This is a genomic window from Bradyrhizobium erythrophlei (assembly GCF_900129505.1).
GTDB classification, from domain to species: Bacteria; Pseudomonadota; Alphaproteobacteria; order Rhizobiales; family Xanthobacteraceae; genus Bradyrhizobium; species Bradyrhizobium erythrophlei_D.
Map to the genome: position 1 here is coordinate 6,130,215 of NZ_LT670818.1, position 56,632 is coordinate 6,186,846.

Annotated in this window: 60 protein-coding genes and 2 pseudogenes (1 of these 62 running past the window's edge); 38 read left to right on the top strand and 24 right to left on the bottom strand. The window is 62.1% G+C overall.

The genetic code is table 11. The features are described 5' to 3' along the window. The first annotated feature begins 47 nt into the window (after positions 1–47). The 9 genes from B5525_RS28350 (at position 48) to B5525_RS28385 (ending at position 8,892) form a co-directional block, all read left to right on the top strand. Entirely contained in the window at positions 48–374 is a 327-nt protein-coding gene (locus B5525_RS28350; RefSeq protein WP_154073890.1) for a helix-turn-helix transcriptional regulator, read from the top strand. Between the two features lie 73 nt (positions 375–447). After that, entirely contained in the window at positions 448–2,769 is a 2,322-nt protein-coding gene (locus B5525_RS28355; RefSeq protein WP_079568959.1) for a phage/plasmid primase, P4 family, read from the top strand. A 612-nt stretch (positions 2,770–3,381) separates the two neighbouring features. After that, a complete protein-coding gene (locus tag B5525_RS28360) occupies positions 3,382–3,729 on the top strand; it encodes a hypothetical protein (protein ID WP_154073481.1) in 348 nt (115 codons plus the stop codon). Continuing rightward, entirely contained in the window at positions 3,729–4,115 is a 387-nt protein-coding gene (locus B5525_RS45505) for a hypothetical protein (protein WP_079568961.1), read from the top strand. The genes B5525_RS28360 and B5525_RS45505 overlap by 1 nt, the downstream gene beginning before the upstream one ends. 65 nt (positions 4,116–4,180) lie before the next feature. Further along, positions 4,181–5,107, top strand: a complete 927-nt coding sequence (locus B5525_RS28370) for a hypothetical protein (protein ID WP_079568962.1) — start codon at positions 4,181–4,183, stop codon at positions 5,105–5,107. A 35-nt stretch (positions 5,108–5,142) separates the two neighbouring features. After that, positions 5,143–5,313 carry a hypothetical protein gene (locus B5525_RS44520; RefSeq protein ID WP_154073482.1) on the top strand — a complete coding sequence of 57 codons (171 nt, stop codon included), beginning with the start codon at positions 5,143–5,145 and terminating at the stop codon, positions 5,311–5,313. A gap of 116 nt (positions 5,314–5,429) precedes the next feature. Then, the gene (locus B5525_RS45510) at positions 5,430–6,197 is read left to right on the top strand and encodes a hypothetical protein (RefSeq protein ID WP_079568963.1); all 768 of its coding nucleotides are present in this window, start codon (positions 5,430–5,432) and stop codon (positions 6,195–6,197) included. A gap of 152 nt (positions 6,198–6,349) precedes the next feature. After that, positions 6,350–6,739: a hypothetical protein gene (locus B5525_RS44530; RefSeq protein WP_154073483.1), complete on the top strand. Its 390-nt coding sequence runs from the start codon at positions 6,350–6,352 to the stop codon at positions 6,737–6,739. A gap of 1,586 nt (positions 6,740–8,325) precedes the next feature. Further along, positions 8,326–8,892, top strand: coding sequence for a hypothetical protein (locus tag B5525_RS28385; RefSeq protein ID WP_244567614.1), 567 nt, complete (start codon positions 8,326–8,328; stop codon positions 8,890–8,892). Positions 8,893–9,189: 297 nt separating this feature from the next. On the opposite strand, the gene B5525_RS47310 is transcribed toward B5525_RS28385, so the two are convergent. From B5525_RS47310 to B5525_RS28400, 5 genes and pseudogenes are all read right to left on the bottom strand, one after another. Beyond that, positions 9,190–9,324, bottom strand: a complete 135-nt coding sequence (locus B5525_RS47310) for a hypothetical protein (RefSeq protein ID WP_276328803.1) — start codon at positions 9,322–9,324, stop codon at positions 9,190–9,192. A 195-nt stretch (positions 9,325–9,519) separates the two neighbouring features. Then, positions 9,520–9,675: a hypothetical protein gene (locus B5525_RS44535; RefSeq protein WP_154073484.1), complete on the bottom strand. Its 156-nt coding sequence runs from the start codon at positions 9,673–9,675 to the stop codon at positions 9,520–9,522. Between the two features lie 498 nt (positions 9,676–10,173). Further along, positions 10,174–10,413: a hypothetical protein gene (locus B5525_RS28390; protein WP_079568964.1), complete on the bottom strand. Its 240-nt coding sequence runs from the start codon at positions 10,411–10,413 to the stop codon at positions 10,174–10,176. 701 nt (positions 10,414–11,114) lie between these two features. Beyond that, positions 11,115–11,234, bottom strand: a pseudogene (locus B5525_RS47960) (SOS response-associated peptidase); the annotation flags it as partial. Continuing rightward, entirely contained in the window at positions 11,228–12,397 is a 1,170-nt protein-coding gene (locus B5525_RS28400) for a hypothetical protein (RefSeq protein WP_079568965.1), read from the bottom strand. The pseudogene B5525_RS47960 and the gene B5525_RS28400, both read right to left, overlap by 7 nt. Positions 12,398–12,582: 185 nt before the next feature. Between B5525_RS28400 and tcmP the strand changes: the two genes are divergently transcribed. Genes tcmP through B5525_RS28415 form a run of 3 tightly spaced genes read left to right on the top strand, consistent with a single transcriptional unit; the run spans position 12,583 to position 14,719 of the window. Further along, positions 12,583–13,419 (top strand): three-Cys-motif partner protein TcmP, encoded by an 837-nt coding sequence (gene tcmP, locus B5525_RS28405; protein ID WP_079568966.1) that lies wholly within the window; start codon positions 12,583–12,585, stop codon positions 13,417–13,419. Further along, a complete protein-coding gene (locus B5525_RS28410; protein ID WP_079568967.1) occupies positions 13,419–14,183 on the top strand; it encodes a DUF5131 family protein in 765 nt (254 codons plus the stop codon). Before tcmP ends, B5525_RS28410 begins: the two co-directional genes overlap by 1 nt. 41 nt (positions 14,184–14,224) lie before the next feature. Next, a complete protein-coding gene (locus tag B5525_RS28415) occupies positions 14,225–14,719 on the top strand; it encodes an N-acetyltransferase (RefSeq protein WP_154073485.1) in 495 nt (164 codons plus the stop codon). A gap of 66 nt (positions 14,720–14,785) precedes the next feature. Here B5525_RS28415 and B5525_RS28420 read toward each other — a convergent pair whose 3' ends face one another. Beyond that, entirely contained in the window at positions 14,786–15,373 is a 588-nt protein-coding gene (locus tag B5525_RS28420; protein ID WP_079568969.1) for a hypothetical protein, read from the bottom strand. Positions 15,374–15,627: 254 nt separating this feature from the next. Beyond that, positions 15,628–17,019 carry a tyrosine-type recombinase/integrase gene (locus B5525_RS28425; protein WP_079568970.1) on the bottom strand — a complete coding sequence of 464 codons (1,392 nt, stop codon included), beginning with the start codon at positions 17,017–17,019 and terminating at the stop codon, positions 15,628–15,630. Positions 17,020–17,664: 645 nt separating this feature from the next. Between B5525_RS28425 and B5525_RS28430 the strand changes: the two genes are divergently transcribed. After that, positions 17,665–18,174 carry a hypothetical protein gene (locus tag B5525_RS28430; RefSeq protein WP_079568971.1) on the top strand — a complete coding sequence of 170 codons (510 nt, stop codon included), beginning with the start codon at positions 17,665–17,667 and terminating at the stop codon, positions 18,172–18,174. A 10-nt stretch (positions 18,175–18,184) separates the two neighbouring features. Here B5525_RS28430 and B5525_RS28435 read toward each other — a convergent pair whose 3' ends face one another. Both B5525_RS28435 and B5525_RS28440 read right to left on the bottom strand, forming a co-directional pair. After that, positions 18,185–18,856: a PQQ-binding-like beta-propeller repeat protein gene (locus B5525_RS28435; RefSeq protein WP_079568972.1), complete on the bottom strand. Its 672-nt coding sequence runs from the start codon at positions 18,854–18,856 to the stop codon at positions 18,185–18,187. Positions 18,857–18,889: 33 nt separating this feature from the next. After that, positions 18,890–20,110, bottom strand: coding sequence for a helix-turn-helix domain-containing protein (locus B5525_RS28440; protein WP_079568973.1), 1,221 nt, complete (start codon positions 20,108–20,110; stop codon positions 18,890–18,892). A gap of 221 nt (positions 20,111–20,331) precedes the next feature. Between B5525_RS28440 and B5525_RS28445 the strand changes: the two genes are divergently transcribed. The 7 genes from B5525_RS28445 to B5525_RS28475 all read left to right on the top strand — a co-directional run bounded on the left by B5525_RS28445 (position 20,332) and on the right by B5525_RS28475 (position 24,849). Further along, complete coding sequence (locus B5525_RS28445; protein WP_079568974.1) at positions 20,332–21,096, top strand: DUF899 domain-containing protein; 765 nt, start codon at positions 20,332–20,334, stop codon at positions 21,094–21,096. A gap of 81 nt (positions 21,097–21,177) precedes the next feature. Continuing rightward, positions 21,178–21,468: a hypothetical protein gene (locus B5525_RS28450; protein ID WP_244567615.1), complete on the top strand. Its 291-nt coding sequence runs from the start codon at positions 21,178–21,180 to the stop codon at positions 21,466–21,468. 98 nt (positions 21,469–21,566) lie between these two features. Beyond that, positions 21,567–21,911 (top strand): Lin0512 family protein, encoded by a 345-nt coding sequence (locus B5525_RS28455; protein ID WP_079568975.1) that lies wholly within the window; start codon positions 21,567–21,569, stop codon positions 21,909–21,911. A 138-nt stretch (positions 21,912–22,049) separates the two neighbouring features. Beyond that, a complete protein-coding gene (locus tag B5525_RS28460; protein ID WP_079568976.1) occupies positions 22,050–22,754 on the top strand; it encodes a glutathione S-transferase family protein in 705 nt (234 codons plus the stop codon). A 6-nt stretch (positions 22,755–22,760) separates the two neighbouring features. Continuing rightward, positions 22,761–23,486, top strand: coding sequence for a GNAT family N-acetyltransferase (locus B5525_RS28465; protein WP_244567616.1), 726 nt, complete (start codon positions 22,761–22,763; stop codon positions 23,484–23,486). A 173-nt stretch (positions 23,487–23,659) separates the two neighbouring features. Beyond that, positions 23,660–24,358 carry a hypothetical protein gene (locus B5525_RS28470; RefSeq protein WP_154073486.1) on the top strand — a complete coding sequence of 233 codons (699 nt, stop codon included), beginning with the start codon at positions 23,660–23,662 and terminating at the stop codon, positions 24,356–24,358. Between the two features lie 119 nt (positions 24,359–24,477). Next, positions 24,478–24,849: an ArsC family reductase gene (locus tag B5525_RS28475; protein ID WP_079568978.1), complete on the top strand. Its 372-nt coding sequence runs from the start codon at positions 24,478–24,480 to the stop codon at positions 24,847–24,849. A gap of 99 nt (positions 24,850–24,948) precedes the next feature. Here the strand turns inward: B5525_RS28475 and B5525_RS28480 are convergent, their stop codons facing one another. After that, entirely contained in the window at positions 24,949–25,572 is a 624-nt protein-coding gene (locus B5525_RS28480; RefSeq protein ID WP_079568979.1) for a hypothetical protein, read from the bottom strand. Positions 25,573–25,579: 7 nt separating this feature from the next. After that, a complete protein-coding gene (locus tag B5525_RS28485) occupies positions 25,580–26,182 on the bottom strand; it encodes a hypothetical protein (protein ID WP_079568980.1) in 603 nt (200 codons plus the stop codon). A 387-nt stretch (positions 26,183–26,569) separates the two neighbouring features. Here B5525_RS28485 and B5525_RS28490 point away from each other — a divergent pair, with 387 nt between their 5' ends. From B5525_RS28490 to B5525_RS28575, 18 genes are all read left to right on the top strand, one after another. Then, entirely contained in the window at positions 26,570–27,325 is a 756-nt protein-coding gene (locus tag B5525_RS28490) for an ABC transporter ATP-binding protein (RefSeq protein ID WP_079568981.1), read from the top strand. Between the two features lie 7 nt (positions 27,326–27,332). Beyond that, complete coding sequence (locus tag B5525_RS28495; protein ID WP_079573894.1) at positions 27,333–28,073, top strand: ABC transporter ATP-binding protein; 741 nt, start codon at positions 27,333–27,335, stop codon at positions 28,071–28,073. Positions 28,074–28,109: 36 nt separating this feature from the next. Then, entirely contained in the window at positions 28,110–28,973 is an 864-nt protein-coding gene (locus B5525_RS28500; protein WP_079568982.1) for a branched-chain amino acid ABC transporter permease, read from the top strand. A 1-nt stretch (position 28,974) separates the two neighbouring features. Beyond that, a complete protein-coding gene (locus B5525_RS28505; RefSeq protein WP_079568983.1) occupies positions 28,975–29,943 on the top strand; it encodes a branched-chain amino acid ABC transporter permease in 969 nt (322 codons plus the stop codon). Between the two features lie 157 nt (positions 29,944–30,100). Next, the gene (locus B5525_RS28510; protein ID WP_079573896.1) at positions 30,101–30,745 is read left to right on the top strand and encodes a DUF47 domain-containing protein; all 645 of its coding nucleotides are present in this window, start codon (positions 30,101–30,103) and stop codon (positions 30,743–30,745) included. A 14-nt stretch (positions 30,746–30,759) separates the two neighbouring features. After that, on the top strand, positions 30,760–31,770 hold the full coding sequence (locus tag B5525_RS28515) for an inorganic phosphate transporter (RefSeq protein WP_079568984.1): 1,011 nt from the start codon (positions 30,760–30,762) through the stop codon (positions 31,768–31,770). A gap of 82 nt (positions 31,771–31,852) precedes the next feature. Next, positions 31,853–33,475 (top strand): peptide chain release factor 3, encoded by a 1,623-nt coding sequence (locus tag B5525_RS28520; protein WP_079568985.1) that lies wholly within the window; start codon positions 31,853–31,855, stop codon positions 33,473–33,475. A 284-nt stretch (positions 33,476–33,759) separates the two neighbouring features. After that, the gene (locus B5525_RS28525; protein WP_079568986.1) at positions 33,760–34,368 is read left to right on the top strand and encodes a hypothetical protein; all 609 of its coding nucleotides are present in this window, start codon (positions 33,760–33,762) and stop codon (positions 34,366–34,368) included. A 114-nt stretch (positions 34,369–34,482) separates the two neighbouring features. Further along, complete coding sequence (locus B5525_RS28530; protein WP_079568987.1) at positions 34,483–35,067, top strand: NnrU family protein; 585 nt, start codon at positions 34,483–34,485, stop codon at positions 35,065–35,067. Between the two features lie 5 nt (positions 35,068–35,072). Further along, the gene (gene panB / locus B5525_RS28535; protein WP_079568988.1) at positions 35,073–35,897 is read left to right on the top strand and encodes a 3-methyl-2-oxobutanoate hydroxymethyltransferase; all 825 of its coding nucleotides are present in this window, start codon (positions 35,073–35,075) and stop codon (positions 35,895–35,897) included. A gap of 15 nt (positions 35,898–35,912) precedes the next feature. Then, positions 35,913–37,514 (top strand): class I adenylate-forming enzyme family protein, encoded by a 1,602-nt coding sequence (locus tag B5525_RS28540; RefSeq protein WP_079568989.1) that lies wholly within the window; start codon positions 35,913–35,915, stop codon positions 37,512–37,514. 205 nt (positions 37,515–37,719) lie between these two features. Continuing rightward, a complete protein-coding gene (locus B5525_RS28545; RefSeq protein WP_079568990.1) occupies positions 37,720–38,373 on the top strand; it encodes a tetratricopeptide repeat protein in 654 nt (217 codons plus the stop codon). A gap of 33 nt (positions 38,374–38,406) precedes the next feature. Continuing rightward, on the top strand, positions 38,407–38,961 hold the full coding sequence (locus tag B5525_RS28550) for a hypothetical protein (protein ID WP_079568991.1): 555 nt from the start codon (positions 38,407–38,409) through the stop codon (positions 38,959–38,961). A gap of 114 nt (positions 38,962–39,075) precedes the next feature. After that, positions 39,076–40,461 carry a ribosome biogenesis GTPase Der gene (gene der, locus B5525_RS28555; RefSeq protein ID WP_079568992.1) on the top strand — a complete coding sequence of 462 codons (1,386 nt, stop codon included), beginning with the start codon at positions 39,076–39,078 and terminating at the stop codon, positions 40,459–40,461. Between the two features lie 195 nt (positions 40,462–40,656). After that, positions 40,657–41,790, top strand: coding sequence for a helix-turn-helix transcriptional regulator (locus tag B5525_RS28560; RefSeq protein WP_079568993.1), 1,134 nt, complete (start codon positions 40,657–40,659; stop codon positions 41,788–41,790). A gap of 125 nt (positions 41,791–41,915) precedes the next feature. Then, positions 41,916–42,176: a hypothetical protein gene (locus B5525_RS28565; protein WP_079568994.1), complete on the top strand. Its 261-nt coding sequence runs from the start codon at positions 41,916–41,918 to the stop codon at positions 42,174–42,176. A gap of 51 nt (positions 42,177–42,227) precedes the next feature. Beyond that, the gene (locus B5525_RS28570) at positions 42,228–42,416 is read left to right on the top strand and encodes an L-2-amino-thiazoline-4-carboxylic acid hydrolase (protein ID WP_244567617.1); all 189 of its coding nucleotides are present in this window, start codon (positions 42,228–42,230) and stop codon (positions 42,414–42,416) included. A 292-nt stretch (positions 42,417–42,708) separates the two neighbouring features. Next, on the top strand, positions 42,709–43,974 hold the full coding sequence (locus B5525_RS28575) for a TCR/Tet family MFS transporter (protein WP_079568996.1): 1,266 nt from the start codon (positions 42,709–42,711) through the stop codon (positions 43,972–43,974). A gap of 32 nt (positions 43,975–44,006) precedes the next feature. On the opposite strand, the gene B5525_RS28580 is transcribed toward B5525_RS28575, so the two are convergent. The 13 genes and pseudogenes from B5525_RS28580 to B5525_RS28635 all read right to left on the bottom strand — a co-directional run. Beyond that, positions 44,007–44,864, bottom strand: coding sequence for a dienelactone hydrolase family protein (locus B5525_RS28580; protein ID WP_079568997.1), 858 nt, complete (start codon positions 44,862–44,864; stop codon positions 44,007–44,009). A 115-nt stretch (positions 44,865–44,979) separates the two neighbouring features. Continuing rightward, positions 44,980–46,206, bottom strand: a complete 1,227-nt coding sequence (locus B5525_RS28585; protein ID WP_079568998.1) for an ABC transporter substrate-binding protein — start codon at positions 46,204–46,206, stop codon at positions 44,980–44,982. Between the two features lie 121 nt (positions 46,207–46,327). Further along, positions 46,328–47,482, bottom strand: coding sequence for a hypothetical protein (locus B5525_RS28590; protein WP_244567618.1), 1,155 nt, complete (start codon positions 47,480–47,482; stop codon positions 46,328–46,330). Between the two features lie 253 nt (positions 47,483–47,735). Next, complete coding sequence (locus B5525_RS28595) at positions 47,736–48,479, bottom strand: SDR family NAD(P)-dependent oxidoreductase (protein WP_079573900.1); 744 nt, start codon at positions 48,477–48,479, stop codon at positions 47,736–47,738. Positions 48,480–48,603: 124 nt separating this feature from the next. Next, entirely contained in the window at positions 48,604–50,139 is a 1,536-nt protein-coding gene (gene purF, locus B5525_RS28600; protein ID WP_079568999.1) for an amidophosphoribosyltransferase, read from the bottom strand. A 23-nt stretch (positions 50,140–50,162) separates the two neighbouring features. Then, positions 50,163–50,792, bottom strand: coding sequence for a CvpA family protein (locus B5525_RS28605; protein WP_079569000.1), 630 nt, complete (start codon positions 50,790–50,792; stop codon positions 50,163–50,165). Between the two features lie 159 nt (positions 50,793–50,951). Beyond that, on the bottom strand, positions 50,952–52,418 hold the full coding sequence (gene radA / locus B5525_RS28610) for a DNA repair protein RadA (protein WP_079569001.1): 1,467 nt from the start codon (positions 52,416–52,418) through the stop codon (positions 50,952–50,954). A 553-nt stretch (positions 52,419–52,971) separates the two neighbouring features. Then, positions 52,972–53,352: a DUF1330 domain-containing protein gene (locus B5525_RS28615; RefSeq protein WP_079569002.1), complete on the bottom strand. Its 381-nt coding sequence runs from the start codon at positions 53,350–53,352 to the stop codon at positions 52,972–52,974. A gap of 47 nt (positions 53,353–53,399) precedes the next feature. Then, positions 53,400–53,579 (bottom strand): hypothetical protein, encoded by a 180-nt coding sequence (locus B5525_RS28620; protein ID WP_154073487.1) that lies wholly within the window; start codon positions 53,577–53,579, stop codon positions 53,400–53,402. Between the two features lie 75 nt (positions 53,580–53,654). Then, on the bottom strand, positions 53,655–54,707 hold the full coding sequence (locus B5525_RS28625) for a Spy/CpxP family protein refolding chaperone (RefSeq protein WP_244567619.1): 1,053 nt from the start codon (positions 54,705–54,707) through the stop codon (positions 53,655–53,657). Positions 54,708–55,203: 496 nt separating this feature from the next. Then, positions 55,204–56,088, bottom strand: a complete 885-nt coding sequence (locus B5525_RS28630) for a prohibitin family protein (protein WP_079569005.1) — start codon at positions 56,086–56,088, stop codon at positions 55,204–55,206. A 144-nt stretch (positions 56,089–56,232) separates the two neighbouring features. Next, positions 56,233–56,340 (bottom strand): annotated as a pseudogene (locus tag B5525_RS46655) (sulfite exporter TauE/SafE family protein); the annotation flags it as partial. 102 nt (positions 56,341–56,442) lie between these two features. Beyond that, a protein-coding gene (locus tag B5525_RS28635; protein ID WP_338075216.1) for a DUF2336 domain-containing protein crosses the window boundary here: on the bottom strand, positions 56,443–56,632 show its end. Its footprint extends 899 nt past the window's final position; only the last 190 of its 1,089 coding nucleotides appear in the window; its start codon lies off the right edge, out of view; its stop codon occupies positions 56,443–56,445.

Genomic DNA, 56,632 nt, shown 5'->3' on the forward strand with positions numbered 1-56,632 from the left:
TCTTCCCAAATCCCGAAAATGCTCTAGCTAGGACGCGCCCTGACGTGATGGGGCGCACGTCGAAATGCATTGGCGTGCTCACTCTAGAAGAAGGAGCGCGACTAATGTCTCGCAAACTGCTTTTGTTTCCTGAACTGCGCGACCGCGGCGTTCCGTTTGGCCGCCGACACGTAGATCGTCTCGAAGCCGAAGGCAAATTCCCTAAACGCGTGCCCATCGGCATGCGTCGCGTCGGTTGGGTTGCCGCCGAGATCGATGATTGGGTGAACGCCGCGATCTCCGCGCGCGCGCAGCAGCCGGAAAACCGCGGCTCGCAAACTGCTCGCTCCATACGCGGCTGCGACCAGTCAGTCACCATCAGTTCGTTCATCTAGAACGCAAAACCCCTAGGGCCTCGGGAAAGGCCGCTAGGGGCGTAGATTTCTGTGAACTCTGGAAAGATCACCCATGTTTGATACCACACAGACCGACATCATTGCAAAGCGCTTTGCGGACTTTGCGGCCAGCTCTGCCGAGTCCATCGCCAGCGCCCCCCTGTACGAGCCGTGGGAGAAATGGCCGCGCTCCGGCACGCCGGAAGCCATTGCACTCCAGTACACTCAGCGCGACTGGAACCCTGTGCCGATTGCGTTTCGGCAGAAAAAGCCGACCGGCAATGATTGGCAGCATCGCGTCATTACCGGAAGCCAGGTTCACCGCTTCTTCGGCGACAAGCCGCAGAACATCGGTGTGCAGCTCGGCCTGAAGTCGCGCGGGCTGACCGATATTGATCTGGACTGCAACGAAGCCATTGTGATCGCGTCGGCAGTGTTGCCGCCGACCACCGCGATCTTCGGTCGGGCGTCGAAGCGCAACAGTCACTTCTTGTATTACACGACGCTGGCCGCCAAGCAGGACAAGGCTGTCCTGCAGTTCAAGGACCCGGTTACTAAGGCAATGTTGCTTGAAGTCCGTATTGGCGGAGGTGACAAGGGCGCGCAAACCGTGTTCCCCGGTTCCGTACATGAGGACAGCGGCGAACCGATCAAATGGGAGCAAGACGGGGACCCGGAGCAGGTTGATGGTGAGGAGCTCGTGCGCCTCGCCAAGCGGCTCGCAGCGCTTTCGTCGTTCGCGCGCAATTGGCCTGCCGAAGGCGGCCGCCATGATGCGGCGCTGACCATTGGCGGCTTTCTCGCCCGGTGCGGGTTTGATCTCGCCTACGTCAAGCTGTGCGCCGAGTGGGTCGCCCGGGCAGCGAACGATGAAGATTGGCGTGATCGCATTAGAGCCGCTCACGACGCGGCAATTGCCTATCAGGGAGGCGACCGGACGCGCGGCTACCCTGCGATGAAGGAGCTGTTTGGCGAGAAGATCGCCGACCAGGCTGTCGAGTGGCTGGATTACAAAGGAGCGCGTGAGGACGAACGTCAATCCGGGTTTCGTGATCAGGGTAATGGGGGGCGTTCCGCCGCTTCGGTGGCAGCCCCCAACGATATCGTGACAGAAGACAGCGCCGCACAGGAATTTGTGGACCAACACGGCAATGCTCTCCGTTACTGCCACACGCGAGGCTCTTGGTATCAATGGAATGGCACCTGCTGGAAGCTGGATGGCACCGGCCGCGCGTTTGACTTCGCTCGCAAGTTGGCCCGTCGGCTTTCGGAGGATCAGGACGTTCGGAAGCGCTACATTACCAACAAGACCAACTTCTCCGCTGGCGTCGAACGCTTTTCGAAGCACGATCAGACGGTTGCCGTGACGAGCGATTATTGGGACGGCGATCCGTGGTTGCTCGGCACGCCGGGAGGCACCGTCGATCTGCGGACCGGCAAGTTGCGCCCCAGCTCGCCTCAGGACGGCATCACGAAAACCACCGCCGTGTCCCCGGACAACAGCGGTTGTCCGCTCTGGCTCGCCTTCCTCAAGGAGGCGACCAACGGCGATGATGGTCTGATCCGCTTCTTGCAGCAGTGGTGCGGCTATTCACTGACCGGCGTCACGCTGGAGCACGCCTTGCTGTTCGTCTACGGCACGGGCGGCAATGGCAAGAGCGTGTATCTCAACACCACCACGTGGATCTTGAAGGACTACGCCGTCGCCTCCGCAATGGAGACGTTCACCGCCTCCAACAATGACAAGCATCCGACCGACCTCGCGATGCTGTGCGGTGCCCGGTTGGTGACGGCATCGGAGACGGAGGCAGGCCGCGCCTGGGCCGAAGCCCGCATCAAGCAGATGACCGGCGGTGACCCCATCACGGCCCGTTTCATGCGCCGCGACTTCTTCACCTATGTCCCCCAGTTCAAGCTGACCATCATCGGCAATCACAAGCCGACCCTGAACAACGTCGATGAGGCGGCACGCCGCCGCTTCAACATCGTGCCTTTCATCCACAAGCCCTCCGAGCCCGACCGGCAGCTTCCCGAAAAGCTGATGGCCGAAGCCCCTGCCATCCTGCGGTGGATGATCGACGGCTGCCTCGACTGGCAGGAGAACGGCCTTGTCCGTCCTACCAGCGTGATCGAGGCGACCGAGGAGTACTTCAGCGATCAGGAGGTCTTCCCGCGCTGGCTGGAGGAGGAATGCATCACGGGTGGCACCGTCTCCGAAGCCAGCAGTGTGCTCTACCGCGCTTGGTCGGAGTATGCACGGTCAGTCGGCGCTAAGCCCGGCACGCAGGCCGACTTCAAGGAAAGCATGCGCAAGGCGGGGTTCGCTTATCGCAAGCGGAACAACGTGCGGGAGTTTTGCAGCGTTAAGCTGAAAACGACCGACGTGGATGAGTAAGCGGAGTTAGTGTGGCAGGCGTGGCAAGCGTGACGGCTCTTTCTATTAGCTCCTACACGCACGCGCGTGTGGAGGACTATAAGGGGGGAGCCTGTCACGGTTGTCACGGTTGCCACGCAGCGGCCGCACAGAAAGCCGTTCCCGGGCGGGTCCTTCCTGAAAGGGGCGCTGGGCGGGTCACGCCGCAGCGCAATACAAAAATAGTGATAGCCCGGCATTGGGGCCTTGATAAGAAAAATGGCGACAACGGCTGACGCTGCGGCGATATCCAGCTCGCGTTGCGGACCACGCGAACAACGCCAGCAAATATTTTTTTAAAGAAGCTGTTTGCGCTGATCATTACCACCGACAATAGAGCAGCCTTGAACCGGCTCACAAATTTCATGTCTAAACTTGGGTAATCGGACATTTTGTCCGGTTTGTACTCGGTCGCGAGCTTCGTCCGACGTATTGACCCATCCAGTTGCTCAGGTGTTAAACGCGCCGAGCAGCGGGCGAGCGCCCGATGCTAACCCAAGAACTCCTCACGTGTGGGACTCCGAGAGCAGTAGCTCTATCGGCGAGCAAGAGCCTGTGTCCCACGTGAGCCGGTCAAGCATACGGAGCGAAGAAATGGACAATACCAAGACAGCTAGAAGTGCAATTGGAGCGCTTAAGACCGCTGCAGAGGAACTGGACGAGAAGGCAGGCTATCACGCGGGACGGTTTTGGGCCGAGAACGTAGCGGAACGTGGTTGGTTAGCGCGGCTGCGGGAGGTCGCGGGCGCTCGGGGCACAACCGCTCTGGACGCACTCCGCAAAGCCATTGACCCGAATAACGAACTGAATGACGCCAAGTTGGCGGAGACCTGCTTTGGTGACGACGCCGATGATCATGATTTTTCGGCGCGTTATATCGAGAGCTTTGTCAAAGGAGCGGGGGAGTTCTTCGAGGAAATCGAGCCTGCTATCCCATTCTGATGTCCCGTTCTCTGAAACTTGCCGACGAGCTGTTGAGCTTTGCTGATCGCTTCGCCAATCGACTGCGACAACTTGAGCCTCATGGCGATGTTATCGACCAAATCCTCGCCGGCGGTCTCTTGACGACCGAGCAGGCAGCGGACGTGTGTGAACGCGACAAAGAAACGATCCGCCGCTGGTGCGAGGATGCCGATCAGGAGGGACGACCGCTCGGCATAAAGCTGGCAAAGCTCTGGCTTGTCGGCACTGACCGGCTGTTCGAGTATGTCGAGCAGCATCAAGACAAGCATGCGCGTCTAGTCGCCGAGAGCCGGGCAAAGAAATACGCGCTGATGTGGTCATCGCCACAACAATCCTTGTCAAATCTGCCCGGGGCCACAGACTGATCCTTCGCAAACGATACCGGGTGCCCTAGACTCTCGGCATGGCACTCTTCAAGCGAAAATCTAAAATGGAAAAATTGCAAAAGCACCTCACCGAGCTGCGTTCGCGCGCAGCCGCGCTCTCGGACAAGCGTGCGTCCGCGGAGACTGCTCTCGCGGAGGCGATGGTCGACCGCGAAAAGCACATGCTCACGGGTGACCTCGCCGATGAGCAGACCGCTCACAAGCTGCAGGCAAAGGTCGATAGTTATCAGTCGCAGTGGAGTGGCATTGCCGCTGCGCTTGTAGCGCTGCAGCCGCAGATCACCGACATCGAACAGAAGATCGCGGCCGAACAGGAGGGCATCCAGCGTGCTGCGGCTGCCAACAAGCTCGACCGGCAGATCGCGGCCATCGAGACGGCGCTGCCGAAATACCTGGAGCACTCGCGCGTTCTCGCCGACGCGCTGGCCGAGATCGCTCACTGGCACTTCGAGAGCGGTCAGATGACGAGCTTCATCGTCGGTGACATGGGCCAGGTCGAGGTCGCGGCGGGCTTCGCACTGGCGGAGCTGAAAAGGATGCCAGGCGCAATCCGCGAGGGTCAGCAGGCAATCCCGCGCGATGTGCCGCAGTCCGGGCTTGTCGCAGAGATCAAACCGCTGCCGCCGACGCAGACGGTGTTCATGTTGCGGTCCGCGAAATACCACGACCATGACGGTCGTGCGCGGTTCGCGGGCCAGTACGAAGATGCCATGATGCCGGTGCCCACCGCACAGCGGGCCTTGCACCATGGCGTGGCGGTATCGGTGGCCGATCCGCGCCGCGCTCAGCTCCGTGGTGCGCGCGGCGGTGACTTCAACCCCTCCGCATCTGACGTTGTCGATCTTGACGCCATCGAGGAGCCCAAGGGCGTGCCGTACATTGGCTCCGATATTGCTGACCCCGTTCTCCGCGCCGCCAATTTCCAGCCGCTTGATCGCGGGCCTGAGCGCATGCTGAAGGTGACGCCGTGAAGGCCGCGCCTCCGGGCTGGGAGCCGCACACAATCATGTCTCGCATTGATGGCTGGGTTGTCGATCCCGAGAACGAGGATCGCATCCCGCCCGTTATCGCCGAGATGATCGCTCGCGCAATGCCGGAGCCGAATGAGATCGAGGTGATCCGCGCGCCCATGATCGCAGGCCAGCGCGTGGTCGAGCGCGAGCACACGTATGAATAGCAGCTATCGACAGTACCTGGAGGCTGCGCCGCTAATCGCAGTTGGGCGGCGTACGGGTTTGTCGGTGAACGCGCCCAACTTGTCCCGTCCGGCGAGCTGGGCGCGCGAGATGTAGAATGACAGATCAGGTCGAGGAGTTCGTCGAGACCGACGAGGACGATGAATATTACAAAATGCTCACCCTGATCGGTCGTTCGCCGGAAGAGGATGAGCGGATCAGCATCCACGAGGCGGGGCACGCGCTTGCTGCGCGGCTGCTCGGTCATCCGCTCGGCGGTGCGACCGTCGATCCCGATCCGAACGGCAAGTACGGCGGACTTGTTTGGGGTCCGCGCCACAGCGTTGCCTTTGGAAAGCACGGTGACTGCGACGATGTGCCCGAACTCTGCGACAAGATCGCGGCATTGATGCCGAACGACGGCGAGCTGCGCAACGATACTGCGGACATCTATTTGCATGCGATGAACCGCTGTATCGAGCTGGCCGCAGCCGCCGTGGCCGAACGCATGTTGCTGCCGGGCGAGCCTGTGCCGAGCGTCAGCGATGTTGAACATACGATCAAGTATGCAGCGCTGGTGTGCCGCTCGCCCGAAGCTGCCGAGAAGTTTATCAGTCTCTGTGAGACGATGGCGCGTGATCTGCTGCGGCCTTATGCCTTTATTCTGATCGCGCTATCGACCGTGCTGAAAATTCGCCGCACGTTGACCGGCAAAGAGATCGACGACCTAATCGCAAACACCTGTGCAGGCTTCAAGCTGGCTGCCGAGCACGGTCGCCGCGCCGACTGGCGCGCGCGAGAACTGGCCGCCAATAGCTTTCAGATTGAATGTGGTCACGTCAATTTCGCATCGCTGCCACAATCTGCACCAGATCGGGTGGGGTAATCAGCGACCCTAGATCAGACGGCTCGGCGGATGTACCCGGCCGATGATCTTGAAAGGCCCCGGCCTGCTGACCGGGGCCTTTTTCGTGATACCTTGGTTCCGCTCATCGGGGCAAAAGCAGACATCCCGCCGACGGGCTGACACTTCCGGTTTTGACAACGGACATCGAAACGCAAACTGGAACCCGCTGGTTCCGTGACAGGAACAATCTGTTTTCACCGCTTGCGTCAGGAACCGGACACATCGCCATCGCTTATCCAAACGATCTACCGAACCGGAGTTCAACCGGCATCCTGAAAAAACCGACCGTTATTGATCCGGCTTGGGAAAACTGGTCGCTTCACGACCTTCAAGATCAAACAACCAAAAATAATCTTGGGAGGTTCTCATGCCCCCACGCAACGAAACGATGCGCGCGTTCGAACGGCTTCGATTGGCAACGCCAATTTGTGATGATGCGAGCTTGGCGAAAGTGGAGGAAGACGTTGCCGAATATTTGCGTGAAGCAAAGCGCCATGATGCATCAGGATCTGATGAACTAATCTCGACGGTGTTAGATAGGGTCGCACGTAAATATTTTCGGCACATCCTTCTAAAGCAAGCGCGCGTGACGCACCTTCGGCGTCGAACGCGCGACTAAGATCGCCATGGAAGCCCGCTATATTCCGCCTCGTCGCTGGCGCGATAGGACACCGCGCCGTTATCCGTGGCCCGCACGTACCGCCGCTGTTGTGATTGTCGTTGCGCTGATCCTACTTGTTCTGATTTGTCGGTCTGCGTAACTAACAATGTAGGACCGCCGTCCCCAATGACGATCCTCTATGCGACGGATCGAGGACTCTTGGGACGTGCCGGGTCAGCCCCCGCATCACTTCTAAGCTCCGTGCGGTAAGCCCCTCGCATTGAGGATTGACTCTGACTCAAAGTGCCGTCCAGCACTCCCAAGCGGTGGACTGTCACTGCTGCGGTGCATTGGCCATCATTGGCACGAACCCGACATGCCGCAGCAGTCGCTGTATGTCCGTTGTCGGGGCCAGAGCGGACGTCATTTGCTCGTAGCGAGTATTTCGCCTTTTGACCCTTCTCGGAAATGGCCGACTCGTCATGATTTTGGGTTCGAGGATTTCCGTCGCTTGCGTGCCAACGACGCGGCCGGTCACAAGCAATCCTCAATAGATGATCCCGCACATCATCAGTTGGCCCGAAGGGGGCATGCAAAGTGAGCAAGTCGCATTTAGCAGCGCGATGGTTGGACAGCCGCCGACGGCGCGAACGCAACGGCGAACGCACAGAACTACAGCCCCGCGGCGACGCTACTATACGTTCAGCGTCTTACTGCAGACGGCCGATTAGCGGCAGACATACGCCCCGTTCACCAGCACGCGGTGGTGACAGGCTGTGGCTGCACCTACTGTGGCCGCACCTACCGCCGCTCCTCCCACGACCGCTCGACGAGTCGTTCGGCGCGCAACGCCGGCCACGCTCACAGGCGTCCCGGGCCGGCCGACCCGGGCCTGCGCGCTACTTACGGACAATGAGAGACCTTGGCTTTGCGACCAGTCGACGGAACCGAAAACTCCGCAGACGACAACGGCGGCAATCAAGAATGTTTGTTTCAAGCCGACTCGTTTCATAGCAACCTCCCTTAAGGAGCATCTTGCAACAAACCTGCTCATCCTTGATTTGTTTCACGCTCAATCCTGCGGGTCAAACGCAATTCGCAATCCTCCGGTGTTCGATCTCCGCCGATTGAGCACGTCAGTGCGGCTTACCCTTGTGCGGCGTGCGCTGGGAACGGATGGGATAAGTCGCGCCACTTCCGTTCATGGCGCGTTTGAGACATGCCAGCGGCTTACAGGAACGTCCGTTTATCGGGGTAGAGCGGAAGTCATGGGCCCACGGTCAGAATGACGCGATTGACCCAACGCAGACATCGCAACTGCAGCCGCGCGGTCGTTGACACCCCCTCGGACCGGGTCCATGCTCGGTTAGCGCGTTCGGCATTCGAGGCAGTGTCGGCGACGAACCTCGTTCCAATAAACGACCGTGCCGAGCCCTTCAGCATCCGCTTGATGACGGATCAGTTCGGCTTCGAATGGGCACGCGCTCCTGAACCGGAGGGAACGCTATGTCAAACAAGACACCCTTTATTTACGCCATATCTTTCGGTCTGGCGCTAACCCCAATCTGTTGCTCCACAGTGTCGGCCCAAGAAAGATGCAAGGTCAGTGAGGAGGCCACGGCCGCTAAATCCAACTATACTCAGCAACAGGTGCTGGACGTCGGTGATGTATCTGGGCATCAGATCCGCGTCTTCGAGCTCCACCGTACCTATGCGAACGACAAGCCAAACTGCGAGCACCTTAAGCGCACCGAGTCATGGACCCGAGGTTATTCCGACTACATCGATCGCAATGGCCGAGCCTGGGGATACGACGTGACCTCGCTCGAAAATGGTGACAAGATCTTTTCTCAATTTGATGGAACCAGCCAAACCACGGTCGCACCCGATGGTTCAAAGAAAAGCACCTTCACAGGTGTCACCCGATACACCGGCGGCACCGGAAAATACGAGGGTATTCGCGGCTTCTTGAGGACCAGCGTTGTGTTTGACCCCGACAAGAACGTGAACCAGCAGCAGACTGAGGGTGAGTACTGGTTGCCAGCTTCAACGGTGGGTCAGAGTCAGAAGTGACGACCAGCGCGGAGCACGTCCGCTTTACCCCCGGTAGCCGCCACGAACGGATTTGATCCTGGCGGAACGATCCGCCGTTCCGTCAATGTCCGTTCGTGGCACCGAACGGACATGCCGACCCTATTGAGCGATGTCCGTTGTTGGGGCCAAAGCGGAAAACATCTACTCGCAGCGAGTATTTCGCCTTTTGACCCCAACTCGGACATCCGCCAGCATTTCATGCTTCAACAGCGAGGGCGGTTTTCAGCCCCCATCGGGCACTCGCTTGAGCCGATAGGGTGCGGCTGTATGACTCGCTCAACCAGACTTCATGTCTTCGTCCAGCATCACCAGCACCCAGGCCAGAAGCAGAAGCATCGCGGCAATAACGGGATGCCCCCCAAACATGAAGGCCACCCCAAAGATTGCAATGATCAGTCCAACCAGTGTCACCCGGCTATTTCCAAGTAGCATTCGTTCACATACTGCAACAGGAGCAAGACTACGCGCCAATGACGTCATCGAGTAAGACGGCAATGTCTGCTTGTGGCACTTTACGGACATGGCGCGATCCCCAACTTGAGTCCGCTGTGCGAGCAAAAGCAGACATCGGCGAGAGCAACTGAAATTGAACCGTGGCTGCGGTCCTTACCCGCCCGTCAGATGGTCCTCGATATTATTGGCGACCTCCTCGCAGACCGACGCCAACTCAAGCAGCTCGTTCTTGACGACAGGATCGTCGGCCTGCTCGGCAAGTTGCCGATACATGGCCGCTTCGTCCCGGAGATAGTCAGGCCAATCCATGCCGCACAATCCCAATGAGTTGGGTCGTGATAGCGAACGCAAGGCCAAAAAGCGGTCCGCGTCCGCCAATAGACCTTACTTGGCACCTCAGTCCAAAAGCCAGCCTTCTGCGGACACCGCCGCCCGGAAGGTTCGCCAAGCCCAAATTTCGCTTACGTCTGACGCGCACACGTTATCGAGTGCTTGCCTAGCTGCCTGCCAATGAGGTTTGGATTGATAGGAGAGCCGCAGGTGCGCCATGAATGAGTAGGCGTCATCGGCGCTCCTAATCCGATTAGCGCCCGACTCCGGCTTCAATTTCATTGGGGTAAAGGACATTTGCGGTCCGGTACGTTACCCAATTGAACTGTTGCCCATCATCTTATCGCGGCCTGACGCCGTCTGTCGACAAAGACCTAAGTCGGCAAGCCTACCCGCCACATGATGAGCGGGTCGCTGTGGTATTTCAATACGTAAGGGCGCGCCCTTGGCTCAGGCCGCCTCAGGTGGCGGCCTTTTTCATGACAGCCTTGACAGCGGGCCACGCGGCGCATGGTCTTCACCGCCCGTCAGATGATCTTCGATGTTATCGGCGATCTCGTCGCAGACTGATGCCAACGCAAGCAGTTCGGTTTTAATGAAAGGATCATCGGCCCGCTCGACAAGTTTCCGATACACGGCGGCTTGGCTCTGTAGATAGTCAAGCCAATCATGGATGCCGAACACAGTACCGTTGAGCTTGGAGTGGTCACAATCCATGGTGGAGCTTTCACTAGAACGCCGAATGCGTGAAGTTGATGTAGGTTCGCAATCTGCCGACACCATTAAATTGAGTTTTAGAAGCCAACTGTTTTGAAATGGCGAGTGGCCTAATTCGGCCAGTACTGGCCTGTTTTGACCCTCAGTGGCCTATTGAATTTCGCAGTGGCCTAATTTGATTTACAGGGCCGTAAATTTGTCGCGCCCCGTTCTTAGTTTCGCCCACGTCCCCTAAATACACTTTTGTACAATTCTGCCCGGAGCGAAATCCCGGTTCCCGCGTCATGTATCTGGATGGGACAATTGCAGGGGGAAGTGCAATGCCTGACAAACAGATCAATTCGGAAGGCGTCATGGCCGGTCTTTATCTCGGCATCGCCGTTGGTGGCGTAAACGCCCTGGTCGCGATGGGGCTAGTTATCGCGTTTATGTAAGGGGCCGCCTCAGTCGGCGGCCTCTTTCATTCGACCCCGGCTGTCTGCGTTCAGAATAACAATGTGCCGCTCTGGATCGACCGCGCTTGTCGAGAGAAACGCCGATGACGAGCAGCGTCCTCTTAGGAAATGATTAGCTCATATCAAATGGACGGTCCCACGGCACGGCCTTGGGATGGATGGGCTCGGCGATGGCGTTGGGCGCGGTCGTCAGGAAGCCGTAGACGAGATGCGGACCGGGGTATCGGCTTCGACTTGGTGCCACGGTCGCCCCTCGGTGACCGCGTTCCGCACGACCGGTGCGGGATAATCGGGAAAGACGCCGGGCATCGGAGGTAGGTTGCCGACGTAGCGATTGATGACTCGGAACAGCGCTCGGATTACCAATCCATATTCGCTGCACGGTCAAATTGGTGGCTCAGATAATCGATTAATGTTGTCATTTCATCGATTGAGAGCATCGCGCGAGAGTACGAGCCATCGGACACACGGGTCAATATTACGGGCAATTGGCTTTCGTGAATGTACAGTTTGGCCGGGGCCCGAGGTCCGCTCCATAGATGAGTTAGGAATGACTTTATCGTGCTGAGTGCTGTAGCGTCGTCGAACGACAAGCGCTCGGTCATTCTTACCCTGCGCTTGGTCGCGCGATGAGGCAGCATGAGCGGAACTGCCCCAGCACCCGAATGAAATTCAAATGCCTCGCCATCTTTTCCGAATGCGCCGTGCGCCACAAAATTTCTGAGTGTCTGCCGAAGCTCGATGAGCTTGTCATAAAACTCCTTGGAAACCGGATCGGTAAGATCGAAAGAAGCCTTGAACTTCTCGGACCAGTCCGCCCTAGCAAGCTGAGCGATGCCAACGCCTGTCGTAACTTTGCTACGCAATATAGCGATGTGGATAAAAATATGTTCGGTCCAACTAAAGAAAGACTCAATTGCAGCAAGGGCCAGCCATCCCGCTTCAATCCGCAACCCGAAAGAGGGACGAGAGACCGACTCCCATCCGTTTCCTTTCTTGACGATCCTTTCGTCCTTCCGCCGTTCGGCTTCTTCCGCTTTTTTCTCATACTCGCTCTGAAAGAAAGTAAATCGGTGATGCAGAGCCGCACTGTTGTTTACAACATTGAGCTTAGAACTTTGAAGCGCCTCATCCGCGAGCCAATCGAAATATGGTTCCGCGGTCTTGATCGCTTTCTTTATGTACTTAACGATTTCTTTAGCGTCTTCCTCATCTGCTTCGGGATTTCGAACAAACACGCCAACACCGAACTTCCGGTGCTCGATCAAAAAAGCGCGACCGTGATAGTCAACAGGTACTGACCACGATAATTTTTCGAACTGACCCAAATTCTTGAAGCCCAATAGGTCTACCAATACGAAGTAGATTAGGTAATAAGGCGGCAGATCACGACTAGCTTCGGAGCGCTGCGCATCAAACAGGAGGTTTTGGTCGGCTGAAGTGGACTTGCTGACAGGGAGCACTGGGCCGAGAGCGCGTCTAGCGGCCTCGCGAACGCGCTCTAGCTCCGCAGGAAGCTGTTTTGGCATTAGATCACCTTTCCCCCGGCACCTATGCGATGGCGGATCGCTCGCCGAAATCTTGCTGGTCCGCAGCGCCACTAGATGGCTCCGCTTGTACGGATAAGCGCAGCTGATCAGACCTTCCCGCACAGCCCCGGCGTTAACCCTCTGGTTGTGGCGATGTGCTTTATTCCATTCTTTGGGAATAACCAATGGCCAAAAAGCCAGTAGTTTTAGACCCAGCTGACGGGTTGATCGTGGATGAGGTCGGTGAATGGGCACCTAAGAAGCATGCTCGCGTGCAGCAATACATCGAAATCGCGAGCGCAACGCGAGCCAAGTATCTGCCCCCGCCATCATGGCGCGCCGGGGCAAGTTATATTGAACTATTTTCCGGCTCCGGCCGTTCGCTGATCAGGGGCACCAATCGCATTATCGATGGGAGCCCTGTCGTCGCCTACAACGCCGCGGAGGCCAGCGGCGTGCCCTTCACGAAAATCCATCTCAACGATTTTGATGCGGCAAAATCGGCGGCCGTCGAGAAGCGTATTCGTACTCTAGGAGGCTCTCCGGTTTGCTACAACGACACGGCTGATGTGGCCGTTGATAAGATCGTCGCAGCAGTAAATCCGAAGGGACTCCATTTCGCCTTCTTGGACCCGTATAATCTTGAAGGGTTGTCGTTCGACATCATTAGGAAGCTGTCGAAATTGAAGGTCGATCTGCTCATTCATGTCAGCGTGCACGATCTTCAGCGCAATCTTGACGACTACAGCAGGCCCGGGGACGTCTTGGATACCTTTGCTCCTGGATGGCGCGATCAAGTTGACCCGAACCAATCGATAAACTCATTTCGGGCGGCGCTGATGGATTATTGGCTGGCCGAAATTCGGAAGCTGGGCAAATTGCCTGCAAAAGGCGTGGAGCTTGTTGAAGGTCCGACCGGACAGCGGCTTTATTGGCTCGTGTTTGCGAGTGAGCACGGCCTTGCGCGAAAGTTCTGGGAAGCAATCCGCGATCCCATGCGACAGACAACAATGGATTTCTGATGGCTGACACCTCAATCGAATGGACCGACGCGACATGGAACCCGGTCGCTGGCTGCACGGTGATCTCTCCCGGTTGCACGAATTGCTATGCGATGCGGATGGCTGCCCGGTTAGATGCGATGGGTGTGAAGAAATATCACGGACTGACCCGCAAGAGCGGCAAGCGAGCGGTCTGGACCGGCAAAGTCAGGCTTGATCGCAAGGCGCTCGATATCCCTGCAGATTGGAAAAAACCGCGCCGGATTTTTGTGAATTCGATGTCGGACCTATTTCACGAAGCCGTTCCCGCGAAGTTTGTTGCCGCTGTCTGGCGTGCAATGGAGGCAACTCCGCAGCACACCTATCAAATTCTGACGAAGCGACCGGATCGGATGGCGGAGATCACCGCATCGCTGCCAGTGCTGCCGAACGTATGGCTCGGGACAAGCGTCGAAAGCGCCGACTATCTGGGGCGCATTGACGACCTGCGTGGGGTCAATGCTGTTGTGAAGTTTGTTTCGTTCGAGCCTTTACTGGGCTCTGTGGCTGCAGCTGACTTGACTGGTATCCAATGGGCAATCGTCGGCGGCGAAAGTGGCCCGCGTGCGCGACCCATGGCAGAGGAATGGGTCGGTGAGATCGAGATGGCATGCCGCAAGGCAAGGGCGGCATTTTTCTTCAAGCAGTGGGGCGGCGTTCGCAAAAAGATCACCGGTCGGCACTATCGCGGGCGCACATTCGATGAGATGCCCCGCGGCGTAGTCGCGCCCGTAAACTGCCATTAGGTTAACGACCGCTTTTAGGCCCTGCATTCTGGAGAGAGTTCTTGACAAGAATGACAGACCCATTCGATGCGCTGCAATCGTTCCAACAGGCTCTTGTTGATGGTGAAATAGATCTGCAACGTGGACAAATTGATCCAGAACTTTTTGTGCACCTCGATCACCCCAATGGCCAACCAAGGTTCACCTATGTGCGTCTTCAGCGCCAGACGGTAACTGCGATGGTGAACTTCGCCATCAGTGATCCCATTGAGGGGGTTCGATGCTTCCAAATTGGGGTTGCCGTCCCGGAAGCATACCGCAGCCAACGGCGCGCCAAGTGCACTGTTGGTGCCGCTATTACTGAGTTGCAACACGGACTCGCGAGAAACAAAGTCTCCACGTTTTACGTGGAGGCGGTCGTCGGGATTGACAACGAGGCATCCAAGCATGTCGCCGCGGCGACTATCTCGACTACGCCCGTCGAGGTGACAGACCAAGTCTCAGGGCTTCCCGCACTCCATTACGTTCGGAAGATCGGAGAGGTTGCTGCTGGCTGACCATCGAAGCCTTCGCCTAGAAGCTGAAGCAGCGAATACGCCACGCCGCGCGGTGGCAGAGCCTCTTCATCGAGATGCCGCTACTCTCATCACAGGCGCGGGCTCGATGATGCAGTCGATGATCTTCGACGGCGGGATGTCGCCGCGATAGAACCTCCATGTTCGCATCGCGCGTTGGATCATGATGTCATCAGGATCAGGCAGGTCGTCGATGCGGTGATGATTGGCGCGCAGCCATGGTCCGTACTGCTTCAGCTTGCGGTCGCTCGATGCGAGGCGAACCGTGAACCTCGCGAGCGGCTCCTCGCTGAAGGGTCTGAGCCATCGCTGGCTGCGGATCGGCGGTGTGTCTGGATGGCGCTGTAGTAACACCTCCAACTCGGCGTCGGTGATGGCTGAGGTCGGCGTGTCGCACAGGAAGACGGCGGGCGGGCCGAGGCCGATCATGCTCAGGCTGTCGCCGGTGTGGGTCGCCCGGAAACCCTCGCGCTTGATCGCTGCGACATTTTCAAGGATGGTGAAGTGATACAGGTTCGCGCGGCTGGCTCCTTCGCTGAGCGCAGAGATGCAGGCGAAATTTGTTGTCAGTTTGTCTGGGGTACTATGCTGGTCGGTACGAGTTGACCTGCCTTCTTCCCCTTGCGATTGGGACACTATCGGGACACTGAGCGGTCTGGATGTTGATATCGCTCAGCTTTTTCGGTTCTCTAAGGTCCCACAGAGGGGGTGCTTCGCGCTGCTGTCTTTGTCAGCACTGCAACGATCTGCAGCACCGCGTCGGGCAAGGGGTACCATCCTCCGTGGGTCGCCTGAGCCGAACCTCGGCCAAGGCTTTAATCCACGGTGGATGATCTTCCATCGGTGTTTTAAACCAAGGCCCGACTTGGAGAATGGGCCCGGACTAACAGTCAGGCGACCAGACGCAGCGCGGTTTCAGCATGCGCCGCTGGTGTAGGCTCGCCGATGATGCGTCGCAGCTCGGCTGCAACACCGTCCAGCACCGCACGCTTTTCCTTCATCCGCTTCGAGTGATTGTAGACCTTGCCGGTGACGCTGGGCACGATCTGCTCCTGTTTCCTGCTCGCGGCGTGATCGAGACACTTCGCGATCCATGCATCGTCAAAGCCGAGATCGCCCGCCAGTGTCGCCGCCGAGCGGCGCAGATCGTGCGGCGTGAACGGCCGCAGACCGAGCAGCGCGCAGATGCCCGGCGTTTTCACCTTGCCCTTGACCTTGGTGCCGCGCAGGGCCGTTGCCATGACCTTCCGGTTCATTGGCTGATCGCCAAGCGGACTGGCGAAAACGTATTGCTGCTCGTCGCTGATCAACGCTTCCCGAATGATCTCCACCGCCAGTTCGGAAAGCGGCTGCTGGATCACGCGGCGCTTCTTGACCCGCTTCAGCGGCACGTCAAAGCGCGGATTTTCGCCATCGAGATCGAACAGTTCATCGCGGTGCGCGGCCAGCAGTTCCCCCGAGCGCAGCATGGTGACCAGTTCGAATTTCAGCGCGAGACGGGTCTTGCGATCCCAAGGCAGGTCGTCCCGGTCGAGGCCGTGCCAGAAAATCCTGATCTCGTCCTCGGAGAGAACGCGCGTGCGCGGATGCTCCGGGTCGAGCTTCGGCAGGTTGACGCAGGGGCTGGCGGTTACATAGTCGCGGCCCGCTTCCGCCGCCCAGTTGAACAGGCCCGAGGCGGCGCGCCGCATGTGGCGGGCGTTGGCTACCGACGGAACGCCGAGTTTGCCTGCAACGAGATCGTTCGACAGCGTTGCAATGTCGTGCTTGGTGACTTCGCTGGCGATCTTCTTGCCGAGCCGCGGGCTGATAAAGCGCCGCAGGTGGCTGGCGACGTTGCCCCACGTTTCGATCCGGGGCCGCATTTCCCCATCCGGCTTGCGGACCGGCGTCTTCATCCACTCGATCCGCTCTTCGATGATCTCATCGACGGTCGTGCCCCGCTTGGCCTGCCGCACTTTCCGGTCGCGGAAGGTCTCGGCGAGTGCCGCAGCGCCCGTGCCCCGCAGGCCGTAGACCCGGCTGCGGGCGTCCTCGACGGCGAAGGTCGGACTGTAGACGCCAAGCCAGCCGGTGCGCTGCTTGCCGGTCTCTGGGTCGGTGAACTTGAACGAGAAGGTCGCCGCGCCAGCGGTGGTGATGCTGACGTAAAGGCCGGGGCATTTGCGGTCGTAGATTTTGACCCGCTCAGTGACCCGCTTCTCGCACATGCGGTCGGTGAGGATGACGCTGCCGCTGCGACCGCGTTTGCCAGCGGGTTCGCTGGTGATAGTCTCTGTCATGGTTTCAGGCTCCGTGAGGGTTTGGGACCACGGGCTCGGCCTTGGGCCTCTCAGTCCTTGGAGGGTCGAGAGAGGCTTAGGGCCGGGCCCTGCTTTTGGCGAAACGCGCTGAAACGCCTCGGATCAGGCTAGTCGAAAAGCGCTTGTTTTAAAGGGTTTTCTTAGTTTCGGCGTGTTTCACCGAATACCAAAATATAGACGTGTGGTCCTGACGCCCCGACGCTGGCGTCAAGTTCCTGGGAAGCAAGCTTCTCAGGGGCGACGGTGGCAAGAAAGCCCGGTCACCGGGGAGAGCGCGAAGGAAACCGTTAAAACCATTGCGCAGGGAAGGCCGGATTGCCTCCGCTGAACCTGTATGCTCGTGTGCGCATTTCATTGTGCATCTTGCACACGAGACCGCGGGTGCAGCGCGCACCCGGCTTTCCCTGCGCCCTCTGTCTATCGGGAGGGCGAAAAGTTACGCAAGACTCGGGCAGTTCATGCCGCGAGATCGAACGCGCATATCTGCCGGCTGTTTGAAAATTGAATCGGTGCTTCCCCCTTGACATTGGTACCGCATAGTACCAATTCTTCTCGGAAGGTGGTACCATATGGTACCTCCGTGTGCTCGACAATAACCGGGAATTCCAACCAGGGAGACGTTTCATGTCGCCGCAACTCTACTTTTTCGCGAGCATCGCATTCAGCCTCGTCGCGTGGGGGATGGTCGCCTTCAGCTACATCTGGCCGGCATTACGGCACCGGCCACGGGCCGACGCGTTGCGGCCTCTGCTCATCCTGCACAGCTTCCGCTTCATGGGATTGGCGTTCCTGGTCCCCGGCGTCGTGTCGCCCGACCTGCCGGCCTCCTTCGCGCAAGCTGCGGCCTTTGGGGACATCATCGCGGCGATGTCAGCGCTGCTTGCGCTGCTGTTGCTGCCGCGTGGGGCCGGCGTTGTCGCCGCATGGATTTTCAATCTCTGGGGTTCGGCGGATATCCTGAACGCCTTCTACCAGGCCAATCATGCCGGACTGCTGGCGGGGCAGTTGGGAGCCGCCTACTTCATCCCGACATTTGTCGTGCCGCTATTGCTGATCACCCACGGATTGGCTTTCCGGATTCTTCTGCAGCATCAAAATGAGTCCGCCATGCGGGAAAGCCGGCAGCCCGCATGAGCCGCTTCGACTATTTGCGTGTGGTGTCGGCGGCAGCCGCCGCAGGGCCTCGCTTCGGCCGGCGGACGGCGCGCACCTTGCCGCTGCTTCCGCCGCCGCAGAAAAACCGGTCGCCGCCATCGGACTCGAGCCCGGACACGGCGACCCCGGGCGGCATCTCGAGCCGCTCCAGCACCTCGCCCGTTTGCGGATCGATGTGCCTTACATCGCTCTCGTCGCCTTCCCAGGTGCCGTGCCAGAGTTCGCCGTCGACCCAGGTGACTCCCGTGACGAAGCGGCTGGACTCGATGGTGCGAAGGATTGCGCCGGTTTCGGGATCGACCTGATGGATCTTCCGTTCGCGGTATTGCCCCACCCAGAGCGTCCCTTCGGCCCAGGCCATGCCGGAATCGCCGCCGCCGCCGGGGGCGGGGATGGTGGCGAGCACACGGCCCGACTTCGGATCGATCTTCTGGATGCGGTCCTCGGCGATCTGGAACAGGTGCTCCCCGTCGAAGGCGGTGCCGGCGTGCGCGGCGACCTCGATCGAGCGCAGCGTCTTGCCATCGGCGGGATCGAAGGCGTTCAGCCTGTCGCCGGCTGCAATCCACACCTGCTGGCCGTCATAGGTGACGCCACCGACACGCTCGACCCCCGGAAAGGGTCCATACTCCCTGACGATTTCGGCCGATGATCGCTTCATGCATCCATCCTCTCACTTGCTGCATGCTCCAACCTAGTCGCTCGGCAGCGGACCGGGGAGTAACAAGATTGTCGGGAATCCCGGCACCAGCGGGGTCATCCAGCGGCGCGCGCGGCCGCGGCCGAACCACTGCACCTTGCCCGCCGCTCCCAGCTCCTCGAGCGCCCGCTGCACGGTGCGGGGGCTGGCGCCAAGCGCAATCGCCAGCGCCGAGCTCGACCACGACTCACCGTCGGCAAGGAAGGCGAGCACCTCCGCATGCGGCTCCTCGACGGGCGGCGCCAGCACGGCGATTTCGCGGGCGCGGCGCGGCGCCAGCGCAAAGCCCTGGCTGGTGGCGCTGACGTCGGCCAGATGTCGTAACTCGGCGCGAAGCCTGCCGATTTCGACCCGCAACCGCGCGCGATGCGATTCATCGGCGTGCTTCGCCCGGAAGGCGCGGGCGACCAGCGTGTTGCGAGGCACGTCGCCGGGCCACGCTTCGGCGAGCGCGCGTACGAGCGCGAACAAGACCGGGCGCGTCGCGAGCGAGACCACCGTATCGGCGTCGCGCACGACATAACGGCAGGCGTCGATCACCAGCGCCTTCGAGGTCAGCAGCGCCTCGACCTCCTCGAGCAGGAGCAACCTCTCCTCGCCACGCGCTATCAGGCGCGCCGCTGGCGTGTCGAGGGCGAGGGCGGCGGTTTCGACCTCCGCCGTCAGCGCGGGGATATTGGCATCGCGCGCGGCGTGCCTGGCGAAGGCCAGCGCAGTGCGCGCGGCCCTGGTCCGCAGGCGCCGCATCGCGATGCCTGCAACGACCAGTTCGTGGGCGGCGCGGAACGCGGGCGGGAAGGAGGCGGGGTCGTGATCGGCGAGCGCGCGCTCGGCCTCGTCGAGACGGCCGATCAGCAGCAACCGCCGGACGCCGAGATTGCGCGCATGCGCGGCGTTGACGCGGTCGCCATGCGCCTCCAGCGTCGCCCGCGCGGCGTCGAGCGCCTTCGCGGGCCAGCCGAGATCGCGCGAGACCAGCGCGATCTCGGCCTCGGCGACCACGCATCGCGCCCGCGCCACGGCCTCCTTCGGGCCGAACACGCGCGCCGCGCTTTTCAGCAGCGCCTTGGCCCGGACAAAATCCCCGAGCTGCGCCATCGCGATGCCGCGCAGCGCCAGTGCGGGCGCGTCGTCGCGCAGCGCGACCCGCTTCAGCGCGCCGAGCGGGTCACCCGCTGCGAGTGCGCGGCCTGCGGCCGTGATCAGCGAGTCCATTTGAATCCCGCCACACTTGTCACTCTCACTCCCCGATATCCGGTCCTAATCTATCACACGACGACAAACCAGTGCGTTAGCGAGAAGGCCATAGTCATGGTTGACTGGACGATCCTCTCCCCAACATTTCTCACAGCCATGGTCGAGTGGGCTGGAGCCGTTGTGACTGTGCTTGCCGTCGGCCCAGCCCACTCGACAAAGCAACGCAACGGAGAACAACGATGACGAAACACAGGACTGGAACACGTCAAGAGTGGCTGGCGGCCCGGCTGGAACTGCTCGAGGCCGAGAAGGCGCTGACGCGGCAGGGCGACGAAGTGGCCCAGCGGCGGCAGGAACTGCCCTGGGTTCGCATCGACAAGGACTATGTTTTCGACACCGACCGGGGAAAGCAGTCGCTGCCCGATTTGTTCGCGGGCCGCTCGCAGCTCCTCGTCTACCACTTCATGTTCGGGCCCGACTACAAGGCGGGCTGTCCGTCCTGCTCGGCGATCGCGGACGGGTTCGACGGCGTGGTCGTCCACCTCGCCAACCACGACGTCATGCTGTCGGCGGTATCGCGGGCGCCGCTTGCAAAACTGCAGGCCTACAAGCAGCGGATGGGGTGGAAATTTCCCTGGGCGTCGTCGTTCGGCAACGACTTCAACTTCGACTTCAACATCGCGTTCACCGAGCAGCAACAGCGCGATGGCACGATCGAGTACAACTACCGGCGCGGCGGCCACGCGATGGACGCGACACAGATCCCGGAGCCCGTCGCCCAGTTCGCGGCCACCTGCGGAACCGACGGGCTCACCTATGTGCGCGATCGGCCGGGCCTGAGCGCGTTCGTGCGCGAGGACGGCGTCGTCTATCACACCTATTCGAGCTATGCGCGCGGCGTGGACGGCATCTGGGGCATGTACCAATGGCTCGACCGCGCGCCCAAGGGGCGCAACGAGACCGGCGTGTGGTGGCGCCGCCATGATGAGTACGACAAGCGCTGAGCCGTGACGGGAGTGGGGCGGGTGGCACGACCGGCGTTGAAGCCCCGGGGAAGTCATAGCGGGTTATTGCTGGAGAGAAACATGAGCGAAGCTCATTCGAGCGGATGCGCCCGCGATACGATCCCCCATGAACGCGGTCAAGCGGCCGCCCGCGGCCCAGCCGACTGGCTGTCCCTCGCGGCCGCGCCGACATTCGCGATCATGGCGCTGTTGACGGGCATTCTTGGCGGCGGACCGGGAGATATGCTCTGCTCGGCTGCGCCGGATACGTCACCGCTGAGCGGAATGGTCCCGATGTACGTGCTGATGAGTGCCTTCCATTCGGCGCCCTGGCTGAAGCTGATCTTCGGCGGGCGAAGCGGCCCCGGGTAGCGCAGATCAGGGCTGACGCGACGAGAGCCAGGATGGATTGGCGCAACCACACCGAAGTTGTAGACATCCTGTGGAGCATAACCAAAACAGGAGCCCAGATGGCACGCGTGCGCTGTATCACCGAGATGGGCATGGGCGTTGATGTTCACGGAAAAGACGCCACCAAGGCGGCGAAGCGCGCGGTATCCGACGCCATCCGCCACAGTAGCCTCGGCTTCTTCCGGATGCTGGGCAAGACGGCGAAGGACATGTTCGTCGATGTCACCATCGCCGTGCCGGACCCCGGCGCGGTCGACACCGCGGCGGTCGCGAAGGAATTGCCTTACGGAACGGTGACCGTCGCCGCGGTCAAGGGCGGACTCGAAATTCCGGCCGAGCAGGGCACCGATTCCATCCTCATCGCCAATGCCGCCGTGATCGTGAGCCTGGACGATGGGACGTAGGATGGATCGCAAGCTCCGCGTCAGTGAGGCCAGGTTTGGCTTGGCCTTTATCATCCATCGATGGTGCCGGCCCTTGTCACGTCAGGCGATCCCCGTACATTCGCTACGCGACAGAGTTGCAGCAAAGAGCGAATCGTGATGCCCGACCTTTCCGCCTTTCCGATCACCGCGCGGTGGCCGGCAAAATATCCGAACCGCCTTCAGCTCTATTCGCTGCCGACGCCAAACGGCGTCAAGGTATCGATCGCGCTGGAGGAGATCGGGCTGCCTTACGAAGTGCATCTGGTCGACTTCAACAAAGACGACCAGAAGACGGCGGAATTCCTGTCGCTGAACCCTAACGGCAAAATCCCCGCCATCCTCGATCCGGACGGACCGGGCGGCAAGCCGCTCGGGTTGTTCGAATCCGGTGCGATCCTGGAATATCTCGCTGAGAAAACCGGAAAGCTGCTGCCTGCGGATGCGGCCCGCCGATATGGAACCATCCAATGGGTGCACTTCCAGATGGGTGGGATCGGACCGATGTTTGGTCAGGTCGGCTACTTCCACAAATTCGCCGGCAAAGAGATCGCCGACAAACGGCCGCTTGAGCGCTATGTCGCCGAATCCAGGCGTTTGCTTGCAGTGATGGAGCAGCACCTCGCTAGACGGCAGTGGTTCATGGATGACGACTTCACGATTGCCGATATTTCGATGCTCGGCTGGGTACGCAATTTGATCGGCTTTTACGGCGCGCGCGAACTCGTCGGGTTCGACGGCTTCAAGAGCGTCTCGGCCTGGCTCGATCGCGGCCTTGCGCGCCCTGCCGTGCAACGCGGGCTTGAAATCCCGAAGCGGCCGTGAACGGCAATGGATCTGCAGAAGGCACAGCGCCCCATGCCTGCTTCCGGCATCTCGATGCATCCGCTTGATCATCCCGTCTGGCACGCGCTGACCACGCGGCAGGCCGCGCTGGCCGAAGGCGGCGCGCTGGCGCGGCGCTACCCCTCCGACATCGCGCCGTTCGCGGACATGCCGGAGATATCAGCGCAAAATTTCGCGGCGCTCGCCGCACTGATGTCGCCATCCGATTTTGTCGTGCTGTTCACGCCGGATCCGGTGACCGTTCCGGCGGAGTTCAAAACCCTGCTCGCCAAGACCGGCGAGCAAATGATAGGGATGCCCGCCGAAACCTCAGGCCGCGCCGCCGACATCGTCACGCTCGGCGCCGATGACGTTCCGGCGATGATGGAGCTGACAAAACTCACCAATCCCGGTCCGTTCGCCGCGCGCACCCGCGAATTGGGGACGTTTCTCGGCGTCAAGGTCGGCGGCAGGCTGGTGGCGATGGCGGGCGAACGCATGAAGCCGGCCAATTTCACCGAGATCACGGCGGTCTGCGTCCACCCCGACCATCGCGGCCGCGGTTACGCGCAGATGCTGCTCGGGGCCGTCGCGCGGCAGATTTCGGCGCGCGGCGAAATTCCGTTCCTGCATGTGTTTTCCGATAATGACAGCGCGATTGCGCTGTATCGGCGGCAGGGAATGGAAATCCGGCGCCGCCTGTACGTGACCGTGTTGGGGAGGGCTGATTGAACCGTACGGTTGCCAGCCAGGTCGAGCGAAGCACGAAGCAGAGGTCATCGGCGGCTCGACAAAATGACCGGTGGGAAACCGGATGACAATCTCCAGCGAATCATTTTCGATAGTTGGCGCGGCGCCCACGGATGCACGAATACGTGTGCTTGCCGAAGCTAGGACCGGCGAACATGCCTCAGGCATTTCAAGCGTCGTTGGAGCTTCGCGGCGGGGAGACGCATGTGCTCAGCCGCACCGATGTTCTCAACCGCTATCGGCGCTACAGCGATCTTCGCAAGTCGATCCAGACCGCGGTACTAGATATCATTCCGCATTCGAGGTTTCTTGCCCACGCGAAGCGGATCGGTCTGTCGGACGGCAAGGTTCTTTTTACCGACGATTTTGTCGAACTGACGCTTGCCTTCGATCTCGCGGTTTATACAGCCGAGCCGGGGCGGACGCGCGCCATCGACCGCATGGCCAGAAACCGGCTGACGGCCTCCGCGCCGGAGGAGGCGCTTGTTCTGCGGGGCTTGCAGGCGGCGCGGTTCTCCGTCTTCCGCGTGATCGGTTGCTGCGAGCCGGCCGGCATTCTGTTCGAGGATCTGATGCGCGGCGGCGCCGCAACTATTCTCGATGAGGGGTTGGAACTATCGGCAAAGGACGGCGAGGTTTTCGCGATGAGGGTTGCTCCCATTGAGGAGTTTGCGATCACCTGCGGCGCCGTCGTGCCACTCGACATGGGGACGTCTGACGAGATCATCTTGTTTCTTACTGATGGCGTGCCCAATCCCGAACTCTCCGCCTTGGCCGATGACCGGCGTTTTGCAGCCTCCCTCTACCGACTTGCGATCGAGCTCGGCCTGATGGATTTTGTTGCCTATCGATAGGGTACGTGGATATTCGGTGTCTGGGATGTACCAACTGAATATCAGGGCTGCTGGCGCTTTCGCGGGCGGCCCACGTTCGGCCATCGGCTGTTGGCCGCAAATTCATGTGAGGATAGGCTTTGCCAATTACGATCTACGGCATCAAGAATTGCGACACCATGAAGAAGGCGCGCGCCTGGCTCGACGGCCACGGCGTGCCCTACAGTTTTCATGACTACAAGAGTGAAGGCATCGCCAAGGACAAGCTGAAAGTCTGGAGCGATGAGGTCGGCTGGGAGACCCTGCTCAATCGCGCCGGCACCACCTTCCGCAAATTGCCCGACGGTGACAAGGAGGGCCTCAACGAGCGCAAGGCGCTCGCCTTGATGCTGGCGCAGCCCTCGATGATCAAGCGGCCGGTGCTCGAATTCGGTGGCAAATTGCTGGTCGGTTTCAAGCCGGAAATCTATGAGAAGGAAGTCAAGCCTTCGGGCGCGACGCGGAAACGCTAGAGTGTTTTCGAGCGAAGTGGAGACCAGGTCACGCCAAGACAACGCGTCAAATCAGGAATCTAGAGCTTCCGTTTCGATTCCATCGAAACGGAAAGGGCTCTACTCCAGTTCGACGATATCTTCCGCCGCGCGGATGTGGGTGGAACCGCGAACGATGTCCTGATCGATGATCGCCCTCAGGATGATTTCCGGCACGGCCCGGGGCCGGATTCCCATCAGGTTGCTGACCTTGAAATGGCCCTCGATGCTGATGGCCTTGTAGGATCCGACGATCTGCTCGACGCTGTCGGCACTGCCGAACGGCAGCAGCAGGCGTTCATATTGCACGTCCTTGCCGTCGGGGTCCTGCACCATGGAAATCGAATAGGTCGGCCGCTTGCAGGCAAGACAGGTGCGATACAAGGTGACCACGCGCTCGTAGCGCTCAGGCCCGATCGCGTCGTCGAGGTAGCGGTTGGTCCGCCGCACGGGATCGATGTGCTCGTTGCCATAGGCCTTGGTCAGCGTCGCGCCCTCCTGGGTGATCACGAAGCGCGCGCCGTCGCCACTGCCTTCGACGTCGAATCTCATCATGTCCGGAAGCTCGTCGGCGATGCATTCGGGCTGGTAATCGGCCACACGGGGCAGCGGGTGTGGCCTGACCAACGCACGCAGCCAGGTGTTGAGCAGATCGCGTTGCCGGATCGATCTGACAACCGAGGGATTGGCGCTTTCGAATTGCATTCCAGCGTCAGCCGAATTCGATCAGGTCGCCGGACGGAATGCGGCCGGGGGCGCGGTGGAACAGGTCGCGGTCGATCACGGTGCGGAGTTTCGGCGTCGGCAGCGCGTCGTTGCCTCGCATCAGGTTCCTGATCTCGAAACCGCCGTCTTCGGAAATGGTCTTCAGCGAGGCGATCATGTGGCTGACGCCTTCGCCGTCCGAGAACGGCAGCAGCAGCCGCTCATAGGCGACGATCCGTCCATAGAGGTCGTCGATGTTGGAGATGGTGTAGACGGGCAAAGCGCGCTCGATGCACTTGTAGTAGACCGGCATCACCACGGGCACGAGTCTGGCGCCGAGATATTCATCGAGAAATTTACCCTTGCCGGTGTGGCCGTAGGCATTCGACATCCGCGTGCCGTCGCTCTGGATCGTCAGGCGCGGGGGCAACACGGCGGCATCGACGGTATAATAGACCAGGTCGGGCAACTCGTCGGCGAGACGCGCAGGCAGGTATTCCTCAGGGCGAGGCAATTTCTGCTCGCGGCAGTAGAGCCGCAGCCAGGTGTTCAACAGGTCACGCTGCTTGATCGATTTGACGACCGACGGGTTGGCGCTCTCGAAATCCACCGCTGCGATCCGTTTTCAATACTGCAATAAATCAAACGCCGAACCATCGGCCGGATCGGCAAATATTCTATGAACCGGTAAGATTGCATCTAAACACCGTTAATGGCGGCTTTCCGTCCCCCGGTGCGAAGGGCTGCCGAAAACCTCGCGCAACTACTCAAAAATGCACCCCAAGCAATTGGACTTAGGGCTATTCCGCAGGGGCCGCTCGGCCCGCCGAATGCCCAGCTTTCCACCTTGCGCAAGGCAGCCCGTTGACGGCATATTCCGGCCCGGAGGGGCAGGTCCGGGGGCGCAGTCCAAGCTGCGTCTGAAAGAGAACCTGCCGGTCAGGAAAAATTAGCCATGCGCGGGGGCTTCGCGACAGGGTTGATGGGGGAAATTTGATTGGCTGACGAGTTCATTCTCGAGACCCGCGGATTGACCAAGGAATTCGCGGGGTTTTTCGCTGTTCGCGATGTCGATCTTCGGGTCCGCCGCGGCAGCATTCACGCGCTGATCGGTCCGAACGGGGCCGGCAAGACCACGTGCTTCAACCTGTTGACCAAGTTCCTGACGCCCTCGGCCGGCCAGATCCTGTACAAGGGACAGGACATCTCGGCGACGGCGCCGGCCGACGTGGCGCGCCTTGGCCTGGTGCGCTCATTCCAGATTTCGGCGGTGTTTCCGCATCTGACCGCGCTCGAAAATGTCAGGGTCGCGCTGCAGCGCCAGCACGGGCATTCGTTCGATTTCTGGCGTTCCAAATCGGTGCTCGACCGCTTCAACGGCCGCGCCCTCGAGCTGCTCGACGATGTCGGCTTGAGCGAGTTCGCCAAGACACCGGCGGTCGAAATGCCCTATGGCCGCAAGCGCGCGCTTGAAATCGCGACCACGCTGGCGCTCGACCCGGAAATGATGCTGCTCGACGAGCCGATGGCCGGGATGGGGCACGAGGACATCGACAAGATCGCCGCCCTGATCAAGCGCATCTCGGCCAAATACACCATCCTGATGGTCGAACATAATCTCAACGTCGTGGCCAACCTGTCCGACATCATCACCGTATTGACGCGCGGCCAGGTGCTGGCGGAAGGCAATTATACCGAGTTGACCAAGGACGAGCGCGTCAAGGAAGCCTATCTGGGAGCGGGGCATGGCTGATTTGAAAATGGCCGGCGCCGCGACAATACCGACACCGGCGTCAGGCGCTGCGCCGGTGCTGGCGGTGCAGGACCTGCAGGCCTGGTACGGCGAGTCCCACATCCTTCACGGCGTCAACTTCAACGTGAATGCCGGCGAGGTCGTCACCTTGCTCGGCCGCAACGGCGCCGGCAAGACTACCACGCTGAAGTCGGTAATGGGGATCATCGGCAAGCGCACCGGCTCGGTCCGTTTCGACGGCCAGGAGATCATCCGCGCGTCTTCAGACCGGATCGCGCGCATGGGCATCGCGTTTTGCCCGGAGGAGCGGGGGATTTTCGCCAGCCTCGACGTCCGCGAAAACCTGCTGTTGCCGCCGATCGTGCGCCCCGGCGGCCTGTCGCTGGACCAGATCTTCGATCTCTTCCCCAATCTCAAGGAGCGGCTCAACAGCCAGGGCACCAAATTGTCCGGCGGCGAGCAGCAGATGCTGGCGATTGCGCGAATCCTGCGGACAGGCGCGCGGTTCCTGATGCTGGACGAGCCGACCGAGGGGCTGGCGCCGGTCATCATCCAGCAGATCGGCCACACCATCGCGCGGCTCAAGAAGGAAGGTTTTACGATTCTTCTGGTCGAGCAGAATTTCCGCTTCGCGGCCACCGTGGCCGACCGCTACTACATCGTCGAGCATGGCAAGGTGATCGACGGCTTCGCCAACGCCGATCTGCAGGCCAATATGGACAAACTGCACACCTATCTCGGCGTCTGAAGCCGCAGGAACAGTTCGTTACGAAAGATCCGATCGATGCAAGCTCTCTACGCACAGCTCTTGGTGGGACTGATCAACGGCTCGTTTTACGCGCTGCTCAGTCTCGGGCTCGCCGTGATCTTCGGCATGCTCAACATCATCAATTTCGCCCATGGCGCGGTCTACATGATGGGCGCCTTCGTTGCCTATTTCCTGTTGAACGTAGCGGGCATCGGCTATTGGCCGGCGCTGATCATCGCGCCCATCGTGGTCGGCATCTTCGGCATGATCCTGGAGCGGACCATGCTGCAATGGCTTGCCGGCCTCGATCATCTCTACGGACTGTTGCTCACCTTCGGGCTGGCGCTGATCATTCAGGGCGTATTCCAGAATTACTTCGGCTCGTCCGGTTTGCCTTATTCGATCCCGGACGAACTGAAGGGCGGCATGAATCTCGGCTTCATGTACCTGCCGATCTATCGTGGCTGGGTGGTGATCTTTTCGCTGATCGTCTGTATTGGAACCTGGTATCTGATCGAACGCACCCGGCTCGGAGCCTATCTGCGCGCGGCGACCGAAAACCCGACCCTGGTCCGCGCCTTCGGCATCAACGTGCCGCGCATGATCACCCTGACCTACGGGCTTGGCGTCGGTCTTGCCGCGCTGGCCGGGGTGCTGTCGGCGCCGATCAACCAGGTGCGGCCGCTGATGGGTGAAAATGTCATCATCGTGGTGTTCGCGGTGGTGGTGATCGGCGGCATGGGTTCGATCATGGGATCGATCATCACCGGCTTTGCGCTCGGGGTGATCGAGGGTTTGACGAAATACTTTTATCCGGAGGCTTCCAACACCGTGGTGTTTGTTCTCATGGTGCTGGTGCTGCTGGTGAAGCCTACAGGATTGACAGGACGGGCGGCCTAACATGACGGCGATGACCGACGATTCGATTCCGGTGACCCCACGCGCCATCCACGACGAGATGATCGCGTTCGGTATCATGGCCGCGCTGCTGCTGATAGTGCCGTTGACCGGCATCTATCCATTCTTCGTCATGCAGGCGCTGTGCTTTGCGCTGCTCGCCTGCGCTTTCAACCTCCTGATCGGTTACGGCGGTTTGCTGTCATTCGGCCACGCGATGTTCCTGGGCACAGCCGGTTATTGCACGGCGCACGCGCTGAAAGTGTGGGGGCTGTCGCCCGAACTCGGAATCCTGGTCGGCACCGCCGGCGCCGCGGCGCTGGCCGTGATCACCGGCCTTATAGCAATTCGCCGCCAGGGCATCTATTTCGCGATGATCACGCTGGCGCTGTCGCAGCTTCTGTACTTCATCTACCTGCAGGCGCCGTTTACCCACGGCGAAGACGGCATTCAGGGCATCCCGCAGGGCCGCCTGTTCGGGATTTTCAATCTCTCCAACCCGACCATCCTCTATTACGTCATCCTCGCCGGCTTCCTGTTCGGTTTTCTGGTGATTTTCCGCACCATCAACTCTCCGTTCGGCGAGGTGCTGAAGGCGATACGCGAGAACGAGCCGCGCGCGATATCGCTCGGCTACAAGACGGATCAGTACAAGCTGCTCGCCTTTATCCTGTCGGGAACGCTGGCAGGATTGGCCGGCGCGCTGAAGGTGTTTGTCGCGCAAAATGCGTCGCTGACGGACGTCGAAGTGGGCATGTCAGGGCAAATCGTGCTGATGACGCTGGTCGGCGGTCTCGGCACCGTGTTTGGCCCGGTGGTTGGCGCTTTCATTATTGTCGCCATGCAACAATACCTGTCCGGTCTCGGGCAATGGGTGACGGTGATCCAGGGCACGGTGTTCGTGGTCTGCGTGCTGACGTTCCGCCGCGGCATCATCGGCGAGATCGCGCATTATTTCCGCCGATCGCTCTGAGAGAGCCGGTTTTCGGAACATTTTCGGCCTATAAAGCGGTGGATGACCGGGTTCCATGACACGGCTGGCTACCCGCTTGGCCGGCAAAATGTTCTATGACAGTTATGTGAAAGGCCGGGCTTGCCCGGCCTTTTCCATCAATTTGGGACATCTTCCGATGCTGCGTTGGTTTCGCGCGTTTCTACCCAGAGAGGAGCGGTTTTTCGAGCTGTTCGCCCGGCACTCCCAGACCTGCGTGCAGGGCGCGCTCGCCTTGCAGGGCATGTTGCGCGGTGGCGCGGAAACCCCGGTCTACTGCCAGCGCGTCAACCAGTTCGAAAACGACGCCGACAACATCACCCGCGAGGTACTGACCGCGGTGCGCCGCACCTTCATCACCCCGTTCGACCGCGGCGACATCAAGAACCTGATCACCGCGATGGATGATGCCATCGACCAGATGCAGCAGACCGCCAAGGCCGTGATCCTGTTCGAGGTTCGCACCTTCGAGCCGCCGATGCGCGAAATGGGGACGCTGCTCGTGGAATGCGCCAATCTGGTCGACCGCGCGCTGCCGCTGCTGCAGTCGATCGGCGACAATGTCGCTATGCTGACAGCGATCACCGAGGAACTGACCAAGCTCGAAGGCAGGGTCGACGATCTCCACGACATCGGGCTGAAGGAACTGTTCCTCAAGCACCGTAATGCCAACACCATGGATTTCATCGTCGGCGCCGAGATCTACGACCATCTCGAGAAAGTCGCCGACCGTTTCGACGACGTCGCCAATGAGATCAACAGCATCGTGATCGAACAGGTATAGGGCAGGGCCATCAATTGGACGCCGCGATTGGTCTTCCTATCCTGGTCGGATTGATTGCGGTCGCGCTGCTGTTCGACTTCCTCAACGGATTGCACGACGCCGCCAACTCGATCGCGACCATCGTCTCCACCCGGGTACTGCGGCCGCATTACGCGGTGTTCTGGGCGGCGTTCTTCAATTTCGTCGCCTTCACGGTGTTCGGGCTCAACGTCGCCCGCACCATCGGCACCGGCATCGTCGAACCCAGCGTGATCGACACGCAGGTGATTTTTGCGGCTCTCATCGGCGCTATCGTCTGGAACCTGATCACGTGGGCGCTGGGTATCCCGTCCTCCAGTTCGCACGCCTTGATCGGAGGACTGGTCGGCGGCGGCATGGCCAAGGCCGGACTTTCGGCGGCGGTCTGGAGCGGGCTTTCCAAGACCCTGGTCGCAATCGTGCTGTCGCCGGTGGTGGGATTCCTGCTGGCGATGGTGCTGGTCGCGATCGTGTCCTGGGCCTCGGTGCGCTCCACGCCGTTCGCGGTCGACCGCGCCTTCCGCATCCTGCAATTCGCCTCGGCGTCGCTGTATTCGCTCGGCCATGGCGGCAACGACGCGCAGAAGACCATGGGCATTATCGCGGTGCTGCTGTATTCGCAGGGCCAGCTTGGCACCGAGTTCCTCGTCCCCTTCTGGGTCGTGCTGGCGTGCCAGGCGGCGATGGCGCTGGGCACCCTGATGGGCGGCTGGCGGATCGTCCGCACCATGGGCCTGCGGATTACCAAGCTGACGCCGATGCAGGGATTTTGCGCCGAGACCGGCGGAGCCGCGACCTTGTTCATGGCGACTTTTCTCGGCGTTCCCGTCTCGACCACCCATACCATCACCGGCGCCATCGTCGGCGTCGGCGCGGCGCGGCGGGTCTCGGCGGTGCGCTGGAACGTGGCAAGTTCGATCGTCTATGCCTGGATCATCACCATTCCGGCTTCCGCCGGCGTCGCCGCGCTGGCGTATTGGGGGGTGAAGCTGCTGCATTTCCACTGATTGGAACCTGGCCGCGCAATCCCTATATGGAAGCTGCGGATTCCCTTGATCCAACCCGGTTTCCCTGCCAAACGCTCGATTCATGTCCGACCTCGCCATTGCCGCCGCCGAATCGCCGTCCCGCACGCCGCTTGCCGCCGAAGTCGCGCGGCGGCGGACCTTTGCCATCATCTCCCATCCCGACGCCGGCAAGACCACGCTGACCGAAAAACTGCTGCTGTTCGGCGGCGCCATCAATCTCGCGGGCCAAGTCAAGGCCAAGGGCGAGCGGCGCAACACCCGTTCCGACTGGATGAAGATCGAACGCGAGCGCGGCATCTCCGTCGTCACCTCGGTCATGACCTTCGAGTTCGAAGGGCTGGTGTTCAACCTCCTGGACACGCCGGGCCACGAGGACTTTTCAGAAGACACCTACCGCACGCTGACCGCGGTCGATTCCGCCGTCATGGTGATCGACGCCGCCAAGGGCATCGAGGCGCGGACGCGAAAGCTGTTCGAGGTCTGCCGCCTGCGCGACATTCCCATCATCACCTTCATCAACAAGATGGACCGCGAGAGCCGCGACACCTTCGATCTGCTCGATGAAATCGAAAAGACGCTGGCGCTCGACACCACCCCGATGACCTGGCCGGTCGGCCGCGGCCGAGATTTCCTCGGCACCTACGATCTCGCCACCGGCGGCGTGCGGCTGCTGGAAGGCGGCGGCGCCAAGACCGGCGCGGCGCTCAAGATCGACATCGCCGATCTCGCCGGCCGCAACGCCAATCTCGACGTCGGCGAGATCAGGGAAGAACTCGCGCTGGTGTCGGAAGCCTGCAAGCCGTTCGAGCTCGAGGCGTTCCGCGAAGGCCATCTGACCCCGGTCTATTTCGGCAGCGCGCTGCGCAATTTCGGCGTCGGCGATCTGCTGGAGGGGTTGGGGCGTTTCGCGCCGGAGCCGCGCGCGCAGGAAAGCAATTTGCGCAAGGTCGAGGCGTCGGAGCCGCGCATGAGCGCCTTCGTCTTCAAGATACAGGCCAATATGGATCCGAACCATCGCGACCGCATCGCCTTTGCGCGGCTGTGCTCGGGCAAACTCACGCGAGGCATGAAGGCAAAGCTGGTGCGCACCGGCAAGAACATGTCGCTGTCCAGTCCGCAATTCTTCTTCGCCCAGGATCGCGCGCTGGCGGATGAGGCCTTTGCCGGCGATGTCGTCGGCATTCCCAACCACGGTACGCTGCGGATCGGCGATACGCTCACCGAAGGCGAGGACCTCACCTTCGTCGGCGTTCCCTCGTTCGCGCCGGAAATCGTCCGCCGCGTCCGCCTGACCGACGCGATGAAGGCCAAGAAGTTGAAAGAGGCCTTGCAGCAGATGTCGGAAGAGGGCGTCGTGCAGGTGTTCCGTCCGCGCGACGGCGCCCCGGCGCTGGTCGGCGTGGTCGGCCCGCTGCAGCTCGATGTGCTGAAGGCGCGGCTCGATGCCGAATATTCGCTGCCGGTGGAATTCGAGGTCTCCGAATTCCAGCTGGCGCGCTGGATCTCGTGCGACGACCGCAAGAAGCTGGAGGCCTTCATCGCCGCCAACGGCTCCGGTGTCGCCGACGATGTCGACGGCGATCCGGTATTCCTGGCCAAGAACGAATTTTACTTGGGCTACACCAAGGAACGCGCCGAAGGCATCGTCTTCTCCAGCGTCAAGGACGTGAAGAAGAAGGCGTGAGGGGCAAGGCGCACGGCGCCCGCGCCGCAAGCCGCTTGCATCGCTTGTCGTCCCCGCGAAGGCGGGGACCCAGTACGCCGCGGCCTCTCGTTTCCATCAGTGACGCCGCGGAATACTGGGTCGCCCGGTCAAGCCGGGCGATGACACCGATAGCTGTGGCGATGCGCCTGCAGAATTGTCGGCTATGAACGCAGGGTTGTGAACGGCGCCGGCCTTGATCCCGCCCGCAAAGCACATCATTTCGGTGACGCACCCGGGTTGAACTGCTTCGAGGAGCCTGCGTCATGGTTCGGCGCGTCGTTATTTGCCTGATGATAGCGTTTGCCGGAATGATCGTTGCCGGCAGCGCCGACGCGCGGCCGCGCCACATCGATGCCACGCCGTTTGCGCACGCGCCCTGCAGCGTCTTGAGCGGCCGGCCCTGCACGCCCTACACCTGCAGCGTGTTCAACCGCGGCCCCTGCATTCCCGAAATCGATTATCCCTATGGCGAAAATCTTCAGCTCACGGTCCAAACCGTGCCGCCGCAGGACGATAAGGCGCAATACCAAAAACCCGACCATGATCTCGACACCATCGGCGACCTCTTTGCGGCGCTGCGCTCCTGCTGGTCGCCGCCGCCGGCCGATTCAGCCCGCGAGAACATGCAGATGACGGTGCGCTTCAGTTTTAACCGGTCGGGGGCGATGATCGGCGCTCCGCGCATGACTTATGCCACCGCGGGAGCTCCTGCTGACGTGCGCGCGGCCTATCTCAAGGCCATCAACGCCTCGCTCAACGCCTGCGCGCCGCTGAAATTTTCCGACGGACTCGGCGGTGCGCTGGCCGGGCGGCCGATCGCGATCCGCTATGTCGATAATCGCAATTTGGGCACGCAGCAGGGCGCGAAGTGACGCGCGTGTGACCCCCGCGCAATGCTAGCGCATTGCAGGCTGCGCCTCTAAAGTGATACCCGAAAGTGATACCCGAAGCTGACAAGAAACCGGCGCTTTTCGGAGGAGACCGTCATGGCACTGGCGATAATGATCGTGGGCCTCGTGCTGTTCCTCGGCGTCCACACGCTCACCACGCAGCGCGATCTGCGCGCCCGAATGATCGCCTCGACGGGCGAGGGCGTCTACAAGGCTGGCTATGCGCTGGTCTCGCTTCTAGGCCTCGTGTTGATCGTCAGGGGTTTTGCGCATTATCACAGCGAGGGCTTGATCGAGCTCTGGACCCCGCCGAGGGCCTTGAAACACCTCACGATGGCGCTGATGCTGCCGGCCGTCATATTGGTGGTCGCGGCCTATATCCGCGGCCGCATTTACACGGCGGTGAAGCATCCGATGCTGTCGGGCGTGAAATTGTGGGCGGCGGCGCATCTGATCGCCAATGGCGATCTCGGCGGCATCATCCTGTTCGGCTCGTTCCTGGGCTGGGCGGTGTTCGACCGTATCTCGCTGAAAGGCCGCGCCGATGCCGGCGGGCCGCCGATCCCCGTCGGCGGCTGGGGTAACGACCTGATCGCGGTGGCGGTGGGGATCGTCGCCTATCTGGCGCTCGTCTTCGCGTTCCACCCCGTCGTGATGGGGATCCCTGTCGTCGGAGTATAAGCCGCATGTCCGTTCAATCAGCCATCAGGCGCAAGACCGCGCCGGACATCCGCGCCCGCAAGAACGGCGAGCCGATCGTGATGCTGACTTCGTATCACGCCCACACCGCGGCTCTGGTCGATCGCCATTGCGACGTCATTCTGGTCGGCGATTCCCTCGGCAACGTCATGCACGGTTTCGAGACCACGGTGCCGGTGACTCTCGACATGATGATCCTGCAGGGCCGTGCGGTGATGCGCGGCTCGCAAGCCGCGCTGGTCGTGGTCGACATGCCCTTCGGTTCCTATGAGGCCTCCAGGGAGCAGGCGTTTCATTCCGCTGTGCGGATCGTTAAAGAGACCCATTGCGGCGCGGTGAAACTCGAGGGCGGGGCGCGGATGGCTGAGACGGTGGCTTTCCTGAGCGAACGCGGCATTCCCGTGATGGGCCATATCGGGCTGACACCGCAATCGATCAACACGCTCGGCTCGTTTCGCGCCCAGGGCCGCGAGGAGGGCAGCTGGGAGCCGATCGAGAACGATGCGGTCGCGATCGCGCAGGCCGGCGCCTTCTCGGTCGTGATCGAGGCCGTCGCCGAACCGCTGGCGCGCAAGATCACCGAGACCATCGCCATTCCCACCATCGGCATCGGCGCCAGTGCGGCCTGCGACGGCCAGGTGCTGGTGCTGGAGGACATGCTCGGGCTGTCGCCGCGGACGCCGAAATTCGTCCGTCGCTACGGCGATCTCAGACCGGCGATCGAGGCCGCGATCGAGGGTTATGCCAGGGACGTGCGCTCGCGCGCATTCCCCGGGCCGGAGCACGTCTACGGCATGAAGGCGAAAAACTAGAACGAGGACGCGACGATGGACTGGTCGCATTATCCCATTCCAGCCATGCGGTTGGAGGCGCGCTTCGGTGACCGCGTGGTGCCGGCGTTTTGCGAACGGCCATTGAGCCTCTGGGCGATGATCGCGGAAGCGGCTGCACGAAATCCGGACGGCGAGGCACTGGTCTGCGACAACAGGCGCATGGACTGGCGCGAGGTTGCGCAGCAATCGGCGCAGATCGCTGCGGGCCTCCGTAAGATCGGCGTGCGACGCGGCGACCGGATCGCGCTGTTGCTCGGCAACCGCATCGAGTTCGTGCTGGCGCTGTTCGGCGCGGCACATCTCGGCGCGGTGACGGTGCTGCTCAGCACCCGGCAGCAAAAGCCCGAGATCGCCTATGTCCTCAACGATTGCGGCGCGACATTATTGATCCACGAGGCGGCGCTGTCCGATCGCGTGCCTGACGCGCGCGACGTCCCTGAATTGACGCACCGCGTTGCCGTCGATGAGACCAGCGCGTCGCTATTCGCCGATTTGGTCCGCGACGAACCGTTGCCCGCGCCCGCCGATGTCGGCGAACAGGACACGGCGATGATCCTCTACACTTCCGGCACCACCGGAAGGCCCAAGGGTGCGATGCTGGCGCATTGCAACATCATCCACTCCGCGATGATCTATGAAGCCTGCATGCAGCTGACCCGAGCCGACCGGTCGATCGCGGCGGTGCCGCTCGCCCACGTCACCGGCGTTGTCGCCAACATCATGAGCATGGCGCGCTGCGCGGGCACGCTGATCATTGTCGCTGAATTCAAGGCCGCCGATTACCTGAAGGTCGCCGCGCGCGAACGCGTGACGCAGACGGTGATGGTGCCGGCGATGTATAATCTCTGCCTGCTGCAGGCGGATTTTGATCATTACGATCTGTCGGCGTGGCGGATCGGCGGCTATGGCGGCGCGCCGATGCCGATCGCGACCATCGAAAAGCTCGCCGTCAAGGTGCCCGGCCTCAAGCTGATCAACGCCTATGGTTCGACGGAAACCACGTCGCCTTCGACGATCATGCCGCCGGAATTGACGTCAGCCCATATCGACAGCGTCGGTCTGCCCTGTCCGGGCGCCGAGATTATCGTGGTCGATGCCGCGGGCCGTGAACTGCCGCGCGGCGAAATCGGCGAGATCTGGATTCGCTCAGGGTCAGTGATCAAGGGCTACTGGAACAATCCGAACGCGACGGCCGAGAGCTTTACCGGCGGCTTCTGGCATTCCGGCGATCTCGGCTCGATCGACAAGAACGATTTCGTGCGCGTGTTCGACCGCCAGAAGGACATGATCAACCGCGGCGGCCTGAAGATCTATTCGGCCGAAGTCGAATCCGTGCTCGCGGGCCATCCCGGCGTGCTTGAAAGTGCGATTATTGCAAAGCCGTGCCCGGTGCTGGGCGAGCGCGTGCATGCGGTGATCGTGACGCGGGCCGGAGATGTCAGCGAGGCTATGCTACGCGCCTGGTGCGCCGAGCGGCTCTCGGACTACAAGGTGCCGGAGACGATGACGTTGACATCAGAGCCGCTGCCCCGCAACGCCAACGGCAAGGTGCTGAAGCGCCAGCTGCGCGAGGGCTGGGCGGCGGGGCAGGCGTGAGATGCCGACGGGCGGCGTCCGGACGGGCGAGCGGCGGGGCCCGCGAATCGGCGCCCGGCCCGGCCTACCCGCGTTAACGCTTTGATCCGGCTGGTTTTGCCTTGCCTCCGCCATATCACTAGGGTATCGCCGCCGCACCGAGGGGGCCGGGGCAGTGGCGGGCCTTCGCTCCGGATTCGGTCCATCGGGGATGGGATACCTTTAAGTGTCTGAATTATTTGATGAAGTCGACGAGGAAGTACGTCGCGACCAGCTCAAAAAGCTGTGGGACAAATATTCGATCTTCATTATTGCCGGCGCGCTGCTGATCATCGCCGGGGTCGGCGGCTGGCGCGGCTATCAGTATTTCGAGGCCAAGAAAGCGGCCGAGGCGGGGGCTGCCTTCGACAAGGCGGTCGAGCTGTCGGAAGCGAACAAGCACACCGAAGCGGAGGCGGCCTTCAACGATCTCGCTGCGAAAGCGCCGTCGGGCTATCGCATGCTGGCGCGGCTGCGGGCGGCGGCGGAAGTAGCCAGCCACGATCCAAAGGCCGCGGCGAAACTATACGATGACATTGCCGCCGATCGCAGCATCGGCACCGAACAGCAGGACCTCGCCAGGGTCCGCGCCGCCGGATTGCTGGTCGATAGCGCCGCCTATTCCGAGATGCTGCAGCGCCTGGAATCCTCGACCGGTCCGCAGGCGACCTTTCGCCATACCGCGCGCGAACTGCTCGCTTTGTCGGCCTGGCGCGCCAACGACACGGCGGCGGCGCGCAAATGGCTGGATCTGATTGCCAATGACGGTGAGACACCGCCTTCCTTGCGCTCGCGCGCCGAGGCCCTGCAGGCGTTGCTTCCGCCGGTCGCGAAAAGCTGACCGCGGGAAAATGAGTTGAGTGAGAAATCGACCATGCGCCGCTCGCAACGTCTGATCGCAGCTATCGTCCTGATCGCGCTGTCGAGCGCGCTCGCCGGCTGCTCCAGCATTTACAGCTGGGATCCGAGCGATCTGCTCGATTTCCTCGACACCAAGAAGAAGCTGCCGGGCGAGCGCAAGCCGGTCTTCCCCGAGGGCGTGCCGGGCCTCGAGCAGGGCGTTCCGAAGGACCTTTACAAGGGCAACGCCGAGCAGCAGCAACAGCAGGCCGCGCAGCAAGCGGCTGCCGCCGCCGCGGCGCCGGCGCCCGAAGAGCCGAAGGCAAAGCACGCGGCGAAATCCAAGGGCAAGACCAGTCCGCCGGCGACCGCCGCCACCGAGCCCGCCGCCGCGCCCGATCCTGACGCCGCACCTGAGGAGGACGGCTCGACAGCAGCGGCGCCGCCGGCCCCGAAACCGAAAAAGATCGTCCGCAAACGCACCACCGCGCCGCCGTCCGACCAAACCGCCGCTCAGCCCGCGCAGCAGCCGCAACAATCGGCGGCGCCTTTCCCGGCGCCGATGCCGAGCGGTACTTTCACGCGCTAATCTCGTTTTCATCGCTTGGACGTGCGCCAAACCCGGATATTTGGCGCGTATTCTGATCGCAAAGCCGCTAGATACTTTTGCGGAACACGCGCCCAGGGCGCGCACGGATTCTTCATGCCTTTCACGTTTGCCATCATCGGCCGGCCCAATGTCGGAAAATCGACGCTGTTCAACCGGCTGGTTGGGCAGAAGCTCGCATTGGTCGACGACGTCCCCGGCGTCACCCGCGACCGCCGCGAAGGCAATGGTCGTCTCGGCGATCTCGAATTCACCGTCATCGATACCGCCGGCCTCGACGAGGGCGCCAAGGGCTCGCTGACCGCGCGGATGCAGGAACAGACCGAAACCGCGATCGGGCTTGCCGATGCCCTGATGTTCGTGATCGACGCGCGCGCCGGCCTCACGCCGAACGATCGCGCCTTCGCCGATTTCGCGCGCCGCGCCAACAAGCCGGTGGTGCTGGTCGCCAACAAGAGCGAGGGCAAGCACGGCGAAATCGGCGCCATGGAATCCTACGCGCTCGGGCTCGGCGATCCGGTGCAGATTTCCGCCGAGCACGGCGAGGGCCTGAGCGATCTCTACGACGCGTTGCGCGCGCTGATGCCGGAGCCCGCCAGCGAGGACGAGACGTTCGACGACGACGACATCATCGAAACCGACGAGGAGATCGCAAAGCGGCCGATCCGCGTCGCCATCGTCGGCCGTCCCAACGCCGGCAAGTCGACGCTGATCAATCACCTGCTGGGCGAGGAGCGGCTCCTGACCAGCGCGGAGGCCGGCACCACGCGCGACTCGATTTCGGTCGAGGTCACCTGGCAGGGCCGTGATTTCCGCGTGTTCGATACCGCGGGCCTGCGGCGGCGTTCGCGTATCGAGGAGAAGCTGGAAAAACTCTCGGTAGCGGACTCGCTGCGCGCCATTCGCTTCGCCGAAGTCGTTGTGCTGATGATGGACGCGCAGAACAAGTTCGAAGAGCAGGATATGCGCATCGCCGACCTGATCGAACGCGAGGGCCGGGCGCTGGTGATCGCGGTCAACAAATGGGATCTGATGGGACAGAGGGCGAACCTCATCTCCGCGCTGCGCGCCGAGGCCGATCACGCGCTGCCGCAGGTCAAGGGCGTGCCGATCGTTGCGGTGTCCGGCCTGATGGGCGAGGGCATCGACCGCCTGATGAGCGCGGTCGAGCAGGCCTACGCAGTATGGAACAAGCGGGTGCCGACCGCCTCGCTCAATCGCTGGTTCGAGCAGGCGGTGGACGCCAACCCGCCGCCGGCGGTGTCGGGCCGGCGGCTGAAGCTCAACTACATCACGCAGGCGAAGGCGCGGCCGCCGAGTTTCATCCTGTTCTGTTCGCGCGCCGATGCCGTTCCGCAATCCTATTTGCGCTATCTCGTCAACTCGCTGCGCGAGTTCTTCGAGCTGCCGGGCACGCCGGTGCGCATCAGCTTGCGCGAGAAGGCCAATCCCTTCGCCCATAAGCGCAGGCGGCCGTCCTGAGCCGGCGGTACGCGTAAGTCGCGCCTGCGTCCGCTTCGCCGTCGCTTCCGTCCAAGTCCCGGCCCGTCGTCGCGTTTATGGTGCGGGGCTGTGATCGGCGAGTGCTGCGTCTCGCCGATGACGCCAGCGGCCCTGGGTAATTCGGCTATGGTTGTGTCGACGACGATCTCCGACCCGGGTCATCGAGGATGGACCATGGGTGACGAAGAGAACGTCTTCGAACTGATCGGCGAGATCTATGATGCGGCGCTTGACCTCACGCTGTGGAGCGATGTCGTCGGCAAGGCCGGACATTTCGTCGGCGGCGCGGCGGCGGCGATTTTCTCCAAGAACCCGATCGCCGGGACCGGCAACGTCTATTACGAGTCGGGCATCGACCCGTATTATCGCGAACTCTATTTCGAGAAATACGTGAAGCTCGACCCGGCCACGACCGGGCATTACTTCGCCGATATCGGGCAACCGATCGCGATGGCGGACCTGATGCCCCATGACGAGTTCCTGGAAACGCAGTTCTACAGGGAGTGGGCCAAACCGCAGGGCCTGGTGGATTTCGTATCGGCGGTGCTGGACAAGTCGGTGACCTCGGCGGCGCTGTTCGGGGTGTTTCGCCACGAACGCGACGGGACCGTCGACGGCGAGGCGCGCAGGCGCATGCGCCTGATCGTTCCGCACATCCGCCGCGCGGTGCTGGTCGGCAGGCTGATCGATCTCAAATCCGCGGAGGCTGCGACCTTTGCCGATACGCTCGATGGCCTTAGCGTCGGGATCTGCCTGGTCGATGCGGCGGGGCGCATCGTCCATGCCAACGCGGCCTGTCACGTCATGCTCGACGCCGGCGACCTGTTTTCCACCTCTGGCGGGCGGATCGTCGCGCGTGACGCGGAGATCGATCAAACCCTGCAGCAGCTGTTTGCGGCGGCGAGCGACGGCGACGTGGCGGTCGGGACCCAGGGCATCGCCCTGCCGCTGATCGGGCGGGACGGCGCCCGTTGCGTCGCCCATGTGCTGCCGCTGACCTCGGGCGCAAGGCGCCGGACCGGCGTTGCCTACACCGCAACCGTGGCTTTGTTCATCCGCAAGGTCGCGCTGGAAACTCCTTCGCCTCCGGAAGTCATCGCCCGGACCTACAGGCTGACCCCGACCGAGTTGCGCGTGCTGCTCGCCATCGTCGAGGTCGGCGGTGTTCCGGAAGTCGCGGTAGCGCTCGGCGTCGCCGAAACCACGATCAAGACTCATCTCGGCCGCCTGTTCGTCAAGACCGGTGCGGTTCGTCAGGCCGATCTGGTCAAGATCGTCGCGGGATATGCCTCGCCGCTGATCGGCTAGGCGTGCCCATGTTCGGTCAAGCCCAACGTGTCGTTCTCGAAGCGGAATACAGGGGCGTTTGCCGGCGCGATCGCAAGCCGCTAGACTTGCGACGTTGGCTTGCGAGGACAACTTGCGAGGACAAAATGAGCAGCGTCATTGACGACTATCTCGTGGATCCCAAGGCATCCCTGCTGGATAAGACACGCATGCAGGCTCAGGTTCTGGTGCCGGTGCTTCGTGCGCTTCGTGCCGAGCTGGGCAAGGGCAAGGCCGACGCCATCGTGAAGCAGGCGTTGCGCGACTGGTCGAGGCAGTTGTTCGCCGCGATCGGCGATAGCATCGAGGGCAGCCCGCGGCGCAAATGGGCGACTATCAATAGCGTGTTCGGCGAGGTTTCGGGCTGAGAGGTCGAGGTCGAAATTCTGCGCCATGACAAGGAGGCGCTGGACATCGACGTGACGCGCTGCCGCTTTGCCGAATTCTTCCGTGCCCTCGGCGAACCCGAACTCGGTGCGCTGTTGATTTGCGAGGCGGATTTCGACATCGCAGCGGTCGGCGCAGGCGAGGTCAGCCTGGACCGTGCCCAGACGCTGATGCAGGGCGCGCCGAGCTGCACCTTCCGCTACAAATTCGCGCCGAGGTGATCCTCTCCGCAAGGTCGCCGTGAACGGCGTTGGCAAACATCGTGGCCGCCGATGTGATGTCAGTGGCCTCCTCCGATCGGAGGACGAGGGAAGCCGGGACAGTTCGAGTTTCCTCCGAAGTGTCATACTTGGGCGCAGCGCTCGCCGCGCGCTCGGCTCTATTTTGAAAAAGCCGCCGCCATGGAATTGCCTTTCGATTCCTGCGTATGGTCCCCAGATTGCCATCCCCGCGGCTGCGTGGCTTAGTCTTTTGCCCCCGCAGCCGATCCCGCAGCAAACCCACGCGACGAGCATGAGCGACGAACCGCCCGCGAACACCATCGTGGCGCCATTGCCGGGCGCACCGCGCCGCGGCGCGGTGGCTTTCATCTTCGTCACCATTCTGCTCGACATGTTCGCGCTCGGTCTGATCCTGCCGATCCTGCCAAAACTCGTCGAAAGTTTCGTCAACAACGATACCGCGCGCGCGGCGGAGATTTTCGGGCTGTTCGGCACTGCCTGGGCGCTGATGCAATTCGTGTTTTCGCCGGTTCTCGGCGGCCTGTCGGACCGCTTCGGCCGACGGCCGGTGGTGCTGTTGTCGAATCTCGGTCTCGCGCTGGATTATGTGCTGATGGCCCTGGCGCCGTCGCTGACCTGGCTTTTCATCGGCCGGGTGATCTCGGGCATTACCTCGGCCAGCGTCTCCACCGCCTTCGCCTACATCGCGGACGTGACGCCGCCGGAGCAGCGCGCGGCGACGTTCGGCAAGATCGGCGTGGCCTTCGGCGCCGGATTCATTCTTGGACCGGCGGTTGGCGGGCTGCTCGGCGGCATGGATCCGCGGCTGCCGTTCTGGGTAGCGGCGGGCTTGAGCTTTGCCAACACGCTGTATGGCCTTTTGATCCTGCCCGAATCGCTTCCGGAAGATCGCCGCTCGCCGTTCCACTGGAAGAGCGCCAATCCGCTGGGCGCGCTGCGCCTGTTAGGCTCCGATCGCGTGCTGACGGGTCTGTCGGTGGTGAACTTCCTGGCCCAGGTCGCGCATGTCGTGTTGCCGTCGACCTTCGTGCTCTATGCGACCTATCGTTATGGCTGGGACGCGACGACGGTCGGTCTGACGCTGGCCATGGTCGGGGTCTGCTCGATGGCGGTGCAGGGGCTTGCGATCGGGCCGATCGTGAAAAGGCTCGGCGAACGCCGCGCGCTGCTGCTCGGGCTTTTCTCCGGTGCCGCCGGTTTTTTGATCTACGGCGCGGCGCCGACGGGGCCGCTGTTCTGGCTCGGCATTCCCGTGATGTCGCTATGGGGCGTGGCGGGCGCGGCGACGCAGGCGCTGACGACGCAACTGGTCGCGCCAGACCAGCAGGGCCAGTTGCAGGGCGCGACATCGAGCGTGCAGAGCGTGTCGCAGATGCTCGGCCCGTTTCTGTTCACGCTGACCTTTGCGTATTTCATCGGCGCCAGCGCGCCGTTCAAATTGCCGGGCGCGCCGTTTCTGCTGGCGGGGCTGCTGTTGCTGCTGGCGCTTCTGCTCGCGATGCGGACATTGGCAACACGGACAAAAAGCGAGCGCTAGATTAGCCAGCGCCCGTCGTGCAACAGTTCAGTTTACCGGCGCTCGTCAATGTTGGCGTGGAGGAATTCACGCAGCGCCTCGCTTGCCTGATCGGCGGCCGGCTTGTTGACCTCCAGACGATGCCCGCGATACCAGGTTGGCGACTTCAGGACCGGAAGATCAAATGCGAAATAGGCGTCGGGATAGACGATGAGCTTGACCGGCGCGCCTGCTCCCCTCTGCCGGGAAATTCCCATGTCGTCTTCGCCGGCGGCCATTTTGCGGCAGGCATCCGCCGTGGCGACGTCGTCGCGCTCGCCGATCAGGATCAGGGTGGGAACGGCCATGTTTCCCTTGAAGCTGCTGCACAGCGGATAAAACGCCGCCGCCGCGCGAAATTTGTGTTCGGCCGCCTGTTCGATCTCGCCATGCTCGACGGCCGCAAGCGTCTGCATGGCGCCCCATGCAAAGCCTGCAATGGCCACGCGCTTTGCATCGACGAAGTTTTTCTGAACGAGGAAATTCAGGCCTCGATAGGCATCGAGGACGAGGTCCGGGTTTTCGTCCAGGCCGTGGTCGCAATGCCTGATCCCGCGCGGGCCGAAACCGTCGACCGTCAGCGTGACGTAGCCCCAGGAGAAAAGTCTGGCTCCCCAGTCTTCATCGGCCAGCCCGGCATATTCACTGCAGGCGGGCAACAGCACGACGGCAGGAAAGCGCCCGCTGCCTTCGGGCCGCCGGAGCCAACCGCGCAGGTCGAACGGCAACGGGCTGAGTGAAATTTCGACCAGCTCGGCGGGCGGGGCGGGTGGTTGCTGCGCGTTGCAGGCGAGCGAATTACCGAGGCAGAGGGCGATCGAGAGAGCCCTGATTTCGAACAGGTACCGTCGAGGCGATGGAATAACGGACATGGGGCGCCCCCTTCGTCGTTCTCCAGGCCGGCCAACATACCCCTGATTGAAGACGAGCGCTCCGTTCTGATCTGCAGCCGGCCGGACTTTTGCAAATCCGGCCCGCCGCCATCGATTATTTCTTCAGTAACGGACAGTCGCTGGCCTCGAGCGGCTTTGCGGCGTCTTCGGGCGAGATCGTGGCGACCAGCTTGTAGTAGTCCCACGGATATTTCGACTCTTCCGGCTTCTTCACCTCGAACAGATAGGCTGGAATGAGACGGCGGCCGTCGGCCCGCAGCGGGCCCTTGCCGAACAGGGGATCGTCGGTCGGCAGTTCCTTCATCTTGGCGACTACCTTGGCGCCGTCATGCGGATTGCTGCCGAGCGCTTCCATCGCCTTCAGATAGTGTAACGCCATGGCGTAGTTGCCGGCCTGGGTCATCGACGGCATCGGGTTCTTGCTCGCCAAAGCGGAGAACCGCTTCGACCATGCGCGGGTGGCGTCGTTCATGTCCCAGTAGAAGGATTCCGTGAAGGTCAGGCCCTGCGCGGTCTTCAGGCCGAGCGAATGCACGTCGTTGATGAAGAGCAGCAGCGCGGCGAGCTTCTGGCCGCCCGCGACGATGCCGAATTCGGCCGCCTGCTTGATCGCGTTGGTGGTGTCGCCGCCGGCATTGGCGAGGCCGACCACCTTCGCCTTCGAGGCCTGCGCCTGCAGCAGGAACGACGAGAAGTCCGACGTATTGATCGGATGCTTGACGCCGCCCAGCACCTTGCCGCCATTGGTGGTGACCACCGCGATAGTGTCACGCTCAAGCGCTGCGCCGAACGCATAATCCGCGGTCAGGAAGAACCAGCTGTCGCCGCCGGCCTTGGTCAGCGCCTTGCCGGTGCCGTTGGCGAGCATGTAGGTATCGTAGGTGAACGAGACCGTATTCGGCGTGCAGGCCTTGCCGGTGAGGTCGGCGCTAGCCGCGCCGGAGTTGAGCAGCACCGCGTTCTTTTCCTTGACGAGGTTGCTTACGGCAAGGGCCACGCCGGAATTCGGCGTATCGGCGATCGCATCGACCTTGTCGTTGTCGATCCATCCCCGGGCGATGTTGACGCCGACATCCGGCTTGTTCTGGTGATCGCCGCTCACGACGTCGATCTTCCACCCCTTCTTGGTGAGGCCGGAATCCTCGACCGCCATCTTCACCGCAACCACCGAATTGGGGCCGCCGATGTCGGCATACAGGCTCGACATGTCGTTGAGCACGCCGATCTTGACCGTCTTGTCCTGGGCAAATGCCGACGTGGCGAGCGTAACCGCCGCGCACGCGAGCAACGCGGCAGTGCGCCGCGCAAATGTCGTCCTCATTAAGGTATCCTCCAGCTGTGAAATCAGGGCGGCCCTCTTGCTGGAGCCTTGTCCCGTTAGGGTTCGATCGAACAGACGATCTCCTTCCCCGATAGACTTTCTTGCGCTGCACTGCAACGTGTTATCGTAGCGCATCCGACGTTAGTCTAAACTTCTGGATTCGCTTTCCGGTATCAACCTCGGCGGTATACACGTTGCCCCTGGCGTCGACCGCCATGGCATGGATCCAGTGGAATTGGCCGGCGTTACGGCCGTTTCGGCCGAAACTGCCGACCACGGTGCCGTCGTCGCGCTTCAGCACCCGGATCTCGTTGTTCTCGCCGTCGGCGGAGAGCAAATAGGTCTGCTTCGGGTCGGGCCAGATCGCGATGTCCCAGACCGCGCCATTGCCGAGCGTGTTTTTCTCGAAGAACCATTCCTTGACGAAGGTACCGTCCTTTTTGAACACCTGGATGCGGTCGTTGATGCGGTCGCAGACATAGACCAGCCCGTCATTGGCGATCTTCACGCAATGCACGGGATTGGCGAATTGCTGCGACACCGGCGCCTTTGGGTCGTAGGGCGGCTGCTTGGCGTCATCGGGCTTGTTGCCATAGGCGCCCCAGTGCCGCTTGTAGGCGCCGGTGGTCGAATCGAACACGATGACGCGGTGGTTGCCGTAGCCGTCGGCGACATAGATTTCGTTCGCTTCCTTGTCGATCGCGGTTTCCGCAGGTTTTCCGAGCTGCGTGGTGTCGTTGCTTCCCTTGCTCGGCGCGATCTGGCCGATCTGCGACACGAACTTGCCGTCGAGGGTGAATTTCAGGATCGCGTTGTCATTGTCGGCATTGCCGCCGATCCACACGAACCCTCTTTCATCGACCTCGATGCCGTGCTCGCGGCCGACCCATTCATAGCCTTCGCCGGGCCCGCCCCACGAGCGCAAGAGATTGCCGTCGGTGTCGAATTCCAAGACCGGCGGCGCCGAGACGCAGCATTTCGAGCGCGGCGGCGTTAGGGCAGCGCCTTTCTCGTCGTCGGTCAGCGAGCGCGGGCGGTGGATGACCCAGATATGGCCCTGCCAGTCGACGGTAATGCCGCCGACCTGGCCGAGGATCCAGTTGTTCGGCAGCGGCTTCGGCCACGACGCATCGACCGCGAAGGTCGGAATTTCGCCGGCAACAGCCGTGCGCGTCAGCGCGGGCGCGGCGATGAGGACGGCGGATGTGACGACGAGGGAAACGATTTTGCAAAGCCGCGCGGCGGCGAAGCGACCGTGATAGAGCATCGGCGTCATGGCATCCTCCCGATTTTTTGCACGCGGGTTTTTCCCGCCTGGGAGGCAGTCAATCGTGGCGCGGAATGGGAGTCAATTGTTCGGAGAGGGCAAAGACGGCCGCCTCATCATCTGCCGTCATCCCCGCGAAGGCGGGGGAACCAGTATTCCAGAGACGTCGTGATTGAACCGATAAGCCGCGGCGTACTGGTTCGCACGCCTTCGCGGGCGATGACGGCTGTTGACACTGAAGGCGTATGCCAGTCACGAGATTTCAGGCCGGTGCCCTGAAACTCAGGAGCTTGCGAGTCTTGTAATCAAAAAACTTGCCGGTCTCGGTCCAGTCCGGCGCGCACATCGGCAGGATGAATTCGGCGGCCTGTTCCGGCGTGTCCAGCGTCATCGGGTCTTCGCCGGGGAATACGGTAGCGCGCATCCGGGTGCGGATCGGGCCGGGATTGAACAAATTGACGCGAACCCGCGTCGATGCCGTCTCGTTGGCCCACACCCGCACCAGCGCCTCCAGCGCGGCTTTGGAAGCGGCGTAGGGGCCGACATAGGCAAGCGCCTTGTTCGCGGCGCCCGACGTGACGAACACCGCGCGGCCGGCGTCGGATTGTTTCAGCAGCGGCTCCATGCAGCGGATCAGCTGGAAGTTCGCGGTGACGTTGACCGCCATCACGTCGTTCCACGGCTTCAATTCGATGTGCCCGAGCGGCGAGGAGGGGCCGGCGACGCCGGCATTGCCGACGAGAATGTCGATTCTGCCGTGGCGCTCGTGCAGCGCGGCGCCAAGCCGGGCGACGCCATCGAAATCGGTGAGGTTGAGCGGCACCAGCGTCGTGGCTCCGCCGTCTTTACGGATCTCGTCGTCGAGCTCTTCCAGCCCGGCTTGCGTCCGCGCCACCGCCACCACATGCGCGCCGGCCTTGGCAAGCGCCCGCGCGGTGGCATAGCCGATGCCGCGCGAGGCGCCGGTGACGAGAGCGATGCGGGTGGCGAGAGGAAAGCTGGTCATCGAGGCCAATTCCGGAGCAGCAAATTCGGTGTCATACGCGGGCTTGACCCGCGTATCCATCACTTCGCAAGAGGTCTTTCGCAGTGGATGGATTGCCGGGTCAAGCCCGGCAATGATGAGCCATCTAACTTGCTTCCGCCAATAAGGAAAGTTGCCGCGGCTGCGGCTCGACCTGGGTCTGGTCGGTCAGGTGGGTCGGATATGCGCCGGTAAAGCAATGATCGGAGAATTTCGGATTAGCGGGGTCGCGGCCGGGCTCGCCCATGGCGCGGTACATGCCGTCGACCGTCAGGAACGCCAGCGTGTCGGCGCCGATGATGTCGCGCATTTCCTCCAGGCTATGGGTCGCGGCCAGAAGGCCGCCGCGGTCGGGCAGGTCGATGCCGTAATAATCGGGGTACAGGATCGGCGGCGAGGCGAGCCGGAAATGCACCTCGGCAGCGCCGGCATCGCGCATCATGCGCACGATCTTTTTCGAGGTGGTGCCGCGCACCAGCGAATCGTCGATCAGGATGATGCGCTTGCCTTCGATGGCGGCGCGGTTGGCTGAATGCTTCATGCGCACGCCGAGTTCGCGCACGCTCTGGGTCGGCTGGATGAAGGTACGGCCGACATAATGGTTGCGGATGATGCCGAGTTCGAATGGCACGCCGGAATGCTGGCTGTAGCCGATCGCGGCGGGCACGCCGGAATCCGGCACCGGCACCACGACGTCGACGGGAACATGGCTCTCGCGCGCAAGCTGCGCGCCAAAAGCCTTGCGGACGTCATAGACCGAGCGGCCGCCGACGATGGAATCCGGTCGCGAGAAATAGATGTATTCGAAGATGCAGGGCCGCGGCGGTTTGGCTGGAAACGGCTTGTGGCTCTGCGCGCCGCGCTCGTCGAACACGATGATTTCGCCGGGCTCGACGTCCCTGATATATTTCGCGCCGATGATGTCGAGCGCGCAGGTCTCCGACGCCAGAAGCGGGCAGCCGTCGAGCTCGCCCAGCACCAGCGGGCGGATGCCGAGCGGATCGCGGGCGCCGATCAGCTTCTTGTTGGTCATCGACACCAGGGAATAGGCGCCCTCGATGGCGCGCAGCGCCTCGATGAAGCGGTCGATGAAGCGGTTGCGCTTGGATTGCGCCACCAGATGCAGGATCACTTCGGTGTCGGTGGTCGACTGCATCATGGCGCCGTTGCGCACCAGTTCGCGCCGCAAGGTCAGTCCGTTGGTGAGGTTGCCGTTATGGCCGACGGCGAAACCGCCGGCATTGAGCTCGGCGAACAGCGGCTGCACGTTGCGCAGGATGGTCGCGCCGGTCGTGGAATAGCGGACATGGCCGACGGCGATGGGGCCGGGAAGGCGCTCGATCACCTCGCGGCGGGAAAACGTGTCGCCGACCAGGCCGAGGCGGCGCTCCGAGTGGAAACGCGTGCCGTCGAAGGAGACGATGCCGGCGGCCTCCTGGCCGCGGTGCTGCAACGCGTGCAGGCCGAGCGCGGTGATGGCGGCGGCCTCTGGATGGCCGAAGATGCCGAACACGCCGCATTCCTCGCGGAGCGTGTCGCCGTCCAGGTCAGAGTCAGTGAGTTCTATCGGACCCAAAGCGCCTTCGTTCAGGTCCAGTTGGTATTGTGCGGCGTCTTCGGAAGGGCTCGGTTTAAGGTCCATCGCGCCTCTCTTTTGGCGTGGCTTCATTTCGCCGCGGGCTTCTCGATCAGCTTTTTAAGGCTGTCGCGCGCAGGCTTGGTGTAACCATCGCCGGACGCCGGCGGAGCCGGCTCGGTGTCAGTCTGCTCATCGTCTGGTTTATTCTTCTTGAATTTCTTCAAGATGGTGTTCTCGGGGTCGTCAGGCAAGAGCGACATCAACCAATCCCCGGTTCCCTGCAGCACCACCCGGGATTTGGCCTGGGTGACCCAGTCGGGCCGCTGCTTGTCCGGGACCAGCCAGGAGAAGAACAGGAAGGCGACCACGACGATCAACAGGCCCCGGGCGAGGCCGAACAGGAACCCGAGGGTGCGGTCGAGCGCGCCAATCCGGGAATCCAGGATCATGTCGGAAATCCGCACCGTGATGATGGAAACCACGATCAGGGTACCGACGAAGACACCGGCCACCACCACCACGCTGGCGACGGTGTCGTTATTGAAATAAGTTTTCGCGGTCGGCAGCAGCTTTCCGAAGGCATAGAGCGTGACCAGCGCCGCCGCGCCCCAGGCCGCGATCGACAGGATCTCGCGCATGAAGCCGCGTACCATCGCGAGCAGGCCGGAAATCAGCATCACGGCAAGCAGGACGAGATCGAGTATCGTTATCGGCATCGGCTAGTCAGGTCCGCCCGTAAGTTCCAAACCGCGAATCGGCATGTCGGTGCCGTCCTTAAGTGAGAGGCATTACGCTGGCCCCGCAAGGCCGGAAATCGCATCATCCCGGCCGCGCGCGGGTGGTATAGCGGCGAGGGCGGGGTGCGTCACCTGCGGCTAGCCTTCCTGACGCCGGAATCTCGCAGGTGTGGCATTTTTCTCCACTGCGGCGTTCTCTCGATTGCCGTCGCGGTTGCCTCTGGGGCTGCCGCGCGCGGCAATCTCCGCGACCAGGGTGGTCAGTCCGCCTACGGCATTGAGCGACAGCCCGGAATCGCCGCCGGCCTCGCCACGCGCCGATTCCGGCAGCACGGCGCGGCCGAAACCGAGTTTTGCGGCTTCCTTCAGCCGCGCCGAGGTCTGCGCGACGGGGCGGACCGCGCCGGACAGTGATATCTCGCCGAAATAGACGGCATCCGTCGGCAGGGGCGCGTTCACCAGCGACGATACCAGCGCCGCGGCGGCGGCAAGGTCGGCCGCGGGTTCCTGGATGCGCAGGCCACCGGCGACGTTCAAATAGACGTCGTAGCCCGACAGTTTGACGCCGCAATGGGCCTCCAATACCGCCAGCACCATAGACAGCCGGCTCGGATCCCAGCCCACCACGGCGCGGCGCGGGGTGCCGAGCGTGGTTGGCGCCACAAGGGCCTGCAATTCGACCAGGACGGGCCGCGTGCCCTCAATGCCTGCGAATACCGCCGTGCCCGGGCTGCCGAGATCGCGCTCCGACAAAAACAGTTCGGACGGATTGGAGACCTCGCGCAGTCCCAGGCCCGTCATCTCGAACACGCCGATCTCGTCGGTCGGTCCGAATCGGTTCTTTACCGCGCGCAGGATCCGGAATTGCTGCGAGCCTTCGCCCTCGAACGACAGCACCGCGTCCACCATGTGCTCGACCACGCGGGGCCCGGCGATCTGGCCGTCTTTTGTGACATGGCCGACCAGGATGATGGCGGCGCCGGATTTCTTGGCGAACCTGATCAGCGCCTGCGCCGAGGCGCGCACTTGCGTCACCGTGCCCGGCGCGGACTCCACCGTGTCGGTCCACATGGTCTGGATCGAATCGATCACGATCAGCCGCGGCACCGTTCCTTCGGACAGGGTGGAGACGATGTCCTCGACCGAGGTTTCGGCCGCGAGCTGCACCGGCGCATCGGCAAGGCCCAGCCGCTCGGCGCGCAACCGCACCTGCGCCACGGCTTCTTCGCCGGAAATGTAGACCACGCGGTGCCCGGCGCGGGCCATCAGGCTGGTGGCCTGTGTCAGAAGCGTCGATTTGCCGATGCCGGGATCGCCGCCGACCAGGAGCACCGAGCCCCTGACAAATCCGCCGCCGGTGACGCGGTCGAGCTCGGCCATTCCGGAGGGAAGGCGAGGGGCGTCCTGACTCTTGCCGGTGAGGGTCTCCAGCGCGAACGTCCGGCCCTTGCGTTTTGACCGGATCGAGACCGGCATGGAGGTCGCGCCGGTCGTGTCCTCCTCGGCCAGCGTGTTCCACTCGCCGCAGGACTCGCACTTGCCCTGCCAGCGGTTATAGGCCGCGCCGCAGTTCTGGCAGACGAAGGAAAGGGTGGATTTGGCCATTGATGAGCTGAATCGGATCCGCTTATGTTCTTATTTTGTTCTATACCTCATTTGAGATCGCCCGGCGATAGAAAACTCGCGTGGCTTCCGGCGCTGCGCACAAGTTCATGGAACTTTCTGATCGGTGCTGCGAATGCCGGAGAATTCCTCGTGTGGAAACCTGGCACATGGGAATTCCGGAAGCAGGCGACTCCGACCCTGCAATGCAGTGCGAAATGAAGCGCCTCTGGGAAGCAAAACAGAAATGGAAGGCCTCTGCGGAGGCGGAGTGATTGGGGCAGCTGCCAGCCCCACCGGATCATCGTCCAGACGCGCGTTGATCAGCCTCCAGACCCCGCCATGCGCGCATGGGTTCAATATTCTTCAGGCTCAAACGGAAGTGCTGGGCCGCCGGCTCGATGTCCGGCCATCAGGTCCGAAAAGTGCCACGAGGAGGGATCAGGTACCGCGCCGAACGGCCGCTAGACGAGGCCGCCCAATGAGACAGCCTCGCTGTGCGCAGTTGGCGCCGGTTTTTCGGCGCCGCGCGTTGCAGCCGGCGCCCGGGAACAGGCTACTTTTCGGCTTCGACGACGTATCGCCGCATTACCTTAACTGCCTTGTCACGCTGGGGTGCAAGGTCCGTCCAGGCTTTCGACTTGTAGAACGCCACTGCGTCATCCAGGCTCTCCCATTCGACGATGGCCGCACTCTTCGGAGGCGGCCCACCCTCTATTTGAACAACCCGTCCGGCCGCGGTGCGTAAAGCTCGACCATGGGCTGCCTCTATCGCCTTCCGGGCGGCAGGAAGGTATGTGGCTTGAAATGAAGGATCGAGGATTTCAGCTTCGCTGATGGAGTAAGCTTTCGTCTTGGCTCCTTGAGCGTGGAGGCCCTGGAGCGCGATAGCTCCAATTGCGACGCCTGCGAGCAATGTCATCGTATAAGTTTTCATGACTGACTCCCAGTTACTTGCCGATGATCCGGCAGCCAATCGTACTGCTATTTGAGACCGTTCGGTGAGCAATCGATCGCTTCACCTTCGCCGGGGCTAAGGATGACAGCCGCGACGCCGATGTGCTCGGCAGCGCGTTGCGCAGCGATCGGCAGGCCCTCCGGCGCCTTGCCGTCGAGGCCGCCGGCCGGTAGCCGCGCATCAACGAACTCTCGGCTTTGAAACAAGAAGCAGTCCATGGTCGTTCTGGGTCAGACCGTGGTGGACCGGGCTGTGACTCAGCGATGGCAAGGGACTGGAAATTAAGTCGTTCGTTTTTGTCCGATCGCCTCGAACTGCGCCTTCTGCTCGTCGCTCAGCTTCGCATAGAAGTCCCCGAGCGCGGCGCTGACCAGATAGACCGCTTGCTGCATGGCAGTGAGCCGCCCCTCCACGGCATCGAGGCGAGCGGGTGGTGTGGTCGCGTCGTTCGGCTGGCATTGGGAGCTCAGGATGTCGGCAGCCCTGGCATTGGCGACCTGCAGCACTTTGAGAGCGGCACGTTGAGTGTCGTTCGGGTGCAACCTGGCCTCGATCTCGTCCGCCGGCCATTGCAACGCCGCTGGTTGCGCCGCGCCGCAGGCTTGGGAAGAGCCTTGGGCAGGGCCTTGGGCAGAGCCTTGGGCAAAGCCTTGGGCAGGCGCTTCCGTGGCCCCGTTTGCGGCGAAAGTCTTGCGCCGATCCTGGGCGAGTGCATTGAGCCGTGCTTCCTGCTCGTCCTCCAGCAGGTCATAGAATTTCCCGAGCGGCTGCTGCACGGCGAACGCAGCCATGATCATCGCCCCGATGCGCTGCTGCATGGCGGCCAATCGGTCCGGTGCTGTCAACGCCGTCTGGGTCGGACACGACGCCCGAATCATCTGGGCGGCCGAGGTCAATGCGTTGGCAAGATCGTCCAAGGCGGCGCGCTGCGCCCCATTCGGCTGTATCGCCTGCTGAATCTGATCGATCGGGAGGCCGGCAATTTCGCGGCCGTCATCGCCACAGAGCTGCTGTAGCGAAGGGACTCTGCGATGTCTTCGGCCGTGCGGGCCTGGTCCCGTATAGGCGGCGAGATCGTCAGGGCCATAAGGCGCAAAGATCGCGGCATAGATGTCGGGATAACCGTAGTCCCAGAGGCCGATGCCATCACCCCAGATGGTGTAGTCGTAGATATCGTAAATAGCGAATGGCCAAAATAGCGGCCCGACCCATCCATATCCGCCGGCGCCGTGTCGCCACCACCCGTTCGCGATGTGGCCGCCATGCCAGCCCGCCAGCGCTGCAGCCGCGGCGATTTGCCTGCGCACCGCCGGGTTGCCCAGCCCGAAATCCATAGCGTTGCCAACGTCTTGCGGTCCAAGGGAAGCCGTTCGGATGTGGCCGCGACCTGCAAAGGCACGTGCGCGATGCAATCCCCCTAGCGACAATACGCGGGCTACCGCGAATCTCGCCACCCCAAGGGGACCGATGCCAAGATGCACCCTGGCAAGGGCCCCGCTCGACAGCAGGGTTGTCAGAACGACAACGGCAATTCCAATCCGGGACTTCGACATGGCACCCTCCCGCGCCAAGCCTCATCGCGTCACTTTTAGACGACGCCGAGAGGAAGCGAAAGTTCCCTGCGTGTGCCGACCATCGTGGGTCAGCCACGTCCGGTAAGGGCAGGAACTGCATTGGGCGTGTGGGGTCTGGAGCATACCTCCAGCCGTAAACAGTCGATGTCCGCTCTTCCCCCCGAAAGCAGCCCTCTACCAAGGCGCCGGTCGGTGCGGGCGACCGCGGTACATTCGACCGACACGAACGGCCCACCGAGCCCGGGACCGTCGAGCCTTACTTGATCGACACGAACGGCACCGCCGAGCCCGGCACCATCGTGGTCGGCAGCATGCCGTTCCATTTTTCGGCCTGCACCAGCGTGACGAGGTTGGGATTGGTGCCGAGCGCCTTGGCGCGGGCCTCGATGGCGGCGGCCTGGGCCTCGCCGGTGATCTTGATGTTGGAGGCCTGGGCTTCGCCGTTCAGCCGTGTGGCGTCGGCGTTGGCCTGCGCCTCGGCGCGAACCGCGTTGGCTTTCGCATTGGCCTGCGTCACGGTGATCTGGGCCTGGACCTTTTCGCGCTCCGCGTTCTGCTGCAGCTTCTGCACCTCGACCTCGGCCAGCATGCGCTGCTCGATCGAGTGCAGATAATTGGCGGAGAATTCGATGTTCTCGAGCTGCACGCTCTCGATGATGATCATCGGGTCGTATTTCAGCGTCTCCGTGATGGCGTCCTTGATCGCGCCGTTGAGCGCGCCGCGTTCCTGGATGGCCTTCACCGCGGTGTAACGGCCGAACACGACCTTGACCTGCTGGTTCACTACGGGATTGACGACCTGGTTGACCGCGGTGTCGAGCTGGCCGAATTTGGCGTAGAGGTCCGCCACCTTGTCGGGCGAGGCGCGCAAGGTGACGCTGATCTTCAGGTCGGCCGGCTGCTGGTCGTAGGAATAGGAGTTCATCTTGTCCCAGGTATAGGTCGCGGTCCGAACGCTGATCTTCTGGACGCTGTCGATCAGGGGGATCTTGAAGCCGAGGCCCGGCTGTGCGGTGCCGACGACGGCGCCGTTGCGGAGCAATACGGCGCGCTCGGTCTGATCGACCGTGTACCAGCTGCCGAAAACGATGGTGATCGCGAGCACGCCGATGACGGCCGCGGCAATAATTCCCCTGTTCATGAAATTCTCCCGGGATCAAAAGGATCGAGAAATGCTGCGGCTGCAGGATCATCCGCGGCCATTACGAATTCCCTGTAAAACGTGTCCCTTGGTCGGCCGTTCGCGGCGATTGGTTCAGATCCGCCCGATGACATCAGCCGGATTTTATGAAAATGCCGCGTTCCACGGCATGGAAAGCCCGGCCGCGAGCATGATCGCATCCATAACCAGCCGAAACATTCCGGGCTCGGGCCGCAGCACGAAGCGCCGAAGCGCCGAAGCGCTAGTGAACATCATCGAACCGGGAAATAGCCACCGCCGGCGTGGCAGATATTCATCAGGGAAACCGCGTGAGCATGTTGTCGGCGCGCTCGATCAGCGGTCGGGCGATCTGCCGCCGTCGGGTGCCTTGCGCGATTGATACAATTTGACGACGCCCTGCGCCGTCTGGACGGTCAGGCGGGAAAATCTTGCTTTCAACGCGTCAAGGCGTTGCGCGGAAAGCCTGAAATCCGGCGCGCCAAGAAACAGCAGCGACATCGTGGTCTCCCACGAATAATCGAGT

Bases quoted from the DNA above. Each gene is read 5' to 3' on its own strand.
- B5525_RS28445 (WP_079568974.1), top strand. From the start codon at position 20,332: ATGACGAAACACAGGACTGGAACACGTCAAGAGTGGCTGGCGGCCCGG.
- B5525_RS28590 (WP_244567618.1), bottom strand. From the start codon at position 47,482: ATGACGCCGATGCTCTATCACGGTCGCTTCGCCGCCGCGCGGCTTTGC.
- B5525_RS28495 (WP_079573894.1), top strand. From the start codon at position 27,333: ATGGCCGGCGCCGCGACAATACCGACACCGGCGTCAGGCGCTGCGCCG.
- B5525_RS28370 (WP_079568962.1), top strand. From the start codon at position 4,181: ATGGAAAAATTGCAAAAGCACCTCACCGAGCTGCGTTCGCGCGCAGCC.
- B5525_RS28385 (WP_244567614.1), top strand. From the start codon at position 8,326: ATGTCAAACAAGACACCCTTTATTTACGCCATATCTTTCGGTCTGGCG.
- tcmP (WP_079568966.1), top strand. From the start codon at position 12,583: ATGGCCAAAAAGCCAGTAGTTTTAGACCCAGCTGACGGGTTGATCGTG.
- B5525_RS44535 (WP_154073484.1), bottom strand. From the start codon at position 9,675: ATGGATTGGCCTGACTATCTCCGGGACGAAGCGGCCATGTATCGGCAA.
- B5525_RS28520 (WP_079568985.1), top strand. From the start codon at position 31,853: ATGTCCGACCTCGCCATTGCCGCCGCCGAATCGCCGTCCCGCACGCCG.
- B5525_RS28585 (WP_079568998.1), bottom strand. From the start codon at position 46,206: ATGAGGACGACATTTGCGCGGCGCACTGCCGCGTTGCTCGCGTGCGCG.
- panB (WP_079568988.1), top strand. From the start codon at position 35,073: ATGTCCGTTCAATCAGCCATCAGGCGCAAGACCGCGCCGGACATCCGC.
- B5525_RS28510 (WP_079573896.1), top strand. From the start codon at position 30,101: ATGCTGCGTTGGTTTCGCGCGTTTCTACCCAGAGAGGAGCGGTTTTTC.
- B5525_RS28500 (WP_079568982.1), top strand. From the start codon at position 28,110: ATGCAAGCTCTCTACGCACAGCTCTTGGTGGGACTGATCAACGGCTCG.
- B5525_RS28595 (WP_079573900.1), bottom strand. From the start codon at position 48,479: ATGACCAGCTTTCCTCTCGCCACCCGCATCGCTCTCGTCACCGGCGCC.
- B5525_RS28400 (WP_079568965.1), bottom strand. From the start codon at position 12,397: ATGCCAAAACAGCTTCCTGCGGAGCTAGAGCGCGTTCGCGAGGCCGCT.
- B5525_RS28390 (WP_079568964.1), bottom strand. From the start codon at position 10,413: ATGGATTGTGACCACTCCAAGCTCAACGGTACTGTGTTCGGCATCCAT.
- B5525_RS28580 (WP_079568997.1), bottom strand. From the start codon at position 44,864: ATGTCCGTTATTCCATCGCCTCGACGGTACCTGTTCGAAATCAGGGCT.
- B5525_RS28355 (WP_079568959.1), top strand. From the start codon at position 448: ATGTTTGATACCACACAGACCGACATCATTGCAAAGCGCTTTGCGGAC.
- B5525_RS28605 (WP_079569000.1), bottom strand. From the start codon at position 50,792: ATGCCGATAACGATACTCGATCTCGTCCTGCTTGCCGTGATGCTGATT.
- purF (WP_079568999.1), bottom strand. From the start codon at position 50,139: ATGGACCTTAAACCGAGCCCTTCCGAAGACGCCGCACAATACCAACTG.
- B5525_RS28455 (WP_079568975.1), top strand. From the start codon at position 21,567: ATGGCACGCGTGCGCTGTATCACCGAGATGGGCATGGGCGTTGATGTT.
- B5525_RS28505 (WP_079568983.1), top strand. From the start codon at position 28,975: ATGACGGCGATGACCGACGATTCGATTCCGGTGACCCCACGCGCCATC.
- B5525_RS28565 (WP_079568994.1), top strand. From the start codon at position 41,916: ATGAGCAGCGTCATTGACGACTATCTCGTGGATCCCAAGGCATCCCTG.
- B5525_RS28350 (WP_154073890.1), top strand. From the start codon at position 48: ATGGGGCGCACGTCGAAATGCATTGGCGTGCTCACTCTAGAAGAAGGA.
- B5525_RS28560 (WP_079568993.1), top strand. From the start codon at position 40,657: ATGGGTGACGAAGAGAACGTCTTCGAACTGATCGGCGAGATCTATGAT.
- B5525_RS28450 (WP_244567615.1), top strand. From the start codon at position 21,178: ATGAGCGAAGCTCATTCGAGCGGATGCGCCCGCGATACGATCCCCCAT.
- radA (WP_079569001.1), bottom strand. From the start codon at position 52,418: ATGGCCAAATCCACCCTTTCCTTCGTCTGCCAGAACTGCGGCGCGGCC.
- B5525_RS28525 (WP_079568986.1), top strand. From the start codon at position 33,760: ATGGTTCGGCGCGTCGTTATTTGCCTGATGATAGCGTTTGCCGGAATG.
- B5525_RS45510 (WP_079568963.1), top strand. From the start codon at position 5,430: ATGACAGATCAGGTCGAGGAGTTCGTCGAGACCGACGAGGACGATGAA.
- B5525_RS28480 (WP_079568979.1), bottom strand. From the start codon at position 25,572: ATGCAATTCGAAAGCGCCAATCCCTCGGTTGTCAGATCGATCCGGCAA.
- B5525_RS28435 (WP_079568972.1), bottom strand. From the start codon at position 18,856: ATGAAGCGATCATCGGCCGAAATCGTCAGGGAGTATGGACCCTTTCCG.
- B5525_RS28465 (WP_244567616.1), top strand. From the start codon at position 22,761: ATGGATCTGCAGAAGGCACAGCGCCCCATGCCTGCTTCCGGCATCTCG.
- B5525_RS44520 (WP_154073482.1), top strand. From the start codon at position 5,143: ATGTCTCGCATTGATGGCTGGGTTGTCGATCCCGAGAACGAGGATCGC.
- B5525_RS28630 (WP_079569005.1), bottom strand. From the start codon at position 56,088: ATGAACAGGGGAATTATTGCCGCGGCCGTCATCGGCGTGCTCGCGATC.
- B5525_RS28360 (WP_154073481.1), top strand. From the start codon at position 3,382: ATGGACAATACCAAGACAGCTAGAAGTGCAATTGGAGCGCTTAAGACC.
- der (WP_079568992.1), top strand. From the start codon at position 39,076: ATGCCTTTCACGTTTGCCATCATCGGCCGGCCCAATGTCGGAAAATCG.
- B5525_RS45505 (WP_079568961.1), top strand. From the start codon at position 3,729: ATGTCCCGTTCTCTGAAACTTGCCGACGAGCTGTTGAGCTTTGCTGAT.
- B5525_RS28575 (WP_079568996.1), top strand. From the start codon at position 42,709: ATGAGCGACGAACCGCCCGCGAACACCATCGTGGCGCCATTGCCGGGC.
- B5525_RS28425 (WP_079568970.1), bottom strand. From the start codon at position 17,019: ATGACAGAGACTATCACCAGCGAACCCGCTGGCAAACGCGGTCGCAGC.
- B5525_RS28410 (WP_079568967.1), top strand. From the start codon at position 13,419: ATGGCTGACACCTCAATCGAATGGACCGACGCGACATGGAACCCGGTC.
- B5525_RS28615 (WP_079569002.1), bottom strand. From the start codon at position 53,352: ATGAAAACTTATACGATGACATTGCTCGCAGGCGTCGCAATTGGAGCT.
- B5525_RS28430 (WP_079568971.1), top strand. From the start codon at position 17,665: ATGTCGCCGCAACTCTACTTTTTCGCGAGCATCGCATTCAGCCTCGTC.
- B5525_RS28550 (WP_079568991.1), top strand. From the start codon at position 38,407: ATGCGCCGCTCGCAACGTCTGATCGCAGCTATCGTCCTGATCGCGCTG.
- B5525_RS28460 (WP_079568976.1), top strand. From the start codon at position 22,050: ATGCCCGACCTTTCCGCCTTTCCGATCACCGCGCGGTGGCCGGCAAAA.
- B5525_RS28440 (WP_079568973.1), bottom strand. From the start codon at position 20,110: ATGGACTCGCTGATCACGGCCGCAGGCCGCGCACTCGCAGCGGGTGAC.
- B5525_RS28540 (WP_079568989.1), top strand. From the start codon at position 35,913: ATGGACTGGTCGCATTATCCCATTCCAGCCATGCGGTTGGAGGCGCGC.
- B5525_RS28625 (WP_244567619.1), bottom strand. From the start codon at position 54,707: ATGGATTTCGGGCTGGGCAACCCGGCGGTGCGCAGGCAAATCGCCGCG.
- B5525_RS28470 (WP_154073486.1), top strand. From the start codon at position 23,660: ATGCCTCAGGCATTTCAAGCGTCGTTGGAGCTTCGCGGCGGGGAGACG.
- B5525_RS28530 (WP_079568987.1), top strand. From the start codon at position 34,483: ATGGCACTGGCGATAATGATCGTGGGCCTCGTGCTGTTCCTCGGCGTC.